The following is a 57,671-nucleotide window of genomic DNA, read 5'->3' as shown; positions in this document are numbered from 1 at the left end:
GCGCGGCAGAAGCATCGATAGCCGATTGGTCGCCAGCTGCCTTGCGGATTGCCTCCGGAATAGCTGTAAAATCAGATTTGACAAGATAGTTCACAGCTCCTGCACGGAACGCTTCTACCACAAATGCCTTATCCTCCATGGAGGTCAGCATAATAAGACGCGCCGTAGACGAAACTGACAGCTCTCCGGCAAGCCGCAGCCCTTCCGGACTGTCAGCGAGCATAATATCAAGCAGAATGACATCCGGGGCGGCCTCCTCTGCGAGAAGCAGCGCTTTCTCCGGAGTGTCAGCCACCGCTACAACCTCCAGATCCGCCTCGGCATTCAAATAGGCCGACAGCCCTCTCAGCCAATCCGGATCGTCCTCCACAATCATAACTCGAATGCTAGCGTTGCTCATGACTATGCCCCTTTTGCCCGTCTTGGAATTGGAAAATGCAAGGTTACAGTCGTTCCCTTGCCGGCCTCGCTCTGGATGCGCAGCTCGCCTCTCTGCCGATTCATTAATTGGCTGCAGTAGGCGAGTCCGAGGCCAAAGTTCATCGCTTTTCCGCTCTTCGTCGTGAAGAATGGCTCGGTAACCTTGCGCAGATGCTTCTTATCAATTCCGCTGCCGTTATCTCTAATCGTGATCGTGCAGCCTCTTCGGCCGCTGATGACCTTGACGGCAAGCTCCCCGCCGCCAGGCATCGCTTCTATCGCATTATTCAATATGTTGCTGATCGCCTCGCCTGTCTGCGCGGAGTCCACCTCGGCTTCTGCCCGTTCATCATACTCCGCCAGTATGCTAACGTGTCCTGCTGCACGCGGTGCCAATGCCGCCAGCTGTTCACGCACAAGCTCCGACAGACTGATCCTCTGCGGCTGGAGACGCAGCTCCTGCGTCCGGTCATGTACACTCCGAATCATCGCCTCGATATGCAAAGCGGCTGAAGCGATTACCTTAATATCTTCACGCAGCTCCTGCATCCCCTCTTGATCAGTTTCTGCAGCGCGGTCGATTTTATCACTGAACAGCTTAATTTTTCCGATATCGTTCTTAATGGCATGATTAAGCATGGCGGTGCCGCTCGTAATCGCTCGCAGGGAGAAATCAAGCTGTCTCCGCTCAATAAGCAGCTGTACCCCGAGAAATCCGAATTTGAACAAGGCCACAATAAATACGATAAAGGCAAAAGTTATCGGCCAGATATTATATCTCCACATGCCATAGAGACCGAAGAGAGGCATAATATAATTCATCGTTAAAGCAATCATAATGGCAGGCAATATGGCAGCAGTCAGAATGGCATGAGCGCGGCGGTCCGCCGGATGAAGCACGCGCTTGGTCAGAAGCAGAATCAAGCCAATCGCAATGTAAGGTATCGCCCATACAGCAAGAATGTCAAAATGGACAGCATATACATCCGCTGCAGGCAGAAAAAGCATACACAGCGGCAGCAGCAATGCTCCGTAAGGCAGCCATCGCAGCGCTTTCACAATTAGCGAATGAAGGGAGAAGCGCTCAGAGTCCTTCGGCAGCAATGCCGTATGATACGCCGCAGCAAAGCAAAGAAAGCTATAGGGCAGCCCATAATAGCTCATCCAGGAGCAGCCGTTCTGCAGCAAGCGAAGCAGCCTCTCTTGAGCGGCATCGATTCCGCCGGAGTTATACATCGATACAATCCAGCCCTCCATGGTGGAGGCTAACGCCCCAAACCCGCCGCAAAGAGAGACGAGTGCCAGCCAGCGTACAACGACGCTTTTTCTATTCGACGTTAGCAGCAGCAGAGAGGCCAGCCATAAAGCAATCCATACAAATAACATGTGGTGCGACATCCCCCGGTTTAAGTTCTCTTTTACTTATCATTATATCATCGGATCGCCCGACTAGGGGCATTAATTGTTCCCTGCAGCCGCCCCCCTAAGACACTAGCCCCTAGACACGGATCCATAGACATTGGCCCATAGAAACACGAGCTTAACTGGAGCACTCGCATGCTTATGGCCACTATCCCCATGACTCAGACCATCCCCACTGACTCGGCATTCCCAGACCTATGGCCACTATCCCCAAGACTCAGATTTATACAAGCTACGGTGCCCGAAGCATCCTAATCTGAGCAAAAGGGATAATGGGCAAAAGAAGCTTTAGACCAGATATACTGCGGTAATCCAGCCATCTCCGCCCTCTTGCGACTAACTCTTCCTTATTCTACCATCACCCTATCATCATTTCTCCACTATTACTAAATCATCACTCCACCAGCACTCCACCAGCACTCCACCAGCACTCCACCAGCACTCCACCAGCACTCCACCAGCACTCCACCAGCACTCCACCAGCACTCCACCAGTACCAATATATAATCTCCTTCCATCACTCACATAAAACAAAACAGCCCATTCTCTCTATCGAGAAAATGGACTGCAAAAACACGTTTGCATAAACGACATCTATAGATCTCAAGCTGTTGAAATACTGTGCCCGTGGCGTGATTCCATATACGGAAAATATGCCTGCTAATCTACAGTTTTTTCTCTCGTATCAGCCAACTGTAGGATAAATGCCTGCCTAAGCGCAGGCATTTATCCTTATTTTGAAGATATCGACCAAATACGCCTTCAATTCCTGCTTTATCGCATGAATTCCACCGTCTATGGCTTCTTTCACCCGGAATACCTGCACTTTTGCATCTTTTTCACTTTTGCAGCCTTTTCACCAGCTTGGTATCTACATGCATACGCGATTATATGAACAGATGGATCCTGCTTAGATCAAGCTCATCTTGTCACGCCGCCCTGGCGATTTGCGTTTGTCGATCAGCCGATTGAGCGCATCGATATAAGCGCGCGCGCTTGCTTCGAGAATATCAGTGCTAAGGCCGCGGCCCTGCGCCGATACTTCATCCTGCTTCAGCACGACATGCACTTCACCAAGCGCATCCTTGCCTTGCGAAACGGACTTGATGGAATAATCCTCAAGCTCTACAGACTCGCCTGTAACGGCATCTATCGCGTTATAAATCGCATCTACAGAGCCATTCCCTTCCGCTGTCTTCTCGACAACAACACCCTCCCCTGTACCGATGCTTACAGTAGCACCTGGTACGGATTGGTTGCTGTAGTTCACTTGAAGCGATTTCAGCGTAAAGACTTCAGGCGTATCAATGAGCTTCTCCTCCAACAGAGCGCGAATATCCTCGTCACTGACGTCCTTCTTCTTGTCAGCAAGATCCTTGAACTTCGCGAATGCTGCATTAACCGCTTCTTCTTCCAGCTCATAGCCAAGATCGATCAGCTTCTCGCGGAATGCATGGCGACCGGAATGCTTGCCCAGCACGAGCTTGGATTCCTTGAGGCCAATCGTCTCCGGCGAGATGATCTCGTAAGTCGTTTTCTCCTTCAGCATCCCATCCTGATGAATACCCGACTCATGAGCAAAAGCATTCGCGCCTACAATTGCTTTGTTGCCCGGAACAACCATGCCTGTCAGCTTGCTGACCAGACGGCTCGTCTTGGCGATCTCCTTCAATTGAAGCGAGGTTGTCGCCTGGAAGAATTCGGCGCGAGTCGCGAGCGTCATCGCTACCTCTTCAATCGCTGTATTTCCGGCACGTTCACCAATACCATTGATTGTGCCTTCAATTTGGTCAGCACCGTTCAGAATCGCAGCCAGCGCGTTCGCCGTAGCCATTCCCAGATCATCATGGCAATGTGCGCTTAACTGAATTTTCTCAATGCCTTCCACATTCGACTTCAAGGTCTTGAAGATATTGCCGAACTCAGACGGCGTCATGTAGCCAACCGTATCCGGTATGTTCACAACAGTCGCACCGGCGCGAATCGCCATTGCCGTCACTTCGCACAGGAAGTCCAGCTCAGTACGTCCCGCATCCTCCGGCGAGAATTCGATCTTGTCAAAATATTGCTTCGCATAGCGTATCGCCCGCTCAGCTGTCTCTAGCACCTGCTCCTTCTCCATCCGAAGCTTATGCTTCCGGTGAATAGGCGAAGTAGCCAGGAACAAATGAAGGCATGGGTCCTGCGCGCCTTTAAGCGCTTCACGTGCTGCATCGATATCCTGCTCGCGAGAGCGTGACAGTCCGATAATAGACGCATTCTTTACAGCGCGGGCAACCGCATTAACCGCTGCAAGATCGCCAGGCGAAGCTGCTGGAAACCCAGCTTCAATCCGGTCTACTCCAAGCTTCTCAAGCTGCAGAGCAATTTCGACCTTTTCTTGCGTATTCAGATTGACGCCCGGAGATTGCTCACCGTCGCGGAGCGTCGTGTCAAAAATATATATTTTGCGCATCTCTTACACCTCCACGAACGGAATGATCCCGGACAGGCGAGGGCGACCCGAGACATCACCTACAGGTGACGTGGGGCCGTCCCGACAATCCGGGATTACTAGTCATTCATATTATTGCCAACCGGTGGCCGGCTAATCGATTACTTCTTGATCCAGTGCATCAATTCACGAAGCTGCGCGCCGACTACTTCGATCGGGTGCTCTGCTTCATTGCGGCGAGTTGCCGTCATGAATGCATTGTTGGATTGGTTCTCCAAAATGAAGTCGCGTGCGAAGCGGCCAGCTTGAATATCTTCAAGAACAGCTTTCATCGCTTTTTTCGTCTCATCCGTAACAACGCGAGGTCCAGTTACATAGTCACCGTACTCAGCCGTGTTGGAGATGGAGTCGCGCATCGAAGCAAGACCGCCCTCATACATCATGTCAACGATCAGCTTCAGCTCGTGCAAGCACTCGAAGTAAGCCATCTCTGGAGCGTAGCCTGCTTCAACCAGCGTTTCGAAGCCCGCTTTAACAAGCGCAGTTGCACCGCCGCAAAGTACAGCTTGCTCACCGAACAAGTCGGTTTCTGTTTCTTCACGGAAGGAAGTTTCGATAACGCCTGCACGCGTACAGCCGATACCTTTAGCATATGCAAGGCCGATAGCTTTAGCATTGCCGGTAGCATCTTGATGGATCGCGATCAGACCAGGAACGCCGAAGCCCTCTGTGTAAGTACGGCGAACCATGTGGCCCGGGGACTTAGGAGCAACCAGCAATACATCCGTGTCTTTGTTTGGAACGATTTGGCCGAAGTGAACGTTGAAGCCGTGGGAGAACATGAGAGCCGCGCCTTTTTTCAGGTTTGGTTCGATTTCTTCTTTATACACACGAGCTTGCGTTTCGTCAGGCATAAGGATTTGTACAACATCAGCGATTTTCGCTGCTTCACTAACGGACAAAACTTCAAAGCCGTCGTTTTTAGCTTTTTCTGCGGATTTACCAGCACGAAGACCGATAACTACTTTCAGTCCGCTGTCGCGCAGGTTTTGCGCTTGTGCGTGGCCTTGGCTTCCGTAACCGATTACTGCGATTGTTTTACCTTGCAGAACGCCTTGGTCTGCATCTTTTTCATAGTACAGTGTAACTGCCATGATTGAATAAAGCCTCCTTTAATTTAACCCTTTTGAGCGGGTGTTAAAGGAGGGATAATCGGAAGCCAGGTCCGATCTCCCCCGCTTTAACTCCCGCCCAAATGAGGGCGGTTGTTCATGTTAACGGTGATTGCCGCGAATCATTGCCGTCACGCCAGTACGCGACAGTTCACGAATGCCATATGGCTTCATAAGCTCAACCATCGCATCGATCTTCTCGCTGTCGCCGACCACCTGAACCATCAAGGTGTTCGTTCCGATATCTACAACAGCTGCGCGGAAGGTATCGACAACACCGAGAATTTCCGGCCGTGACGATGGCTCCGCATTTACTTTAATAAGAGCCAGTTCTCTGCCTACCATAGGGTTGGCGCTGAGATCCACTACTTTAATAACATCAATAAGCTTGTACAATTGCTTCGTAACCTGCTCCAGCGTTTTATCGTCGCCAGAAGTAACGATTACCATCCGGGACAAGCCAGCTTCCTCGCTTGTCCCGACGGTAATGCTTTCAATGTTGAAGCCACGGCGGCCGAACAAGCCGGATACACGCTGCAGAACGCCTGGCTGATCGTTTACGAGAACGGCTATCGTATGCTTCTTCATTCCGAATCCCCCATTAACATTTCATCGATCGTGGAGCCCTGTGTAACCATCGGATACACGTTCTCGCCCTTGCGGACAACGAATTCCACTACGGCAGGACCCGGATGCTCCATAGCTGCGATCCAAGCATCGCGCGCTTCTTCCTTATTGGACGCACGGAATGCTTTGACGCCGTATGCTTCAGCCAGCTTAACGAAATCAGGGCTGCCTGCAAGGTCGATATGGCTGTATCGATTGTCGTAGATAATCTCCTGCCATTGACGAACCATTCCAAGTACCTGGTTGTTAATGATCGCTACCTTGACTGGAATGTTGTTAATCGCGCAGATCGCAAGCTCCTGTGCGCACATCTGCATGCCGCCGTCGCCATTAATCGAAACGACGAGCCGATCCGGATGAGCCATCTGAGCGCCGATTGCCGACGGGAAGCCAAAGCCCATCGTGCCAAGGCCTCCGGATGTAATCCAGGAACGCGGCTTATTGAAGCGGTAGTACTGCGCAGCCCACATCTGATGCTGGCCAACGTCAGTCGTTACAATCGCTTCGCCCTTGGTCGTCTCGTGAATCATTTCGACAACCCATTGCGGCTTCAACTCGACGTCAGACGGAATGTACTTGAGCGGCTTATCCTGCTTCCACTCCGCGATCTGGGCGCGCCATGCATCGGCTTTGCCTGCCCATTTGACATCCTTGTTGGCCTGCTGCAGAACAGTCTTGATATCGCCTACGATCGGAATGTCGGTCGGCACGTTCTTGCCGATCTCGGCCGGATCGATATCAATATGAACGATCTTCGCATGAGGAGCGAAGCCATTCAGCTTCATCGTAACACGGTCATCAAACCGCGCCCCGATGTTAATCAGAAGGTCTGAGCCTTGAATCGCTTTGTTTGCCGTGTAGGTTCCGTGCATGCCCGGCATGCCTACCCACAAGTCCTTACCGCTCGGATATGCTCCGAGTCCCAGCAATGTCGTCGTAATGGGAATGCCCGATTTCGTGACGAACTCCAGCAATTCCTCGTGACCGCCCGAATATACAACCCCGCCGCCGGCAAGAATGACCGGACGCTCCGCTTGCTCTATCGCTTTGATCATCTTGTCGACCTGAAGCTTGTTAGCTGTCACAGTCGGGTTGTAGCCGCGGATATTCACTTCCGTAACCGGCTTGAACAAAGTCTTCTGAGCCGAGACATCCTTGGGAATATCAATGAGAACCGGACCTTTGCGGCCCGTATTGGCGATATAGAATGCTTCGTGAATGATGCGCGGCAGATCCTCGACATCACGCACCAAGTAGCTGTGCTTGGTAATTGGCATCGTTATGCCCGTAATATCCGCTTCCTGGAACGCATCCGTTCCAATAAAGCTCGTAGCGACGTTGCCCGTAATAACGACGAGCGGCACCGAATCCATATACGCAGTTGCGATTCCAGTCACAAGGTTTGTCGCTCCCGGACCCGACGTTGCAATACACACGCCGACTTTACCGCTTGCACGCGCATAGCCGTCAGCCGCATGGATTGCGCCTTGCTCGTGGCGGGTCAGCAGATGCTGGAAATCAGAATAACCGTGCATAGCGTCATAGATGTACAATACGGCTCCACCCGGATAACCGAAGACACAGTCGACACCTTCCAACACCAAGCTGCGAAGTAAAATTTCCGAACCGGTAATAACCTCAGGTTTTCTCGCTGTTTCCATCATTTCTTCTTTTGACCTTAACGTTGCATTTTGCGCGACCATCAAGTCGTCCTCCTCTCTAGAAAAACAAAAAAACCTCTCGTCCCCTGACGCCGGAGCGTCTAGAGGGACGAAAGGTTATTCTTTCGTGGTACCACCCAACTTTGTCATATGCCTCGCAGCATACAACCTCAATAGGTAAGAACGGTGTGCACGATCGTTCATACCTTGGCACAATAACGTGTGCCCTACGATTTCCCCTAATACGATTCGCCATTCGTCATTCAGACGATTACGGTCTTTTCAGGGAAACAGCTCCGAGGTGAGCTCGTTGGAAAGGGGTTTTGGCGACGGTTGCAGCAGATCCGTCCGCTCTCTGAGCAAAAGAGCCCTTAACACTTCGTCCTCTTCATAGCAGATAACAATATTAGCTTAAAACTTATTATATGCTTCGCATTCCGGTTCGTCAAGTTCTAGCTTATGTATCCCTGCAAAAAGTTATCCGCCTGAAATCCGCCCTAACAAGCGCATCCACTCCGCCCCCGTCATACAATGCAGGATGACGATATCGGCATACCTTCCATATCGTATCCAAATAAATTAAAGGCGGGATAATTTCATGATCAGATTCAGGCGACCGCGAACCGATGATGCCGAGATCATCCGCTTAATCAAGACGGAGCTGATCCCGCTCTCATATACCGCGCATCCGCGCGATGCCAGTACAATCAGAGATCTGCCCAAACGGCTTCGACGCGGCGTCACCTTCGTATCCTCACGAACAAAAACGAGCAAGCCTCAGGGATTTGTTCACCTTGTGACAATAGGTGAAACACTTCTCTTCGACATGCTCGCCGTTCATCCCAATCACCGCGGCAAGCAAGCCGGCACAATGCTGATGGCACAAGGTGAGGCATATGGACGTGCTCAAGGATGCAGCATAGCGCGTTTATTCGTAGATGATATCAACCCCAGGGCATCACGTTTGTACGCCCGTATCGGATACAAGACGATCCGCCATTATCCCGAGCTGAGGCTGTATGAAATGATTAAACCGCTGAAATTTCCTTTCTAGCTGCCGCGGCTGTTGCCCCGGCATTCATTATGCAGCCTGCGTGCTGCTCCTAGTAAAAGTTGTTATACCCGCCGCCGGCGCCGCCGTAAGGCTGCTGACAGCATCCGCCATCGAAGCCGTTGTAGGGGCCGTAAGCCCCTGGACCGACTGGTCCGGGTCCATAGCCGCCTCCACCGCAACATCCACCTCCACCAAAGCCCCCTCCGAAGCCTCCGCCAAAACCGCCGCCGAAAGCAAATGGAAGTGTGCTGATAGCAAGCAAATCGAACAATACGAGCGGCAAAATCGCTTTAGTTCTAACAACTTTCCCTTTATCCTTGCCCACCGGCTGCAAATACAGCTTGTTCCGATGCACACGAACGAGCTTTCCCGTAGCGATCGAGCCATCCTTGCGAACCGCATAGATCGTCTTGCCAACAAGCTTGCGAGCTTGCTCTTTGGATACGCGCATGCGTATTCCCTCCTTATCCCGTTGTCCTATACCATATGCCATGCCGGAACAATCGGACTGTATCTCTGTCCTCTTTTCGGCAATTTTGATTTTTACCTAAAATTTAATTAATTTCTTTAAATTAATATATTATCCAGCAAGTTCTCCCTTTATAATGGGTACTGAACTTATCCATGAAGGAGGAGAATTATGTTAAAGAAAGGCTCATCACTACTGCTCGCCTTGGTACTTGCTGTAACCGTATTCATTGTTCCAACACAAGCCGGAGGCGCAATCAATCCCAACACCGGCGGAATTCCCGGCTCCTGGTCCCCCGGCACCAACCCCGCTGTCATTGATCCCGGCAAGCCTGCCATCCTGTTCGTCCACGGCTTGAACGGCAGCGCCGCCAGCTGGTACGACAACAACGATATGTATCAGTTTGCCTACAACAGCGGTTACCAAACAGCGTACATCAATCTGCACGACATTACCGGAACATCCCAGAGCATGTGGGACAACGGCCAGCTATTAGCTGCCAAGATCAAGGAAATCAGCGAGTATTTCGGCAAAAAACTCGTTATTGTCGCCCACAGCAAAGGTGGTGTGGATACCCAGAGTGCCCTTGTTCACTATAATGCTTACCCCTATGTCTCCAACGTCATTACGCTGGGCAGTCCGCATCACGGTTCCCAATTAGCGGATCTGGCCTACAGCAGCTGGGCAAGCTGGCTCTCCAGTCTGGTCGGAGCCCAGAATCCCGGCACCTACTCCATGCAGACGTCCTATATGGCCTATTTCCGTTCCCTCACGAATAACCATCCCAATGCAGGGAAGAACAAATTTTTCACTTTCGCAGGAAAGGACTGGAACTCTGGCAGCACGGCTCATTTCTTCGGCGGACTCTACCTCTCCAGCTATGGAGCCAACGACGGAGTAGTAACGGTCGCCAATGCGCATCTGCCGAACGGCACAATGGTCAAAATCGGCAACTGGAACCATAGCAGCGTGAAGCAAGGCTCCAATACCTTCAACCTGCTCAAGCCCTATCTCGTGCTCCAGACCGCTGCCGCCAAATCCAGCAGCCTGGTTGAGATCGCATCCGCGAAGGACAAGAAAAAGGAAGAGACTCCACAAGAAGAGCAGGAAAGCCAATCATTCGTTCGCGGCGGACAACATGATGGACAGGCTTCCGAAACGTTCACCGTTGAAAATGACGTGTCATCTGTCACCATTGACTGGATAGGCGACAAGCCCCTTCACCAGTTGGAGATTATAGCTCCGGACGGCTCCGTTCACAAAGCGAAAGTGTCCTCTTTCGTGGATGAGGATGTATTCAGCGGAGCATGGCATCATACCGCAACGATCAACAAGCCTGGCGCAGGCGAGTGGAAGGTATCGGCAGCCAGCGGCGAGCCAAGCGCATATTTGTTCACCGTCGCATATAACACTAAGGGCAAGAATAAAGTGAAGCTTCAGAAGGAGCAAGGCAGCAAGAAATTGAAGGTGAAGACAGATGGACTGAAGGCAGAGAAGACGAAGGTTACATACAGCATCGACTTTATTGGTAAAGATTCAGAGAAGCTCGGTGGCAAGCAAGGCAAGAAACGGATCAAGCAGCAGGAACAGCAGCTTGCAGCAGTGGATGAGCTTTCGATCCCGACAACGGAAGGAACAGGCGTTTACAATGTAACCGCAGAGATCGAAGGAGAGACAGCGGAAGGCTTCAAATATCAGCGTACGGTTATTAAATCCGTATTTGTCGATGAGCAGGGCAATACATTTGCTCCATAACATCCGTAACATTATCCGCTAATAGTCATGATCTTCACCCCTATTAGCGGAATTTAATTGAATCTGAAGAAGCGATACAAAAAGAACCTTCGAAGCCACTATTACAGCGGATTCGAAGGTTCTTGTCTGATTCCTCGATCTAGGCGTTAACTTTTTCTTTGGCGATGCCTGCAAGCGAGTTGAACGCATTGATATCATTAACAGCAAGGTCAGCAAGCATCTTGCGGTTTACTTCAACGCCAGCTTGTTTCAAGCCGTACATGAATTTGCTGTAAGACAAGCCGTTCTGGCGAGCTGCAGCATTGATACGAACGATCCACAGTTTGCGGAAATCACGTTTCCGTTGACGGCGGTCACGGTATGCGTAGAGCAGTGATTTCATCACTTGCTCTTTAGCTGTCTTGAATAAGCGGTGTTTGGAACCGAAATAACCTTTTGCAAGTTTCAAAATTCTTTTACGACGACGTGCGCGGACGAATCCGCCTTTAACTCTTGCCATGAGTAGAAACCTCCCGAATGTTGTTTGTAGCTATAAGATCCCGCTAGCGGATTACTTCAAGTTGGAAAGACCTTGTTTCAAGCGGCGAACGTCGCCCGCAGCCATCAACGGCTGAGTAGCCAGTACGCGCTTCTGACGAGCCGACTTGCCGGAGAGCAAGTGGTTTTTGTAAGCTTTGAACCGTTTCACTTTACCAGTACCGGTAATTTTGAAGCGGTCTTTCAGACTGCTGTGCGTTTTCATTTTAGGCATTTGGTGTTCCTCCTTAGGGAAATAATCGTTAGTTGTTTTTAGGAGCCAGGATCATAATCATGCTTCGGCCTTCCAGCTTAGGCACCCGTTCCATGACACACAAGTCTGCAACTTCCTTCGCAAGCCGGTCCAGTATTCGTTGACCGACAGCGGCATGTGTAATCTCACGACCGCGGAAGCGCACGGAGCATTTCACTTTATCGCCTTCGTTCAGGAACTTGACAACATTGCGGAATTTCGTCTGATAGTCGTTCTCGTCAATGTTGGCACGGAACCAAACTTCCTTGATGTCAACGATCTTCTGGTTCTTTCTTGCTTCTTTCTCTTTCTTCTGCTGCTCATAACGGAATTTGCCGTAATCCATGATGCGGCATACAGGCGGTTTGGCTGTTGGTGCGATGTTGACCAAGTCCATATTGGCATCGATAGCCATCTGAAGTGCTTCGCGCAACAATTTGATTCCGATTTGTTCCCCTTCAGCACCTACTACACGTACTTCTCTGGCCCGAATCTCATCGTTGATTTGATGTTCCCTGCTAATAACTCGCCACCTCCGTATATTCGTTCCCTTTAATAGCGCCATTCGGCGCAAATAAAAAATGCGAGTCCGCACGGACCCGCATTCCATTAACCAAGATTGTCGGCATTTCAATCATCGCATATTGCAATGCTGCCATTTCCAATCATCGATCGCGAACCAGCCGACAGGCGTCAGACAGGTGAGAAGCGGGTGCTTCTGCTTGTGCGTTACATCATCAAGTTTAAGTGCTACCGACATACTGTATCATATGGGCAGCTTGGTTGTCAATCCACTTTTTTGATTGAACCTGCTTAGACTTGTTTGCTTTGTACTTCTTCAAGACGAATGACACGTGTATGCTGCGTATGGCTCCACTGCTTGTTGTTCTGCGTGAAGAACGCATAGAACGTGATCGGCAGCCATGACAGCTGGAATATAATCATCGAGAACAAGTGCGCGTACATCTTGCGGGACTTGATCCCTTCGAGCACCATAACAAGCGGGAACATAACGAGCGTCAGTGTGATGACTATGCCCGCGATCCACCAAGGCATGTAATAGTAGATCGAAGTGAAAACATTGTCCGCAGGGATCAGATTATCCAGCCACAGCATCGCCGTTACGATGAACCCAAGGAATGTATTGTACACGGACGCTGAATAGATGGCAGCGTCAAACTTAATGAAATTACGCTCTTTAATGCTTGACCAGAGCAGCGGGAAGAAATATTGGCGGGCAACGGTAAAGTGTCCCTGCATCCAGCGCAGTCTTTGACGCGCAGAGGCCTTGAACGTCAGCGGCTTCTCGTCATACACCTTGGCTTCATAGTTCAGCACAGGGTGAATGCCGCGCTTGATACAGCGCATCGAGAACTCCAGATCCTCAACCAGGCTTGTAGCGCCCCAGCCCATTTCTTTCATCAGCTTCGTCTCGAAGCACATTCCAGTGCCGCCGAGGAAGTTGGCCATCTTCAGATTCTTCCGGGAAAGCTGCCACAGGCGGTTACAGTACCAGTAAGTGATGCCGTATGATGCGGTAACCCAGGAATCCTCCGGATTCTTCGTGTCCAGATAAGCTTGAATGACTTGATGTCCTTCGCACAAATCGTTATTCATGTGGTTCAGGAAATCGGTATTTACAAGATTGTCCGCATCGAACATGACGATTGCATCATATTGACGAGGCATTGCCCACAGTTCCTTGAGCATCCATTCAATCGCATAGCCTTTGCCCCGAAGCTGCTGATTATGCCGTTCACATGCGTTGACACCGTAGCTGCGGGCGATGTCCGCCGTACCATCCGTACAGTTGTCGCAAATAACAAAGATATCGTAAAGTTCCTTCGGATAGTCGAGATTCTTCAAGTTCTCGATGAGCGCTCCGACTACTTGCTCTTCGTTGTGCGCGGCTACAAGAACTGCAAATGACTTCTGTGGCTTGTGCTGCAATTCCTTGCGTTTTCTAATAATACCAAACAGGGAGATGCTGAACTGGTAAACGCCGACGAACGCCAGAAAAACTTGAAACGTAATAATAAGGATGTTAACCATACGCAAATACTGCCCCCTTGAGACCCCATTTTTCATATTCTCTATTGTTTATTGTAATCGTTATGAATTACAGCGCTTGTCTGTTTGTATACACTGCAACCATATTGATTTTCCACACTTTAAGCCATTTTGTCAAAAGCCCAAAAAGATCATAGATAGGCAAGAATGCGGTGAAAATCGCTTGCGTGACGCAATAGCAGCTTTGAAACCTAGTTTTTCTGTCGTTTCGCTCTCATTTTCACCCTTTTACGAAAAAAAAACGTTATAACATCAATAACGATCTGGAATCAAGAAAAGTTTCAACCGATTTATTCGCTCCTGTGACGGTATCGTGAACGATTGTCCAGGCTCCATATGCCGCTCCACGAATAGATCTCCCTAACATCTTAACCATCCAATGCCGATTGTAAAACGGCAAATATCGGGCATATTATTCACCCCTGCTCCTGAATGAACAGAGGTTGATATTAATATACCGTTTGCATCCCGTTGACACGACGAGAACAAAGCCGTTCTACAATAAAAATAAAGCGCTGCGAACGGCATCTATGACATTCGGCATTTCATTCTGGCTTCGGAACCTGGCCATAACGGCGAGGCAGTTCTCGGCAAATTTTGAAGGGGGAGCAATTATGAACCGGATGATGTTCTGGCTGCTTGCGAATGAACAGAGGATGCTGATGTGGGCGAATCGCCGGCCTGCCCGGCCCGTGGTCAATGCGTGGCTTGGAGGATGGCTTGGCGCAGTTACGCATATGGGCGGCGCTACTTTCACGCTTGTCACCGCCCTGTTATGCGCAATTCTCGCTCCTGAGCCGTGGCAATCTGCGGGATGGCAGTGCGCGGCAGCAGTTGCGATCAGCCATATTCCGGTTGCCATCGTTAAACGGAACTTTCGCAGGCTTCGCCCCTATCAGGCGCTGCCCCATGTTCATACATGCAGGAAGCCGCTGTGCGACTCCTCTTTTCCTTCCGGCCATACGACAGCCATATTCGCCTGGCTGACACCGTGGCTGCTGATCGATGCCGCTCTGCTGGCTCTGCTGCTCCCTGTTGCCCTCATGATCGGACTATCGGTTGCATGGTCCCGCATGTATCTGGGACTTCATTACCCCTCTGACGTTGCTGCAGGCGCATTGCTTGGCTCGCTTACATCTGTACTCGTCTCGGCGTTCTGGTCATTTAACTGAGCGGCCTGCTTCGCTTCACGGTGAGCCGCTATCGCTTTGTCGCCAATTACGGCCTCCACGCGATAAATGTTGTTGCCCCGTTCGACAAACTTCGCTTCATATTCGGTCAGCACCAGATCGTCGCGCAGGCGCTCCTTGTGCAAATGCAGGGAGATATTGCGCATATGCAGCTCCATGTCTGCAAAGCTGTTAAGCGAGAACTCGAACAGCGATTGCGAGTCCGTCTTAAAATGTATCTCTCCCCTATCATTCAAAATTTCTTTGTATTTCTCCACAAAACGCGGATGCGTCAATCGTCTGCGGGCATGCTTGCTTTTCGGCCATGGATCACTGAAGTTCAAGTGAATCCGATGAATCTCATCCGGTGCGAACATCGCTTCGATTCCTTCGATATTAGCACGCAGCAGCGCCAGGTTCGGCGGCTCGGCTGCACCTTTCTCCGCCCATGCGATTCTGGCTTTCTCGCTGGCACGGCGGATAAGTTCATCATACATGTCCACACCGATAAAGTTGATCTCCGGATTGCGCACACTCATATCGCTTATGAAACGGCCTTTGCCCATCCCGAGCTCGACATAGATCGGGTTGTCATTGCCGAAAAATTCCCGCCAGCGCCCTCTCATCGGCGCCGCATCAAGGATGACCAGCTCAGGCTGTGCTTCCAAACTTTCACGTATTCCTTTTCTTCCTCTAAGACGCATAGTCGCTCAATTCCTCCATTAATAAACTAGTCCCTATTGTGCCTAACATCGCCTGGAATGTAAAGCCTCTCCCTTCATTAAGGCAAAATAAAAAGCCGGAAGGCTCCATGCCCTGCGGCTTCAAGTCTTGATTATGGTTGCTTCATTAATTCAGCAGCTGGCGAGGAATGCCTTGCCCGTTGCCTGAGTCCAGCTGTCCTTCGAGCAGTTCGTTCAGCTTCTTGCGCGCGGACACCTCGATGTTGTGATTGCCATGGAAGCGAATTCCGGCAAGCGCCATCATTTCTTTTCTCGTAAGCTCAACGGTTACTTTCTCATCCCCATGCGGGATCTTTACCTGTGTGTTCATTTCACATCACCTCACGGTTTAATTGTTACATTATTTCCAGAAAACCGACTTGCTATGACAAGGGAGTGATAAGTAGTAAAATGAAAGGAAATGTTGATCTGTCGCACTTTTAATTTAACACATCATGTAAGGTTTAGCAAGTGATTTTCGAAAATAAAGTTTGGAAAATTCCCAGCTCTTTTCGCCCTTTTGTATCCCTTGCAGGGAGCGAAATTGCGGCCTGGGCTCGTTCCAGCATAGCGTTCCTTAACGTTTTTCGTTACAATTATAATTAACCAAACCGAATCGTCCTGACACGTCTTATGGCCGTTAGCCAATGGTACGCCTGCAGGACATGAACCGATTATATTGCAAGAGGAGCACAAGCAATGCATACAACAGACGCAGGGCAAGCTGGATTGACCCTGGAGCCCTTACTTTGGGGCGACAAACGATTTCATACCTGGAATATAGAAATGCGGAAGCAGTTCGGCGGCAAGGTGTTCAAGGTCATGCTCGATGCCGGATTCACCTGTCCGAATCGGGACGGCTCCATCGCCACCGGAGGCTGCACGTTCTGCAGCGCTCGCGGATCGGGTGATTTTGCCGGAAGCCGCAGGAATGATCTCGTTACACAGTTCAATACGATAAGAGACCGGCAGCATCAGAAATGGCCGGAGGCACAGTATATCGGTTATTTTCAGGCTTATACGAACACCTATGCCCCGGTTGATGAGCTGAGAGAATATTATGAGGTTATTTTGCAGCAGCCCGGAGTTGTGGGACTGGCGATTGCGACCAGACCGGACTGTTTGCCTGATGATGTAATCGATTATTTGGCTGAGCTGAATGAGCGTACCTATCTATGGGTAGAGATGGGGCTGCAGACGATTCATGAATCGACCTCGCAGCTGATCAACCGCGCTCATGACACGGCATGCTATCTGGATGCGGTCTCCAGACTGCGCGCCCGCGGCATACGCGTCTGCGCTCATATCATCTATGGCTTGCCCCAGGAGACCCACGAGATGATGCTTGCTACCGGCAAAGCCGTTGCAGCAATGGATGTGCAGGGGATCAAAATCCACCTGCTTCATCTAATGCGCAAGACGCCGATGGTGAAGCAGTATGAAGCCGGCCTGCTTCGTTTTCTGGAACAGGACGAGTACATTGACCTGATTGTGGAAACGCTTGAAATTTTGCCGCCGGACATGATCGTTCACCGTCTGACCGGCGATGCGCCGCGCGAGCTGCTAATCGGCCCGATGTGGAGCCTCAAGAAGTGGGAGGTGCTGAACGCCATAGATGCAGCGCTTCGTGCCCGGCAGACCTGGCAGGGCCGCCTGTGGGAGGCGCGATAGAATGGGATTTCTATCGGTGCTGAGCATGGCCCATAAGCTGATCTCGGAGCGCGTGTCTCCGGGAGATACCGTTATTGACGCCACATGCGGCAATGGGGTCGATACCCGCTTCCTCGCAGAGCTCGTTGGCGCCCGCGGTACGGTGTTCGCCTTTGACATTCAAGCGCAGGCGCTCCAGCGCACTGACGAGCGGCTCGCCCCGCTGGCGGCCGAGGGCAAGCTGCCTAAGCTGCATCTTGTGCATGACAGCCATGCGGCTATGGCTTCCTATGCCGCTGCAGATCAGCTGCCAGCAGTCTCGGCAGCGCATCATCCGCTGCCCTCGCCATCGGGCAAATCGTCAGTCTCTCAAGTCGCCGCGGTCATGTTCAACCTCGGCTATTTGCCAGGTGCCGACGCCGATCCGTCTGTCATTACACAGCCGGATTCCACGCTCGCCGCCCTGGACGCCGCCCTGTCCCTGCTGCGGCCTGGCGGTATCGTAACAGCGGTCGTCTATCCCGGGCATGCCGGAGGCGATCAGGAGGCGGCTGCTGTCGCGCAATGGGCAGCTGCCCTGCCGCAGCATGCCGGACAAGCCATCTCGTATCGTATGGCCCAGAAGCCGGATTCCCCCTATCTGATCGCAGTAGAGAAAAGATAAGAAGCGTGCGTGCTGTGAGCCATCTGGCTGGCTCAATAGTAGCAAGGGCACCATTTCTCGGCTATACTGAATAGGTTAGGGCTCGGAAGAAAAGTCCGCTTCACCCATTTTATTACAGGAGGTATTGCGATGGCCGTTCGCAAGCTTGAACATGTTGGCATTATGGTGGCAAACCTGGAGAAATCGATCTCCTTCTACACCGAGATTATCGGTCTTATTCATTTGAATACGATTGTACATACAAATGGCGTTATCCGCCTTGCATTTCTGGCAGGAGCAGATGCTAGAGAGACAGAAGTGGAGCTGATCGAAGGCTACAATCACTCCCTTCCGGCAGAGGGCAAGGTGCATCACATCGCATTCACAGTAGATGATGTGGAAGCTGAATTCGACCGCATCAAGGAACTCGGCATACCGCTTCGCGACACGGAGATTACAACATTGCCTAACGGCAGCCGTTACTTCTTCTTTTATGGTCCTGACGGTGAATTTCTGGAGATGTTTCAGCCCGGGGCAAAATAAAAAACGAGGGAGAGATTACATTGGTACAAGCATATCCACTTCAATTTCAGGCAGAGATGAAAGAACGCATATGGGGCGGACGTGCACTTGAGAGGTTTGGGCTGCAGCTGCCAGAGGGTGCGATCGGCGAGGGCTGGATGATAGGCGACCATCCGAATGGCACGACGAAGGTCGTCAACGGCGAGCTCGCGGGACTTGGACTGGATGACATCCGGGAGAAATACGGCCGTGAGTTCTTCGGAACAAGAGGCTTCTCGGAACGCAACGGACGCTTCCCCCTCCTTATCAAGCTATTGGACTGTAATGATGATCTGTCGATTCAGGTGCATCCAACGGATTCCTATGAGGGACTGCCGGAGGGCGAGCTCGGCAAGACAGAGATGTGGTATATTCTCGATGCCAAGCCGGGGGCAAAGATCATTTATGGACTCAAGGATGGAATTGATCGTGAGGCCCTCTCCGCCGCTATCGAGGAAGGCCGGGTTATGGACTGCCTTCAGGAAGTGCCTGTTGAGGCAGGGGATGCCTTCTACATTCCCGCAGGAACTGTTCACGCATTATGCGCAGGCGTAGTCGTTGCCGAAATTCAGCAAAATTCCGATACGACGTACCGCGTGTTCGATTATAACCGTCCTGGCCTTGACGGCAAGCTCAGAGAGCTGCATGTCGAAGACTCACTGAATGTAACCGCTTATGGAGGCGCAGGCGCCAAGCGCATGAAGACAGACGGCATCGGCGCCAATGAATGGCTCCGCATTGCGGAATCGCCTTATTTTATCGTCGAGAAAGGTCTGGTGCGCGCTCCTTGGCCATTAGCGACGACACCCGAGAGCTTCGTTATTATCGTCATCGCTGAAGGTGCAGGAACTATTAATTGGGAGGGCGGCAAGCAGGCTGTCAAAGCCGGCGAGTGCTTCCTGCTCCCTGCCAGCTTGGGCGGCTACACGCTGGATGGCAGCATGACCGTTCTGCGCAGTATGGCCCCATAGACGGGGGTCAGTGCAAGAGCCAGAATAACGGCAACCGTTGTTCTGGCTCTTTTTCTCTACCACTGGCATCATTTCACATCGACGGGAGAGAAGCAGAGCTACTAGTTGATGGGAAAACCTGCCGGACTATTCAATAACCTGCGAATAGGCAGGCTTTTCCTAATTTCAGCCCGCTGAAGACCGAATGCCTGCCAAAGCGCAGGTACTTCGCCGGTTTTCCCCGATATCGGCCCGATCCGCCATTTATTCCTGCATCATCGCAGGCTTTCTGCCCTCAGCGGCTCCTTTTGGCTGAAATGCCTGCGCTTTCGCAGGCTTCCCTCTCTTTACTGTCCGGATATGTTGAAGTCAGTCACTGGCACACGTTTGGAGCCTAGTTGACGGGAACATACCAAGCTTTCTCAGCAGCCTGCAATTGTGCAGCAATTCCGGTTAAAAGCAGCTAAAAATGGCAAATGCCTGCGATAGCGCAGGCATTTCATACAAATCCAATCGATTGCGGCGATACAGGGCTGAATACCTGCACTTCAGCAGGCATTCAGCCTTCCGCAGGCCAGAGCGAGTAAAATAACCGCAGTTTCACAGGAACTTTCACTGCCGTTTAGAGCATCCATTCTCTCGGGGATCTGAGAGTTGCCCCCAGCCCCACTTATTCCACATAGTTGAGCTGCCGCTGCATGTTCACAACCTCATTGAGTTGAGCGGTGGCATATGCGCCAGGACTGATCACATTATGCTTGAGCCAGTAGAGAATGCGAAACGAGGTGCCGTCATCCAGAGTGATCCGCATAAAGTAGCTGTCTCCGCTCAGGTTCTTCGTTTGTTTGCGCAGCGCAGTCTCATCCTCGATCTTCAGCTTCATGTACTCTTCGGCGAACAGGGCGACTGCATTGGAGGTGAAGGCATTCATCGGCGAGCCGTCAATGCCGCTTTCGAAGCGGACAGAAGCAATTCTGCCGTCTATATCGTACAGCTCCTTAATTGTGGAGGCCGATGGGTTATTCGACACCTGAAACAATTTATTGCCGGCCCAGATTCGGAATTGCTGCTTGTAGCCCTTTACCTTGTACAGCTCCGTTCCGATATCCAGCAGAGTCGCATCCCCATCCTGCATTTGATAATCCGAGCAAGCATGGCCGGACAGCATATAGCCAATCTCGCCGATCCGCTCCCCCCTCTCTACCTTGGAGAGGTCGCTGTCATACAGCTCACTGTATGTAATCCCGTCAAATTTAAACGCATTGATGTAATCGATTTCTGCATCTGGACACTTTTTGCCTACTAAAGATATCTTGCTGCCGGAACAGGATGAGATAACCAGCAGTACCATTGCCATAAGAGCGGCACTGAGCAGTCGTTTCATAAGGTACACTTCCTCTGTCATTTGTGTACCCTTGTTGACGAGAGCCCCACGTTAATGGTTGCACCCATTTGCTAACCTTGAGGCAGCGCACTTTCTCCGGTTCGATTTCCCGAGCGCCGATCCAAAGCAGCTACAACAGCTGCCGCAGCGAATATGATCAGAATGCTCATCAGCGGATACCCATACCTGGCAAAAGTAATAAACGGAAGATGGATGAACCAGAAATAGAGAAAAGGAAGCAGCACCGGCAGCGATTGCTTAATGCGCCTTTGGAAGGCCGTAACAACGATGCCTATGAACCCGGCAAGCACATATATCCAGTGCTCCACATTGATCAGCGGTCTCGGCAGTCCAGGCACTGGACGCGAATAGAATGGCGTATCGAACAATTGAATGCTCTTGCCGACCGTGAACCAATAGGTGTATTCCAGCGTCTGATGCTGAAAGCCGTAAGCGATCAAGCGCTTGGCTGTTCGCAGCTCAGCGCTGTCGCTGCCAACGAACAGCTTGCCGTCCTTATATTCGCCCGGGTATTGGTCGTAGAAGCCCTGAGGCGGCGCTGCGCGATAAACTAGTGCCCCAAGCAGCATCGGATTTCCAGTCGATTTCGTGAACGGGATAAATTGATCGAATGCCATATAGTTGCGCACCCACCATGGCGTAAGCAGCAGCATGCTGCACACCCCGACAATCGCCGTGAATTTCACAATGTCCTTCCAGCTGTACTTCTGAACCAGCCACATCATGAACAAGCAGATTGGAAATAAAGCGCTCTGGGGTTTAATATAGCAGGAGAGGCCCAGCATGATCCCCACCAGTACGTATGCTGTCGCTGTTTTGCGGCGAAATGCGTGAATGGTGCTGCACAGCAGCAACAAAAATACCAGTTTGAACGTCGATTCTGTTAGAATCGCCCCTGCTGCGAACAGATCAGGGATGTAGAAGGCGCTAATTATAGCGGCCGTAACAGCTACCCTGCTGCCCAGCACTGATCTTGCGACAACAAATAACAGGTACACGGACACTGCCTGCATCAGACACTGCATCAGCCGGAATCCCATAACTGCTGTATCGCGGTCAAACAGCGCCACGAAGCCGCTCAGTATGACGGGAATCGTCGGCATAATGTAATTCGTCGGTCTGTCGCCGCTGTTGTAGACAAGCGTCCCCGTCTCAACGAGCATTTGCGCGGCATGGACATATTTGACATCATCGTTATTACGTTTATCATAAGAACCGAGCAGAAAATGATCACCGAGCCATAATACGACGGTGACATTGATGATCAGAACAGCCGCCATCACAATATAGAGCGTTCTTCGTACAGCGGGTGTCTCAGACTTTAAAGAAAACAACAAAAAAACTCCCTTCCAGATAACTGGTATTCTATCAGACATCGTTTTCTATTATACTATATAAGGTTTATAAGAAAGCAAATGGTTCTATGAAGGTATCGAAAAGAGGGCATATGAATATGGTACAGCAGCGCAATAGTGAAATTCTTGTCATTATACCGGCCTATAACGAGGAAGCGACACTTGTTCGAACAATCAGCGAACTGAAGCGGCACACGCCTTATGACTTCGTCGTTATTGACGATGGCTCCAAGGACCGTACGCCGGACATTATAAAGCGTGAAGGCTATCCCTCACTGCGCCACGCGGTGAATCTCGGGATCGGTGGCTCCATGCAAAGCGGTTACCGCTATGCCGATCAGAACGGCTATCTGTACGCCATTCAACTGGATGCCGACGGGCAGCATCGACCGGAGGATATTGAGAAGCTTGTCAATGAAATCAAGGCAAGCGGTTATGATATGGTAATCGGTTCACGGTTCGTAGAACTTAGCAGCTACCGGGGAAGTCCGCTTCGCCGCAGCGGCATCCTCTATTTTCACTGGCTCGTTCGTTTGCTTACAGGGGTACGCATCTACGATCCTACCTCAGGCTTCCGCATTGTGAACCGTTCGACGATCGAGCAGTTCTCCATGTCATACCCCACCGATTACCCGGAAGTCGAGGTGCTGGTCAGCTTGTCCAAGCGCGGACGCAAATTGAAGGAGATCAGTGTCGAAATGCGCAATCGGCAGGGCGGATCATCCTCTATCAACTGGTCGAAATCGATCTACTACATGATGAAGGTAACGATGTTCTCGCTTATACGCAAGAGCTTCTCATAACGGAGGATATAGTTCATGAACCAATTTGTCGCCATCCTTATAACGCTGTTCTTCCTTGGCCTCATCGTCCAGTTCACAGTGACGCACAAGCTGAAGGACCGTTATGCTTTTCTATGGCTCGTAACCGCCTCGGCAGGCGTTGTAGCCGCAATTTGCATCCCGCTGCTCAACCGTTTCGCGGTGTGGATCGGCATTGCATATATGCCTACCTTCGCATTTCTGGTCACCATTATATTCATACTGGGGCTGCTGGTCAGGCAGACAATCAGCCTGTCGAAGCAAGCCGACCGTATCAAGACACTTACACAGGAGTTCGCCGTACTGGAGAAGAAGATTAATGAACTGCAGAAACAAACAGAGGGACGTGAAACCAATTGAGCTTATTCCAATTCGGGCTTATTCTAGCCAATACACTGATGCTCGTTACAGGCCAATTCCTTTGGAAATACGGGCTTATGCAGCGGGACAAGCCTTTCGAGAGCTTGAGGACCATCATCGAGCTAATGTTCTCCCCTTATATTCTCGGAGGTCTGATGATCTACGGATTCGCAACCGTTCTGTGGCTCTATATTGTGTCCAAGGTCGATCTAAGCCTCGCTTATCCGATTCAAAGCCTGGCCTATATTATCTCCATCTTCGGCGCTTATTATATATTCGGCGAATCCCTGTCCGCTCTGAAAATTGTCGGCTGCCTGCTCATACTCGCCGGAGTGGCCTGTATCGGCCTGTCGGCGCGTTACGCTTAATTTAACCGATCACAAAGAACCTTCATAACCACTATAAAAAGTGGAGCTGAAGGTTCCTTTTTAACCCTAGTCCAGATGGGTGCGCCAGCTAACATTCCTGCGATTGTGCATCCTTTTGACCGTTTGTTTACCCAATTCACCTGAATTCCTGCGAACCTGCATCTTTTTTCCGTCCGAACTCTATATTGAGGGTAAAATAGCTGAAAAGCCTGCTCCATTGCAGGCTTTTCCTTCAAATCCTAGATTTCAGCGGGAAAACCTGCTCTTGAGCAGGCTTTCCGATTCGCTTACCGCCTCGCTGACGGTCTCACTTATCACCTCGCTGACTGTCTCGCTTACCGTCTCACTTACCGCCTCACTTACCTTGCCGCTTACCACAAACCATCACGCTTTACTTACCTCCGCATGATGTGTGATCTTTGTGACTAACCCTTAACCGCTCCCGCCGTGATCCCTGCTACGAAATAACGCTGCAGCAGAATAAACAGCACGATGATCGGCACAATTGCGATTAATGATCCTGCAAATACGATGCCCCACTGCGTCGTGTACTGGCCTTGAAAGTTGGCGAGCGCAATCGGCAGCGTCCGTTTCAACGGATCATTGATGATCGTCAGCGCCCAGGGAAACTCCTCCCACACAACAAGCGCATTAAATATCGTTGCCGGGACGAAGGCCGGCTTCGACAGCGGCAGGATGATTGCGGTGAACAGCTTGAACGCATTGCCTCCATCCATCTCTACCGATTCATCGATATCACGCGATATGGAATCGAAGAACCCTTTTAGCAGGAAGGTCGTGAATGGAATTCCTCCGGCGGCGTAGACCGTAATTAATCCCCAATGCGAGTCGAACATTCCTATCTCCCGGATGAGCATGAACTGCGGAATAATGAGCGTTAGGCTCGGAATGACCAGACTTCCCATCAGAATGGCGAAGATAAGCCGCTTCCCGCGGAATTGAAACCGGGAGAATGAGAACGCCAGCATGGAAGAGAAGCCGAAGATCAGCACAAAGCTCGCCATCGTAACGATAACACTATTAAGCATATAAACAGAGAAATTCTGACTGGCCCACGCCTCGGCAAAATTCGCCCATGTCAGCTCAGATGGAATGAGCTTGGGGGGAAATTCGAAGAGCAGGGTCATCGGCTTAAAGGCCGTCAGAACCATATAGATAAGCGGATATACCGAAAGCACTGCACCTGCTGTCAGCAATCCGTACAGAATAACCGATTTCCATATTCGCATCCTGTCCGCCTCCTTAGTCCCTTTTGTTCAACCGGAATTGAATGAATGTCAAGCCGGCAATCAAGACAGCGAACACGTAGGAAAGCGCTGATGCATACCCGAGATCATATTCCGTGAAAGCCTTCTGATACATCCACGTCAGCATAACTTCTGTTTCATGCATAGGCCCGCCGTTAGTAACCAGATAGACGGATGTGAAGACGTTAAAGGCGCCGATAATAAGCATAAGCTGGATAAACAGCGTCGTGGAACGGACAGCTGGCAGCGTAATATAGCGGATCTTCTGCCAGCCATTGCATCCATCCAGGGATGCTGCTTCATACATTTCCTTGGGCACGCCTTGCAGAGCGGCCAAATAAATGACCATCACCCATCCGACGCCCTTCCATATGCCGAGGAAGCTGATAACGAGCAGCGCCTTCATAGGATCGCTAAGCCAGCTGATCGTGGAATCCGTTAAGTGAAGTGTATCCGTAATGATATAATTCAACAGCCCTTGGTCGGTAAATACGAACTTGAATATCAATGAAGCTACGACCCATGATGTAATGACAGGCAAGAAATAGAACACCCGAAATACAGTCGTGCCTTTGCGATTCTGATAGAGGGCATAAGCAACCAGGAAGCCTAGAATCATCTGCCCCGGAACGGAAATAACCCCGTAAATGATAATATTGCGCAATGAAAGCCAGAAGACAGAATCCTGGAACACGTGAAGATAGTTCGCAAACCCGGTAAATGTCTTGTCGTTCAAGTTCGTCAGCTTGAAATCATAGAAGCTGAACAAGAAATTCCGCAGCAGCGGGTATAAGAGAAAGAACGAGAAGAACAGAAATCCGGGAGCGGCGAACAGGTACCCGGCAAGTCCACCTTTTTTGTTCATATATTGTAACTCCTTAGTGGAGAAGCGCCCGCCGTATTCTGTGCGAAGCGCTTCTCCTCTTGCTGTTATTGTTTTAACAATTCATCGATTTTGGCCGCAGCCTGATCCAGCTCGCTCTTAATGTCCCTGTCCGTCATGAAGATGGAGGACATCGTGTCATTAATGACCGTGTCGATCTGCGGCCATGCTGCGACCGGAGGACGTGCCTTCGACGTTTTCAACTGCTCAAGGAACGGTGCGAAATACGCGATGTTTTTGATCTCGCTATTCTCCATCGCCTTCAGATTCACAGGAATTTGGCCTACCTTGCCCATGCTGACCTGGGCGGCCTCTGAGGTAAGGAACTTCACGAATTTCCATGATTCCTCCCCGTTCTCCTTACTGAAGATTCCCAGATCTTCTCCGCCTAATACTTGTATGGAGCCAGCAGAGCCCCTAGGGAAGTACGCCGTTCCTGCCTTGAAGTCAGGGAATTGGGATTCAAACTGGGCGAATGCCCACGGCCCCTCTGCCATCATCGCATAGCTTCCTTGCGCATGGCCTTCCGTTACCGGAACATCCCCTGGCTTGAACCCGGCTATTTGGCCTGCCTGGGCAGCAGCTCTCAGCTTCGTCAGAATATCAACCGTTGCCGGACTGTTCAGATATCCTTGGGCTGTATCCATCGCAGGAGACAATACATCTCCGCCATTGCTCCATATCCACGGCAGTATATTCCAGCCCTGGAGAGCAGGTTCGCCAAAGCCCCATGCCTTGCCCGATTGTGCTTTGATCTGCGCGATTGCAGTGAAGAACTCCTCTGTCGTCTCCGGCGCTTTGCTCAGACCGCTGCCTTCCAGCATCGCCTTGTTCCAGAACAACACCTTCGTATTCGTATTAAGCGGCAGGCCATAATAATGGTCGCCGATTTTGCCTGTGGACAGCGGGCCCTCAAGAAGACCCTTCGCCGTCTCATCGAAGTCTGCGAACTTCTCATCCAATGCAACGAGCAATCCCTGCTTCTGGAATTCCGGAACCCAAATAATATCCAGTCTGGCCACATCTGGCAGATCATTGCTGCTGCCGCCGATTTGCAGCTTCTTATGAAGCTGATCCCACGGATAAGCAACCGCTTTCACTTTAATGCCTGGATTTGCTGCCTCGAACTGGGGAATAAGCTGCTCCGTCAATGTCTTTTCTTCCGGCGAGGCTGTGCTGTAATGATGCCAGAACGTAAGTGTCGTCTCTTTGCCCGATTTGCCGTCCGACCCTGTGCCATTATTGTTGCTGCCGTTCGTGTCCGATCCGCATGCCGCAAGCAAAGATAGAACGAGCAGAAGAGCAAGTGCACCTATATAAGACTTTATCTTCATAGAAGTACGCCCCTTATCGTATGTTATGGAATAACAAAACTTGTCTTGGACCTATCTCGGCAGGCCTGTCCGCTATCGTCGCATATCCGTCCGCAAGCTCGTCAGGACCGATCCCAAAGACCGGAAGGACAGTGTCCAGCTCTGCGCGCTCTAAAGAGAAATTCAGCAGCAAGGTTACTGTGTGGTCTTCCAAACGGCGCTTGATCGCATACAGCTCATAGCCTTCGGCATAGACCAGTTCCAGCTCTCCCTGCTGCAGAATGGAGTCCGACGTCTTGCGGGCAATCCATTGCTGCATTTGGCGCAGCAGCGGCAGTTCTGGCGCCACTGTGTCCCAAGGCATGCTGCCACGGCAGCCAGGGTCGTTCTCTCCTGTCATTCCCAGTTCATCACCATAATAAACGACAGGATTGCCCGGGAATACAAATTGGATCGCGAGCAGCAGCAGCAGATCCTCTTCCCGTTCCCCGCATCTGGTCAGAATGCGCTCCGTATCATGGCTGCCCAGCAGATTGAACATTTGGTGCAGCTCTGCAAGCGAATACCGGTGCGCCAGCCGGATGAGTCTTCCGTGAAATTGCTGAAGCGTAATCGAGCGGTCCAGCACATAATCGAACAGAATTGTCCGCAATTCATAGTTCATCACACTGTCGACGCCGCCTGACATCATCAGGGCCTTGGCATCGTACCAGATTTCTGCAATAATAAAAGCGTTAGGATTAACCGTCTTGACATACGATTTCAGCTCCCGCAAGAAGCTGATTTCAACCTCATCTGCGACATCAATTCTCCAGCCGTCAATGCCCGTTTCCTTCTGCCAAAAGGAGACGATATCAAAGACGAACTGCTTTACTTCGGGGTTTGATGTCCGCAGCTTGGGCATCCACTGATAATAGCCTACGGAATCATACCGTTCCTCGCTTCGCACCACCGGATATTCATTGATGTAGAACCAGTCCTTGTAGACCGAGCTTTCACCGCGCTGGACCACGTCCTGGAAGTAAGGATGATAATAACCGCAATGATTGAATACAAGATCAAGCACCACTTTAATATCGCGTTTATGGCATTCACTTACGAGCTCCCTGAGATCCTGAGCCGTTCCGAATTGCGGATCAATTTCGAAATAATCGACGGTGTCGTACTTGTGATTGGACCGTGAGGTGAAGATCGGATTCAGATAGAGCGCATTGATTCCGAGACTGCTTAGGTAATCCAGCTTGTCTATCATTCCACGCAGATCACCCCCCATGAAATTATCTCTTGTCGGCTCGCTGCCCCATGGCTCCGTTCCTTCCGGATTAATGGAGGCGTCCCCGTTGCAGAACCGCTCCGGGAAGATTTGGTACCACACCCGGCTGTTGATCCACTCCGGCTTGCTTACGATATCGCGGTCACCCGCATAGGAGAAGGAATAGCTCCCTTTCATCATGTTGGCTGCTTGAACGCCATCACCGCTCAACCATACCGTCTCACCGTCAATCTCGTATTGAAACGTATACTGAAGATACCGGATGCGGGCTTCCTCACCCTTCAATATTGTGCGGTAAAATGCCGTTCCATCCCCTTCGGCCCATTTCGTCATGGCCTGCTGCCGGATGCCGTACTGCTCAAGCTTGTACTTATTCCAGTGCACCAATTGCACATCCTGCGCATTGCGCGGCAGCCTAAGCCGTATTTCCAATTGCTGCAGAGACACCAAAGTTGTTTCTGTAATGGGATCATGTCCGTAATAGTTTGTCATTGCCATGTACCTCTATCCTTATAAACTAATTCACAATGCTGGTCGGAATACGAATCGATTGCGCCGGATCCGCTTCCTTGTTGATTAATGAAAAAAGTAAACCTGCCGCCTGCTTGCCCATCATCTCCAGATCAATCTCCACATAATGAACAGGATGCTTCAAATGACGGAACATCGGATAATTATCGAACGTGGCCAAGCTGATCTCCTTGAGCATAGGGTTGCCATGTTCCCAATCCAGCATCTCGAACAGCAGCTCATGCGTGCAGCATATGACCGCCTCGGGATTCTGTCCGCCGTCCCCTGCCTCACCTCCTTCAAAAGCTTTGAGTGCTCCTAATGAGTCCGCCTGCTCCATAATGCGAGCCTCCAGCCCACGCTGCTCCATAACCGCTTTATAGCCCTCCATGCGATCAGCGATGAACTTGTCCCGCCTGACCTCTGCTGCCCCGGCATACATCACGATGGAACGATGCCCCAATGCGATGAGCCGTTCTGTTAAAATTGCTGCGGCCTGCACGTTGTCGACATCAACCCACCGTACCCCCTCCTGCCGCAGCGAATGCTCTCCGATGATGACGAACGGCATCTCATGCTTCATCAGCAAATCGTAGTTGGCTTGGTTAAGCAGCGTATCCGGAAGCAGAAGTCCGTCTACCCGATGCTCTTCCACGATACGCTCGAACGTTGATTTACCGCCCTTCTTATCATGGTCGCTCATCATCAGGAACAAATATTCATTGTCATAGATCACGTCCTCGATCCCCTGCAGCACCTTGTAGAAGAACGGATTCGCAAACGCTTTCTTATCTGTGTAATCAAAGCAGAAGCCCACCGTAAACGTCTTGTTGAAAGCAAGCCCTCTGGCGATGGAGTTGGGAACATAATTATGTTCCTTCATAATCTTCTCGATCTTAAGCCGTGTCTTCTCGGAAATATTCGTGTTCCCGTTGAGCACCCGCGATACTGTCGCTTTGTTCACGCCCGCCAAATCGGCAATGTTCTGAATCGTTAATTTGGACATCCCTTCGTACTCACCTTCTCCTTCAATGCAACCGGTTGCATAATTAATTATATGAAATAAGCAGATTGAATGCAACAGTAATTTTGACTTGGCAAAATACGGCATCCACGCTGTGCAGGAATACCATCCCCCCTTGAGAGAGTATGCGTGAAATCCGCCAGATTCAAGTCTGCCTTCATTCTGCAAAAAAACATGATTGCCCCAGCAGCCGCAGCATATGCGGCTCTCCCGGAGAAATCATGTTCCGTTGAAAATTCAAGCTCTCATTGTCGTTGGCAAGCTGCCGCTAGCCCGTCACCATCTGCTCGCGGGCAAGCCGCAGCATGTAATGCTTGGCTCCTGTGCCTTCTCCTCTGCCCCCGCCATAAACGACGATGAGCAGCGTTTCCGTTTCCCGCGCGACGACGCCCTCGGACAAATACCGCTCCAGATCAAAGGGCAGCCGTTCGATGACCGCGTGCTTGTGCAGCTCCTTCTCCCCCAGCCCCAGCGTGCCAAAGGCTTCGGATACATCGCCCGGATGTGCGGCCAATTGCTGCATCCAGCCGCTCCATTCCGGCTTGTCCATCGTAAAGTCCCACCATACCTTGCGCGGCTTGTAATTGTGGTTCAAGAAATAATCCAGCTTCATCAGGCCAAGCGCCACATCAAGCTGCCATCCTGCGGACGGTTCGGTGAGCGGATTTGCAGACTGCTCTGCGGAAGAATTAGCGGATCGCTCCGCCGGCTCCGCAGAAACCGGCTTCGCATGATATTCCTCCAGAAAAGCCCACAGGCGGGAGAACAAATCCTCCAGCTGATGGCCGATTTTCTGCCAGCCGCGCCCTTCCCAATAGTCGCCGAACTGCTGGAAGAAATCGAAGGCGGAAGGAAAAGCGTTTCCCACCAGGTACAGCAGCGCATGATCCATCCGATGTGCATTCCAGTATTTCTCCAGCACATCCTCAACCCGCTTAATCCGTACCAGGTCCGAGAACGGCAGCAGGTTGTTGCCCAGCATTTCATAAGGGGCACGATCCATGTAGATGTAGCCGTACTTGTCAGCATCCAGACGCATGCCGGTTCCGCGCAGCATTTTGAGAAATCCAAGCTGCAGCTCCTCGGGGCGAAGCTCGAATACATCGTTGAACGTTTTGCGGAACGTGTTGTAATCCTCATGCGGCAGGCCCGCGATCAGATCCAGATGCTGGTCGATCTTGCCGCTTTCCTTCACCTTCATTACGGTACGGGTCAGCTTCTTGAAGTTCTGGCGCCGCTGCACCGCCTCGTTCGTAATGTCATTCGTCGATTGGACGCCAATCTCGAAGCGGAATATGCCCGGAGGCGCATGCTCGGCCAAATAATCGAGCACCTCAGGACGCATAATGTCCGCTGTAATCTCGAACTGGAACACTGTCCCCCGATGATTCTCAATGAGAAACTGGAAGATCTCCAGCGCATAGTCGCGTTTAATATTAAAGGTCCGGTCAACGAACTTGATCAGCTTCGCTCCGGAATCGATCAAGTACAGCAAATCCGCCTTCGTACGCTCCTTGTCAAAATACCGCACGCCCACCTCGATACTGGACAAGCAGAACTGGCAGCTGAACGGACAGCCACGGCTGGTCTCGAAATAGACCACCCGGCTGCCAAGGCTCGGCACATCTTCCGCGAAGCGATAAGGCGTTGGAAGTGAGGCCAGATCCAGCTTGGGACGCGGCGGATTGACAATAATCTTCTCGGTTCCATCGGCATCCAGCTTCCGGTACCCAAGCCCGAACACCATATGGAATTTCTGTGCATCACGAATTTCAGTCAACAGGTGATGGAAGGTCTCCTCCCCTTCGCCTACAACGATATAATCGACCTGCGGCAAACGCTCCAGCCAGAAGCCGGTATCATAGCTTACTTCCGGTCCGCCCAGTACAATGCGCAGTGATGGCTTGATTTTGCGAAGCATATCAATAACGGTAATCGTCTCTTCAATATTCCATATATAGCAGGAGAACCCGATAACATCAGGGTCGCGCGCGAACAAATCACCGACGATATTCATGGCCGGATCTTTGATCGTATACTCTGCAATATCGATGTCAAACTCATGAGCGCTATATGCCTTCAAGCAGCGGAGCGCCAACGAGGTGTGAATAAATTTTGCGTTTAATGTCGCCAGTACGACTTTCATCCTGCGTTCATTCCCTTATTAGTCATTTCAATCCTCCCGCTTGCCTTCAAGCAGCGCTTGGGCAAGCCCCGGGAGCCACCCCTATTGTACCGAATAAAACGAAAAAAAAGAAGGGCGTCCCTCCACGTATGCGCTCGACTGCGCCTGAAGGGACTGCCCACTCTCTGAATGATTCATGTATTAAGTGCGAACCTGCACGTGCATCTTATCTTTCCCTTGCATCTGAATAATCGGGTAACGGACACGCCATGTGCCGTCGCCGACAGCAGTCACTTCACCCGAAGCGAAGCCGCGCGGCTCGAAGCTGAACACCTGCTCGTAATAAACAGCTAGCTGTATTTTATCATCCGGCAGCATCCGCATGAGCTCATATCCGGCATCGATCGCCCAGTAGCGGAAATCATCATTGGACTTGTTGCCGTACAGCATATAGAATGACGGATCCATAACGGCCGTGATGACGAGCCAGCCCTGCGAGTCCCGTGTCACTTCCCAGCGCTTCAGCTCTGTCGAGCCCTCGGACGCTCCTATGAAACCGAACTCTTCCTTCATCAGGTCCCTGATCTCCTCATTCGTCGCGCCCTTCAAGCTGTCAGGCAGCCGCTTATCCAGGAAGGCTATCTTGGCCGGAGGCTGCTCCTCCAGCTCGTAGAGCAGGTCAGAGACCCCTGACACAGACACGGCAAAATTCAAATTGGCCTGCGTGCCCTCCATGCCCGACGTTGTAATGCCGACAAGCTCTCCGTATACATTGAACAAGCCGCCGCCAGAGCTGCCGTGATCAATCGGAACACTGATCTGATACCCTCTTGTCAGTCCGGAATAGTCAATATTGCTTATAATTCCTTCTGATGCCGTATTCTGAAGGCCGAGCGGACTGCCGATTGCAACGACTTTGTCCCCCTTGCGTTCCGTATAGCCGCTTCCCAGAATGACCGGATTGATATACAGCGGTTCTTTGGTCTGAATAATAGCCAGGTCCGCCTCTTCGTCATAGATCACGATACCTTCAATATCGATGGTCTCGCCGTTGTTCGTCGTCACTTTGCCCGCCTGCGCATCCTGCATTACATGATGATTCGTCACGATCCACTTCTCTCCGATGACAACGCCGCTTCCCTGTGCGACATCGGTAGAGATCATGACGACCTTAGAGTCATTCATGCCGACAATTTCACTTGTCGTCAGCTTCGTGGAGTAATCTGCTTCCTCCCAGTCCAGCTCATCTTCTTCATAGTCATCATTAGCTTGTGATTCAGTCGGATAATTCCCTGCCGAATAGATATGGACAGCATGAGAAGCTGTGTCCATATGGACTTTAGCTCCAAGCGCCTCGCCTACGAACCGCAGCGGCACCATTGTCGCTCCGCCAATCTGCTGTACGGGAACGGTCAACTGCACCGATTTCCCTCCTATAACTGCGTGCTTGGCACCGACCTGAAGCGTGATGGTCGTATAATCCTTCTTCGCGATAATCGTCTTCGTCGTCGGCTCCCATGCGACATCCGCCTTGAGCGCAGTGAAGATCTGGCGCATCGGCACAAGAGTGATTCCCTTCTGCACAACGGGATTCGGGGAGATGCTCAGTCTCTTCCCATCCACATAGACTTGCAGTGCAGCGGCTTGGGTGGCAATCGTCTTGCTGGACGCGGCAGCATGTGCGGCAGTACCTCCAAAGCCTGCCAATGGAGCGGCAATGATGCCGAATGCGAGAACAGATAAGAGCAGCGTTTGCTTCAACTTGTTGTCTTTCACCAGTGCGTTCCTCCAATAATCCCCTAAATTTCATTTGTCGTTATCGTATCACCGGCTATCTAGTTTGTCTATCAGATTCGAGCAACGGGAATGACTGTTTCATAGAACCCTGATAGGATGCCGTTCCGCCCTGTCTACTTCCCTTCTATCGCCTCAAGCAGCAATTTAATATACAGATCCAGCTGAATCTTGATCTCTGCGAATGTCTTGGGCACCTTATGCGGCGGGTCAAAGGCTTTGGTCATGAAACAGATATGCTCCACCATAGCATCCAGATCTCCGATCCGGTACCGCCCCTGCTCGATTCCGAGCCCCAGCGCATCTCTGAGCAAGTGCGTATGATTGTCAAAATAGGTCTGTCCCCCCTCCTGGACGATGTCTTCCTTGCGGAGATAGGGAATGATCTTGATTGCATCGGGAAATTCCTCGTAGAACCGGAACATATCCTTCGCTTTGTTCTCAATGATGCGCTGCAGCCGCCGGGACGGATCTTCAATTTGCGACACCTCGCGAATAAGCCCCTCTTGAGAGGCAAGAAGCGAATTCATGCCGATTCGTATGAGCAGCTGCTCCTTATTTTTGAAATATAAATAGATCGTCCCCTTCGCTATGCCGACATTTTGCGCAATTTCGTCAACCGTCGTTTTTTTGAACCCATATTTGGAGAAGAGCTCCTGTGCTGCTTGCACAATCAGCACTCTCTTCTGCGGGTCCATTAATTTAGGCATGGTGCGACACTCCTCCATTAATGTAAATGCTCGCTACCTGTTTACTCCCATTTGAATGTGAAGCTGGCGACAATAAAGGCCACGATCAGCCATCCGCCAAGCAGCAGCGCCTCGCTCCACAGCTGGGTCAATCCCGCCCCGACGTTCATAATCTGCCTTAGCGAAGTGCTTAGATGCGCAATTGGCAGCAGGTTGACGACAGGCTGCAGATAAGCGGGCATGCTGCTGATCGGGAAGAATACACCGCCAAGGAACATCATTGGGAATGAGACAAAGCCGGCAATCGGCCCCGCACTCTCCGGCGTCTTGGCGAGCCCGGCGATAATAAAGCCGATGGCCATGAACGCAAGCGTGCCAACGATGACGAAGCCGATCAGCAGCAGCCATGAGCCATTGACCTGTGTGCCGAACAGCAGTGATGATACGAGCAGCACGATGATGGCTTGCGCGCCGTTCAGCAGCAGCCTCGCCGTAATTTGCGCTGCGATGAATGATGACGGGTGAAGCGGGGTGCTCTGCATCCGGCGCAGTATGCCGCGCTCGCGCCAGGAAGCAATCTGACCGGCAACACCGTTCAAATTATTGGACATAATCATCATGGCTACAATGCCCGGAACGAGAAAATCAATATACTGAAGCTCCAGCGATTGCACGCCGACCGAATCGAGAACAACAACGGGCGAGTAATGGACAAGCGCCTTGCTCAGGCCATCCGTTACCTGCTCCATTGCATTGATAGCAGACTGTGCCTTGATTGCTTGTGTCTGATCATAGTACAGAAGGAGCTTCGCCTGCGTGCCGCTGGCGATAGATTCCGGTGTCATCGATGCGCCGAAGCCGCTAGGGATAATAATGATAACCCCCTTCTTGCCCTCCTTCAGCTCATTCATAGCCTCTTCCTTGTTCTCCGCCGGTTCAAGACGGAGAATCTCCTTCTGTCCTTCGAGCGCTGCGATGACCGTCTTAGAGCCTTCGCTGCCCCCGTCCTCATCGTAATAGTACCCGTCAATCGACCCGCCCCCGCTGCCTCCGGCGAAGGAGCCCAGCATAACCATAAGAAATATGGGAAAAGCAAGCGTCCAGAACAGCACCTGCTTGTTGCGCGCGAACAGCCGGAGCTGGGCGAGCGTTAGTTGTGTATAGGATTTCATGATTCTCTAAGGCTCCTTCCGGTCATATGAATGAACACATCTTCCAGCGTCGCAGTTCTGGTCAACAGGTCGGTGAACTGAATCCCATCCCGCTCCGTCAACGCTACAAGCCCGGTCAATGCCGACTGCAGCTGATCCGTATAAAGGACATAGCTGTCCTTGCGGAATTCAGCTTGCCGCACCCCTTCGATCCCCTGCATGCTGTCAAGCAGCTCCGACCTGCGTTCCTCCGGCATCGTATCCAGCGCGGGTACGCGGAACTCTATCGCACTCTCCGATTCCAGGCTGCGGATGAGATTGCGCGGCGTATCGAGCGCGACAATCGACCCGCGATCCATCAAGCAGATGCGGTCGGACAGCAGCTCGGCTTCATCCATATAATGAGTCGAGATGATAATCGTCTTCCCTTGATCGCGCAGCTTAAGAATAATATCCCACAGCGTCCGCCTCGCCTGGGGATCGAGACCTGTAGTTGGCTCATCGAGAAAGACGACCTGCGGATCATTGACGAGAGCAAGCGCAATAGCAAGCCGCTGCTTCTGTCCGCCGGACAGATTTTTGACGCGGTCATTCAGCTTTTCAGACAAGGTGACACTATCAAGCAAGGGTAGAATAGGCAAAGTAGGCACATGATAGAAGCTTGCATACATCGCCGTAATTTCTTTTACAGTCAGAAGATCGAACAGAGAGGTCGATTGCAGCTGCACCCCGATAACTTCCTTCACCTTGCTCAGCTGTGTGCGTGTATCATAGCCTGCGACCCGCGCAACTCCCTCATCAGGCTGGCGCAGCCCCTCGATCATCTCCATCGTCGTTGTTTTGCCCGCTCCGTTGGGGCCGAGAAGACCGAAGATCTCCCCCCGCTTAACCTGAAACTGGATTCCGTTTACCGCCGTGAATGTGCCGTACCTTTTGACCAGACCATCGACCTCGATAATATTGGGCTGCTCAGCCGATACGTCCCCGTGCGGCGCTTGCGCATACTCTTTCATTAATGCTTACCTCCGTTTCAACTGCGATAAGGTCAAATATTAATAGATTGGTATTATTATACTTCAGCAGATAGATAGAATGGAAATAAACACCTCGTAAACCTTCCAGGCAGCCATAGATACGCGGAAAATCAAAGGCCACATAGCAATTGCGGAATGGTTCATGCTATATTGGGGGTATTGAATAGAGGACGGTGTGAGCAGACGAATGAATAAAAGAAGATCAGCAGCAGGGCGTCAGACGAATGAGAGCAAGCGGATGGGGAGCGCTCCCAGACCTCCAGCCAGGCCGCAGCAGCGAAGCGGACGCCAAGAGGGGACGGGCAATCGTCCTGATGTCAAATCATTCACAGTACAGGAGCCGGGCGAGCTTCTCGCCTTTCTGATCGCTTCCCTGAAGCATACAGGCAGGAATGCCATCAAATCGATGCTCTCCCGCGGACAAATCACGGTCAACGGCAGCGTCGCTAAAGTATACAATTATCCGCTGCAGCCGGGGCATACAGTTATGGTGAGCAAGGAGCGGATTATGGAAGAGGAGCCAATGATCGGCCTTGCTGTCCTGCATGAGGATGAGCATATTATCGTCGTCAAGAAGGAATCGGGCCTGCTGTCCATCGCTTCGGATAAGGAGAATGAGCTGACCGCCTACCGCCAGCTTACGGCACATGTCCGGAAGAAGGACGCGAAAGCCCGGATTTTCGTAGTTCACCGCCTGGATCGCGATACGTCGGGTGTGATGATGTTCGCCAAGAGCGAGCAGGTACAGCAGACCTTGCAGAATGCCTGGGGAGATATGGTGCAGGAACGGACTTATATCGCCTTGGTGGAGGGCGCTGTCAAGAAGGAGACGGGCACGATCAAATCATGGCTGAAGGAAAGCAGCACGCTCAAGATGTATTCCAGTCCTTATCCCAATGACGGACAGCTTGCGATAACCCACTACAAAATGCTGCAGGCTAACCGAAATTTCACCCTGCTGGAAGTTCATCTCGAAACCGGACGGAAGAATCAAATTCGGGTTCATATGGAGGAAATCGGCCATCCCGTCGTCGGCGACAAGAAATACGGGGCCAAATCGAAGGCAATCGGCAGACTCGGCCTGCATGCCAGTGTACTCGCATTCGTGCATCCCGTAACGGAGCAGCTGATGCGCTTTGAAGTGCCGGTTCCCAAGACATTCCTTGCTCCATTCCGGGAACCTGCAGCCACATAGAACAGGCTGTCCAGAAAGCCCTTGTTGGAAATCGCAACTTCCACTTTAAGAAGCTGTACGATGTGGCATGACTGCGAGCATGGGACTGTTGACATACTCCTCTCCTGAGGTCGATCCGTCATTCAAACGCCGAGACATGCGAGTTGCGAGCTACTAGATACGAGATACGAGATACGAGATGCGAGCTAGGCGAAACCTGCGAAACGGCATTTATTTGCGCGTTTCTGACCCCATGAAGGTGAAATGCCTGCCAGAGAGCAGGTATTTCACCTTCATTTCCCCTTAACAGCCGATTTTTCTCCAAATTCATGCTTCATCGCAGGAATTTAACCATTATGGCGTCTTGCAACCGAAATTCATGCACATTCGCAGGCTTTTACTCCGTCACGCTGCCTTCAAAACAGTTGGAGAAGGAGTTGTCCTGAGAGCTGTTGGATGATTTCAGATAAAGTCCCACTTAGACTCCCTATACAACGAAAAAGAAGCTTCCAATCCCACTTTTTAGTGGTTTGGAGGCATCTTTCACATCATTCGGGACCGATTCTTTGGATATTGGACTTTTCGTACAGCCCCGTTGAATTATGCCGAAGGCGAGCTCGCTGATCCTGTCGCCGCCGCTGCGTGCCTGCCAAGATATCCGTCCAATTGATCCGCCGGATTCATTACGCTGCTGCCATGACATACCTCCAGCCGCTTAGGTCTCAGCTTGCGGACGATGGCGCTGCTCCGCAGCGCTTCCGCCATATCAGCGGTGAACATCGGCATTGGCCGATTCAGCTTTCCCCTCTTCGATGTGAACAAATCCCCGGCCAGCAGCACGCCATCCTTCTCATGATAATACACCACATGCCCCGGTGAGTGTCCCGGCGTCAAGTAAGGCTGCAAGCTTCCGAATGGCAGCAGTTCTCCGGAAGCGGATTGCGGCAGCGGGACAGCCAGGCCAGCGGCAACGGATTGCGCTGCCTTCTTGCGCCTCGGGTAAGGCAGCTTTCCCTCCATGTAAGGCATTTCAATGCGATGCGCATAGACAGGAACTGTCGTATGCCGCAGGATGCCTTTGACCGCTCCAACATGATCGGAATGCCCATGTGTAAGCACAATCGCCTTGAGCGGCCCGAGCCCCAGCTTCTCGATCGCCGACAAAATTCCCTTCGTCATGGACGAAATCCCCGCATCAACAAGGACAACACCGTCCGCTTCCTTTACGAGCCACACATGAACCGGAATAAGCAGCCACGTTTTCAAACTCCAAATATTATCTGACAACCGCACAATTTTCATCAGAATCACTCCGTTCCGCTTTTTGTAACCACTGGTTATTAACCGTTGGTTATAATATAACCAACGTTATCAACTATGTCAATCGTTATTCCGCACATCAAGAGTTCAGCCCTCCGTGCCCCAGACGGAGAGCATGCCGTTTATGAATTCCCAGCGAGCTCTTGATCCTTGCATGCGGTCATTCAGCCTCTCCGCTGCTTAATACTGTTTGGCTTCGCCGCCCGTCACAAGCAATAAAGAAATCCTGCGTAAGTGCAGGAATTTCAGAGAAAAAGAGTTGCAGGGAGTAGAATGCCTGCGATTGTGCAGGAATATGCGATCCATTTCAGCCGATAGGGGAAAAGGCGACGAAATACCTGCGCTTTGGCAGGCATTCATTCTTCATTGAGCTGAAACGAGAAAAAGCCTGCTTTTACGCAGGAATGCTCAGCCGTTATGGATTCACCGCGAGTTCTTGATCCTTGCATGCGGCCATTCAGCCTCTTCGCCTGCTTAATAAAATGATGTTCCGGTGAATATATAGCAGTGTACGGACAATTTTCAGGGGGGAGATCCATTATGATGCACAGACATGTCTACCGAGTATGGAATATCGTTGGAATTATCGCCGTTATCATCGTCAACTTGCTTGCCGTCCTGCTGCCTCTCAATGACAAAACGACGGGAGAGCTGTCGGCCAAGCACCCTGTGTTGATTACGCCAGCGGGGTATGCTTTTTCGATCTGGAGCCTTATCTACCTGCTATTGATTGGCTTTGCGATCTACCAGGCTACACGCTCCGGCGCGAGAAAAGAGCGTGTCCTCAGCATCGGGCCGTGGTTTCTCATCAGCTGTCTATTTAATATTGCATGGATATTCGTCTGGCATTATGAATGGGTGACGAGCAGCGGATTTATTATGATCGCTCTCCTGCTTACACTCATCGTCATTTATCGCCGCGTCCACTTGGCTTCTCCTTCACCCGCTCTCGTGGAGCGTCTTGTTGTGCAGCTGCCTTTCAGCATCTACCTGGGGTGGATCAGTGTCGCCACAATAGTGAATATTAGTGTGGTTCTCGATCACATAGGCTGGGACCGCTTCGGACTCACTGATACGGCCTGGACGATTATTATGCTGGCCGTTGCTGTTATTCTCGCGCTTGCAGTGGGCTTCAAGTTCCGCGATCCCTTCTACATGCTGGTGTTTGTATGGGCACTCAGCGCTATTGCAGTCAAGCAAGAGCATCTTAATGAAACCGTTGCGGCCTCGGCATGGATCGGAGCTGCACTAATACTCGTGGCAGCATTTATCCTGGTAATCCTAACATTCCGGCAGAGGAAGATTTATTGAAATATTGCGAAATTGTAAAGAAAAAGAAGCATCACGCAGAAAAACGGAAAAAACATAGGCTCAATGATATTTTATAGATTATTCTGAATATTTACAAAATTAATAATCACTTGTACACTTGACCTATATCATTCAAAGAATACTTCTTCACGGAATGAGGAAGCGTTCTGATCTTGAAGGAGATGAATGATATGAATGATATGAATGCATCGAGAGGGGATAGTCCAATGAAGAAGGTAAGCGAAGCATGTCCCTTTTGATTGATTGCGGAAAGGAGCTAGCAGGCAATGACTTGCTTGCGGGACATGTGGGTGCCAAGAGCTGATTGCATGGATGAGTCTTTCGATACTGAACCATTAAGAAGAGTGAAATTAAATTGGCAACGGAAGTTGTTTGAATGGAGTGCAGGTAATAATTGAATAGGATAACATGGTTTACATAGGAGATTTGGTTGTCAGCGGACAAGCAAATCTCCTATTTACGTTGTCTTCTAGTTCCAAACTCCCCGTTCTTTAGAAGGAATCTGAACGAAAACTGTCGAATTGAATCTACTATTCCCAACTAATTCGACAGGAGCGATTGCACCCATTATGGAATTACAGACAGCCTATTCATCCTCTTCATCGATTAAGAAAGGCGCACTCCTCTTATTAGCTGCGATCATGATCGGCATATCCATTCTCGCCGTCGCGTCCTCGCTTGCAGAGGCTTCCGCAGAAAAGCCGATCGTCAATCCTAAACAGGTATATACATATACGCAAATGTCCAAGGATCTTCAGGCCCTTGCTTCCCGCTATCCGGATCTGATCCGCCTCAGCTCTGCCGGAGAGAGCGAATACGGACGCAAGCTATGGACAGTCGATATCGGCCACGGTCCAGCGATCGTTATGCTGAACGGCTCTCATCATGCCCGCGAGTGGATGACGACCATCACTCTGATGGTTCAGGTCGAGCAGTTGGCACAGGATTACAACAAATCCGCAGCCGTTAGAGGCTACAATGCACGCGACCTGCTCCAACACGTCACCTTCCGCATCGTGCCGATGGTGAATCCTGATGGCGTCAGTCTGCAGCAATCCGGACTTTCTGCTTTTCCTGCCTCCGCCCATGCTTCCCTGATCCAGATGAATGGCGGAAGCAGGAACTTCAAGCGCTGGAAAGCAAACGGAAAGGGAATTGATCTGAATAGGCAATATCCCGCTGGCTGGTCGACCATTCGCAATCCCGCCGCTGCTCCCTCTTATATGAATTACAAGGGCAAACAGCCCCTTCAGGCCAAAGAAGCGCGGGCCATGTACGAGCTTACCAAAGCAACGATGCCGGAGCTTTCGCTCGCCTACCACTCCTCCGGAGAGATTCTGTTCTGGAATTACAAAACAAAGGCTGAGAATGTTCAGCGCGACAAGCTTATTGCTACCGCTTACGGAAATCTGACAGGATACCGTCTAGTCGCACCTCAAGCCAATCCTTCAGGCGGCGGCTATACGGACTGGTTTATTACCGAATTCGGACGTCCCGGCTTGACGCCAGAGCTTGGACGCACTGCTGGCGAGACGAATGTTCCGCTATCACAATGGAATTATATTTGGGGCAAACAAAAGCATACGATCTGGTATGTTGCCGAGGAAGGCTACAAGCTGTGGATGGCACGCCAGCAGACGGTCGCATACGAAACTGATATTCGCCTGACAAGCCCAGCGAACAGCTATCTCTGGCCGGACTTGAAGTCCAGGAAGCTTGGCAAAGTCTATGCGGGACGTTACAAAGCAACGAGACAGCGGGGCAATTGGCTGGAGATTCAAACCTCAACAGGCGCGCGTTGGATATCATCCAGTTCGGTATTAGCAGGTCCTTTCGAACCGCTGGCATATTCGGAAGCAAAGATTGCGACGGGTACAGCTGCATATGATACACCGAAGGCCACCAGTACGATAAAATCAACTTTAGCTGGTCAGACGGTTACATTGCTAGAGAAGTGGAACGGCTGGCTGCTCGTGAAAGCAAAGGAAGGCACGTTCTGGATTCGCGAATCTGATGCGGCAGCAGTCCTTCAGCCAGAGCAAGAGCAGGAACAGAAGTCGGAATCAGGATCAGCATCAGCATCAGCATCAGCATCAGCATCAGCATCAGCATCAGCATCAGGAGATGATACTGAACCATCACCCCAAGGGACAAATACTACACCGTCTCATCCAGCACAGTTTGAGACCACTGCTGCATGAACAGAAAAGGACTATTCCCTCCATTCTTGAGAGGGAATAGTCCTTTCATTTTCAGTTCAAACAAGAGGAAGAACAACAGAGCGGAGCAGAGGGAATGATTCTGAAGAAGTGTCAGCGCTCGCCTTTGTTCCCGGAATTCCACCATAAACATCTCAATTCAAGAATTCCGGGAACAACAGCGATCGTAAGAACATTCCCCTGCGCAGCGGCTCTTTGTTCTTATCCATTGTTCCTATTCCCCTGAGAGGCTGCTGTCCTTCAGAATAACATCGTGAGCGCCGCCCTCCACGATACTCGTCGCGGAGACAAGCGTAATACGCGCTGTCCGGTGCAATTCCTCGATTGATTTCGAGCCGCAGTTGCACATCGTGGACTTGATTTTGTGAATCGTCCGGTCAAGATTCTCCTGGAGGCTGCCCGCATAGGGAACATAGGAATCAACGCCCTCTTCGAATACGAGACTTTCCTTGCCGCCCGTATCATACCGCTGCCAGTTGCGCGCCCGGTTGGAGCCCTCTCCCCAGAATTCCTTCACAAAATTCGTTCCGACCTTCAGCTTCCTCGTCGGACTCTCGTCAAATCGGGCAAAATAACGGCCCATCATAACAAAATCAGCACCCATCGCCAGAGAAAGCGTAATGTGATAATCATGAACGATTCCGCCATCCGAACAGATCGGTACGTAGATGCCCGTCTCCTTGAAGTATTCGTCACGCGCCGCAGCAACCTCTATAAGCGCTGATGCCTGTCCTCTGCCGATCCCTTTTTGCTCCCTTGTTATACAGATCGAACCGCCGCCGATACCCACTTTAATGAAGTCAGCTCCCGACTCAACCAGGTAGAGGAAGCCTTCACGGTCAACAACATTGCCCGCACCAATCTTCACGTTCGTATTCGCCTTCACATATTGAATCGTTTCCCGCTGCCATTCACTGAATCCGTCGGACGAATCGATAACGACCACATCAACGCCTGCCTCGGCAAGTGCCGGAACACGTTCCATATAATCCTTTGTATTGATGCCCGCACCTACAATATAGCTCTTATTGGCATCCAGCAGCTCGTAAGGATTCTCCTTATGGGCATCATAATCTTTGCGGAATACAAGGTAATCCAGTTTCTGCTCCTTGTCCACGATAGGCAGACAGTTCAGCTTATGCTCCCAGATCAGGTCGTTCGCTTCCGACAATGTGATGCCGGTAGTCCCGTAGATCAACGAGGAGAATGGCGTCATGAATTCACTAACCCGCTTCGTCAAAGGATCACGGCTGATCCGATAATCTCTGCTCGTCACGATCCCCAGCAGCTTGCCCTGAGGCGATCCGTTATCGGTAACGGCAACCGTTGAATGACCTGTCCGCTCCTTAAGCTCCAGCACATCCTTCAGTGTATGATCCGGCGTCAGATTCGAGCGGCTTACGACGAATCCTGCTTTATAAGCCTTTACCTTCCGTACCATCGCCGCCTGATCCTCTATCGACTGCGAACCGAAGATGAATGATATGCCTCCAGCTCTTGCCAGCGCAACCGCCATCCGATCATCGGAGACAGCTTGCATAACCGCAGATGCGAATGGGATGTTAAGCGAGACGGACGGCTGTTCCCCTGCTTTGAATTTGACAATCGGCGTTCTCAGACTTACATTGCCAGGGATGCAATCCTTCGTCGTCAAATTCGGCACGAGCAAAAACTCACTGAACGTGCGTGACGGCTCCATATAGTAGAAAGCCATTCTCTCTCATCCTCCTTGGATTCTCTTTTGTTGGTCGAGCATGTTATCCGTGCAATAATAGAAGCTCTTCAGATAAATTCTCAAAATCATATCACATGGATGGCAATCAATCAACCATTCCTGTTCCCAAGCAGCTCCAGAGCTTTAATCCTCTGCGGATCCGCCGCCTTGAATTTCTCAGCCAGCTGCTCCGTCAGCTTATACGCGGTCTTGTCATTCATCATACCGGTCACCGGCAATGAATGATCCCTTTGATACTGCTTTACAGCTTCAGCTGTGACCGCATCATAGATCCCCATCTCAGCATTCGCAAGATATCCCAGCGTTTGCAGCATTTGCTGCACGGTCTCCACCTGTTCGCCATAATTGCCCTGCTGAAGCTGCAAGCCTGAAGGCAGCATGGGCAGCATCGAATAGGCCGGAGCAGCAACAGGTACAGTAGGCTCGATGCCCTTCTTATGAATCCATTGTCCGTCCGCCGACCGCCACTGCGCTTCCGTCAGCTTGAGCACTGAGCCGTCACCCAGCTGTCTGAAATTCTGCACAATCCCTTTGCCGAACGTCTTCTCGCCGATGACCTCCGCATGGGCAGTCGCCTTCAGCGCGGCTGTCAGCACCTCTGAGGAGCTGGCGGAATGGCCGTCAACCAATACTGCAAGCGGCAGCGTCCATGGTGTCTTCTGCTCGGACTTATGCGTAATGACACGCTTCTCTCCTTTATAGACAACCTGAACGATAACCTCGTCCTTAGGCACGAAATGGCTTGCGATTTCGATCGTTGGATCAAGCAATCCGCCCGGATTGCCCCGCAGGTCGATCAAGAGCGCCTTCATTCCTTTCCCTGTAAGGGATTGGAGCGCTTGATTGAACTCGTCTCCCGTCTTCTCAGCGAAGCGGGTGATGACGATCTGGCCCACACCATTGTCCATCATCTCATAGGTAACCGTATGTACCGGAACCGCTCCCCGCTTCACCATTATATCGAGCGGCTCCGTCAACCGCTCGCGGCGCACCGTCATCTTCACCGTCGTTCCTTCCTCGCCTTGCACAAGCTTCTTCAGGTCTGCTAGCTCGATTCCTTTCGTCGCCTTCCCGTCCACCTCAATAATCGCATCTCCGGCCCTTAGCCCCGCTTTCTCCGAAGGAGCGCCCTTAATAATTTCTTCAATGATAAATTCGCCATCCTGCTCGCGGATCTCCACTCCAATGCCGACAATATGATCACTGTAGGATTGCACATACTTCTCGCCTCTATCACCGATCAAATAGACAGAATAAGGATCCTCCAGCGAAGCGACCATTCCTTCTGCCGCTCCGTCCACCAGTTCCTTAGCATCTGCGCCCTCAAGATAATTAGACATAATTTCATCATACGTATACGCCAAATTGCGGAAGGTCGATTCCTGCATGATGGGGTATTGGATCAGGACCGATACGCGGCCTCCAATAAATCCGAGCACGCATGCGGCAACGATAATTAATCCTATTTTGACGCCCTTGCGCTGCTTTACCGCTTTCTCGCTGAACATACTCATTCCCATCTCTCCGTTCTGCCCTGAAAATCTGTATATGATCTTTGTCTCTGCTTACAGATTCCTGGCTACCGTTATCACTTTATCTTATTCAGGTCACTGCTGCAAGCAGCCCATCTGGAACCTCTTCATGAAGGAGATAGTACTTGTCCGATGCGCCCGTTTAAAGGTACAATCAATGAAAAATAAGATAGAGAGAGAAGGAGCAGGAGCAGCCACCATGTACAAACTAATTGCGATTGATATTGATGATACTTTATTGACAGATGACCTCATCGTGACGGAAGGGACGAAAGCAGCACTAGCCGAGGCCATTCGCAGCGGTGTATTCGTCACTCTGGCCACAGGCCGGATGTTTCCTTCCGCCAAGAAGATTGCCAATCAGATCGAGCTGAATGTTCCGATTATTACGTACCAGGGCTCGCTCGTTAAGACATTGCTGGATGAGCAGGTGCTGTATGAGCGAAGCGTACCGCTCGATGCGGCCAAGCAGCTGCTGTCATTCTGCCTGGAACGCGGCCTTCACCTGCAGCTGTATGTGAATGATATTCTGTATGTGCGGGAGGATAACGAGAAAGCCCGCGCTTATGCGACGCTGACGAATATTCCTTTTGTAATCGAGTCGGATCTCGACAAGCTGATCGCGCTCCCCTCCACGAAGATGCTGATCATCGACGAGCCAGCCTATCTGGATGAGCTCGCCGTAGAGCTTGCGCCATTAATCGGCGACCGTGTGCATATTACGAAGTCCAAGGCGCACTATCTGGAATTTACGCATAAAGAAGGAACGAAGGGCCATGCGATCGAATTCATGGCTGCGCATATCGGCTGTACAATGGATGAGGTCATTGCAATCGGGGACTCTTGGAATGATCATGAAATGATCGAGGTAGCAGGACTTGGCGTAGCCATGGACAACGCGGTTCCAAGACTGAAGGAGCTTGCAGATTATATTACGAAATCGAACAACGACGAAGGTGTTCGTCATGTTATCGAGAAGTTTGTTCTGAATCGGGCCTGACGGAGCTGCACGCCTGCCATCTAGACGGTGGCATAGGTCAGTATCGCAAGTGCAATAGAGGTTACTGCAAGAGCGGCGAGCGCTTTGAGCTTGGCCGCTTTTATTTTGCGCAGGCTTACATTCAATCCAAGACCGACCATAGCCATTGTCAGCAGCAATGTCGTCAGCGTTGAAATTCCGTTCATCATTCCCGCAGGCACGACAATGCTATTCCCCAGCACATAGGTGCCAAACAAGCTCATCAGCATGAATCCGAGCAGAAACCACGGGAACTGGATTCCAGCGCTTCTGCACTGGCTGCCCTCCTTCCTTCTCATCCACACCATCAGCACCAGACTTAACGGCACGAGCAGGAATACCCTTCCCAGCTTCGCGAGCAAGGCGGTGGCCAGAGCATCTTGACCTGCTGGCGCTGCCGCTAAGGCAACATGAGCGATTTCATGCAGACTTGCCCCTGACAATATGCCGTACTGTACATCCGTTATGCCCGCATAGGGACGCAGAATCGTATAGCCCACTGCGAATACAGTGCCGATTAGTGCGATTAGTCCAGCGCCAACTGCGGTATCCTCCTCCTTTGCCTTCAAAATGGGGGAAACAGCTGCAATTGCAGCTGCACCGCAAATGCCTGTTCCGATTCCGAGCAGCAGCGATAAGGAGAGGTCGGCTTTGAACCATTTTGCCAGCAGCAGGGTCAGGCCTACCGCGAATAGAACAACCACAAGATCACGCAGCAGCAGTCCAAGCCCCTGTTGAAAAATAACGATAATGTTCAGCTTCAGGCCGAACAGAATAATAGCGAGCCGCAGCAAGCTTTTGCTGGCAAACCCAATGCCCGTACGGAATTGCTCGGGGTAACCCCGGAAGTGGCGATAGAGGACAGCAAGCAGTATCGCGCAGGCCATAGGTCCAATCACATGCAAGCCTGGAATGCCGCTCAATCCATACCCAAGCAAAGCGGTCAGCAATGTAAAGCCAATCCCCCCGCCCCAACTCACTAAGGCCGAAGGAATGCCGCCAAGCTCATGATGAGGAACTGTTTTGGTATATAAATCCGCCATGGGAACCACCCTCTGTTGTAGGATGCTCTAATCGTAAGCCAATTGCATGAATAAGAAAAATAATTCATAATGATTATTATCATAAGTTAATACTTATGATTGAATTTGAGGGGAGGCAGCGAGGCTGTGGATCAGGCTTTATTCGTCTTTGTAACTGTCGCGGACAAGGGAAGCTTCACCCGCACGGCGGAGGAGCTGCATATGACGCAACCGGCCGTCAGCCAGTATATTGCAGCGCTTGAACGCACCACAGGAACCAAGCTGTTGGAGCGAACTAACAAATATGTCCGTCTGACCAAAGCAGGCTATATCGTTTACCATCATGCCAAAGAAATTATCGGTCAGTACACGCGCATGCAAGCCTTGATCGATGACCTGATGCATATAGCAAGCGGCCCGATTTCGATCGGAGCCAGCTATACCTTCGGAGAATATGTCCTGCCTCATGCCATCGCCCGGCTTAGCGAGCGCTATCCGCTTATCCAACCGACAATTACAATCGGGAATACAAGGGAGATCGCTGAGGCCATCCTTAATCATGAAATAGATGTCGGGATTATTGAGGGCGAATATGAGGACAAAAAGCTCTTGATCGAGCCGTTCGCAGAGGATGTGATGGAGATCGTAGTTGCGAAGAATCATCGGCTGTCCAGCGAGGAGGATATTGCGGCAAGGGCATTGGAGAGTGAGACCTGGATCGTTAGAGAGACCGGCTCGGGCACAAGAGAAGCAGCGGATCGCATGTTCTCCGGGCTCCGCCTCCACCCCCGCAAGCTCATGGAATTCGGCAGCACACAAATTATTAAAGAGTCCGTTGAAGCAGGGCTTGGCATTACACTGCTCTCGCAATGGGCCATCCGCAAAGAAAGCGCGCTCGGCACGCTTAGGACAATCCGGGTAAAGGGCACACCGATCACCCGTCAGTTCTCTCTTGTTACCGGGGCCACTCCTTTCCACACCAAGGCGGCGCAGCTCTTCATCGAGCTGCTGCGGGAGACCCGCTGGACAGCAAGCACAGAATTATAGTAGCGGCGAGCACGACAAAAAAAAGGCAGCCCCATAAGCCATCTTTCGATAACCTACGGAGCTGCCCCGGAATTGTATAGTACGCTCGCATTAAACGAATATATCAATAATGTGTGAGGAGGACTTCCCCTTCTCATTGTTGTTGTGGTTAGACAAAGCCGGGTCGTTCCCGTTAGACGGTGCAGTCAGCGGTTTCTTCGCTTCTGCCGCTTTCTTCATCATCTCCATCAGCTTGGCTGTCAGCATCTGAATTTGCAGATCAATGCCTGCAACCTCCATCCTGAGCACTTCAATCTGTTTCTTCTTGATCTCTTCCGATTCCGATCCTACCGCCACTTTAGCGATTTTATTCAGAACCACTGCTTTTTGCTTTTGAAGCTGGCGGATTTTGGCCTCGATTTGACTAATGCTGCCCTCTCCACCAGAGTAAGCTTCAGCAGAACCAGCAGATGCGCCGACCGAATAATCAGATGATGAGGCTGACGAGATATTCATGAAAGACCCTCCCTGATCCGATAAGGAATGTTAGATTATTCCACTTGCAATCTATCATACCTTGATTCCAGCCGAATCACAACCCCGCGAGCACCTGATACCAGATACCCTTAGGCGAATAGAGCGTCTCCCGCACCTTATCCCAGCCGCCAAGATAGTGAATATCGAAGAGCTCCTCAGGCTGCGCATAGCGGCTGCCTACTTCCTCGCTTACCTTCTCATCCACAGGCCGGAAGCCCAGCTCGGCAAACACCTTCTGTGATGCGCTGCTGTGCAGAAAATCGATGAATGCCTCGGCTACCTCGCGCGTGCCGTGCTTATCCACGTTGACGTCAACAACCGCCGCCGGATTCTCAATCAGAATCGTCGAGCTTGGTACGATGATCTCATAAGGAACGCCCTGCTTAATACGTGCCAGCAGTTCATTCTCATAGGTAACGATGACATCGCCAACGCCATATTCAAATGCTGCCATAGAAGCACGGCCGCTCTTATCAAGCGATTCAACATTCTCGTGAATCTTCTTCAGGAAATCTTTGGCGTAAGCCGGATCCTTCTTGCCCGTCTCTGCTTCTGACCGTTTCAGCCCCGCTCCATAGATCGCATTGATATCCCATTGCGCTCCTCCGGATGTCTTCGGGTTCGGATACAGCACCTTCACCTTCTCGCGGGTGAGATCCTCCCAGTCCCGAATGTCCTTGGGATTGCCTTCGCGGGTGCCCATAACAACGATCGAACGGGTAATAATCCCATCGCTCTTCTGTGCCTTCCAATCATGGGAGATAAAGCCGGCCTTCTCAATCTTATCGAGATCGCCCTCCATCGCCAGAATCGCGACATCGGCTTCAAAGCCTCCGGCAATTGCTCTGGCTTGTGTTCCCGAAGCCTCATAAGATTCCTGGAATACAACTGTCTGCCCGGTCTTCTCCTTCCAATCCGCCTGGAATTGCGGGAGCAGCTCGCCAAAGGCGTCCTTAACAACGGAGTAAGCGCCGATAACCAAGGTTACATTGTCCCCAGATGTCCCGGAGGGCTTGCTGACGCTATTATTGGCAGGTGGTGCATCACCGTTGCTCCCGCAAGCCGCTGCAAGCAATAGAAGCAGCGACATGAGCACAGCAGCGGCGACTCGCCCGCTTTGTGTTAAATATCGTTTCATCGAGTTTTCACAACGCTTTCTCATAGGCAAATTAAATATGGATAGGCATCGGATCTTCTTTTAGCCTGTTCTCCATAATCCACGTATCGCTATCGTTGAACAGATAAGCACGATGAATGAGCACCGTTATTTCGTCGCCAGGCTGAAGGACATCCTTCTCCAGGGACCGGTAAGTGATCAATTTAATGTCGCCTACCTGAACCTCAACCATCCATTCACTGCCTCTAAAATGAAGATGCTTCACAACGCCCTGGAACGTCGCCGAAGGGAGACGGAACTCGCTTAGCTTGCCGATCTCAATGTACTCCGGACGAATGAGCGCCTGTGTTCCTGGCCATTTGGCCGCTTCCTCAAAGCCCTTCAACCGCTCGATATTCTCGACGATGGTAGACTCGCCTATGAAGCTTGCAACAAACTGCGTTTGCGGATTTTTGTATATTTCCCAAGGCGAACCCTTCTGCTCCAGGCGCCCCTTGTTAATAATCATAATCTCGTCGGCTACCTCGATCGCTTCTTCCTGGTCATGCGTCACGAAGATCGAAGTAATCCCGACGCGCTCGATCATCTCTTTCAGCCATGTCCGGAGCTCTGTTCGAATCTTCGCATCAATGGCCGCGAACGGCTCGTCAAGCAGCAGCAGCTGCGGCTCCGGTGCGAGCGCACGCGCAAAGGCGACACGCTGCCGCTGACCGCCGGACAATTGATGCGGATAGCGATGCTCGAAGCCCTTGAGACCCGTCAGCTCTACCAGCGTCATGACACGCTCGCGGATAACCTCCTTGGACTGTCCCTTTACTTTCAGACCGAAGGAGACGTTGTCATAGACCGTCATATGCTTGAACAAAGCGTAGTTCTGAAATACGAAGCCGATTCCTCTCTCCTGCGGCGGCAGATCATTCACCCGCTTGCCGTGAAAGATAATATCGCCGGAGCTGGGAGATTCGAGACCTGCCAGCATACGCAGAATGGACGTCTTGCCGCCGCCGCTCGGCCCTAGCAGGCCGATCAGATGCCCTTTCTCAATCTCGAAGCTAACATTATTAACGGCTTGAAAATCACCGAACTGTTTATTTAATCCGCGCACCTCGATATGCATCGTCTAATGCACTTCCTTTCTCTTTTTCGCCCATTCCATCAGAAGCAGCAGACCGACCGAGAAGGCCGCAAGCACAAGCGCAATACTGTTCGCCGCTACAACGTTGAAATTCTCAACATCCTGATAGACAAGCGTCGTCGCTGTCTGTGTCTTATTCATTATATTGCCCGAAACAACCAGTACCGCTCCGAACTCGCCAAGCGAGCGGGCTACGGTAAGGACAACCCCGTATATTACGCCCCAACGGATCGACGGCCACGTAACATGCCAGAACGTATACCAGGAGTATGCGCCCAAGGTAGAAGCCGCTTCTTCCTGCTGAGAGCCAATCTCCTGCAGCACGGGCATCACCTCACGCACCATAAGCGGGAATGTGACGAACAAGGTTGCCAGAATCATGCCCGGCAGCGCATAAACGACCTTAAACCCGATATCCTCGAAGAATGCCCCCATAATGGAGCTTGGACCCAGTAGAAGAACGATCATAAGTCCGCCGATAACCGGAGATACCGCGAACGGCAAATCCACAATACTGTTCATGAACTGCTTCATCCGATGGCTGATCCAGCTTGCCCGGACAAGATAGAGTGCCAGCATAACGCCAAACACCGTATTGATTGCCGTAACAACAACAACGATAATGCCTGTCATCATCAATGCATGAATCGATTGCTTGCGAGATAACGCATCTGCGAACCCGCTCCAGCCATCAGCCCAGGCGCCGGTAAATATTTTGATAACCGGAATGATTAGCAGGATGATAAAAACAAGATATGTGAGTGAAATCCACAGCTTCTTCATTTGCCCATCCTCCTCGACTGAATGAGGTTAACGGCCCATAGGATGAAGAAGGACAAGGTCAGCAGCAGCACCGATACTGCAGCAGCACCTTGCGGATTATCACTTTCAATTTCGCCGAAAATATAGACTGAAGCAATCAGCGTCTTCCCTGGTATGTTGCCTGCTACGAGTACAACCGCTCCGAATTCGGCAAGTGCCCGCGAGAACGCAAGCATCGCTCCGCTCAAGATTCCTGGCAGTATAGTCGGGAATATCACTTGAAAAAAGGTTCGTGTAGTCGAGGCGCCAAGCGTATAAGCGGCCTCCTCCTCGGATTTGTCCAGCTCCTCCAGCAGCGGCTGGATAGCGCGAATGACGAATGGAAAAGTGACGAACACCATCGCAACAACAATCGCCGGTTCATGAAACACGATCTCAATTCCGAAATTGTCGGCAATACCGCCGACGAGGCTGCCCGGTCCAAGCAGCAGCAATATCATTAATCCGCCGACCGCAGTCGGCAGAGCGAATGGCAGGTCTACGAGACTGTTCAGAATGCGCCGACCGGGGAACCGGTAGCGGACAAGCACCCAGCCTATCATTGTGCCCAGAAGCACGTTAATAACAGTCGCTATGACCGACAGCTTGGTCGTAAGCAGCACGGACTTCCACGCGAGCGGATCGGTCACACTGTCCCAGAATGGCTGCCAGCCCAATGAGAACGATTGGGTATAGATCCCGATAATAGGCAATACAATAAGTACGATGAAATAGAGCATGATCGTGGTGCGGAATCCGAAACTCCACCACCTGCTGCGCAACATTAAATTCAAAACCCCGTTACCCCCCAACGCTTTCCTCATGGAATCGCGCTAATTCCTATTAATTTACTCGGTATTGATAATGTAGCAGATAATAGGTTGTCTAGTCAATCCTTACTATAAGAAAAAATGATGCCCTCTATTCGAATCGCTGAATCCCAGCTCCTTCTGAACGCTTGGCGCCGGGCAATCAGCCGCCAGAGCACTCTCATTCCATGCGGTCCCAAATAAAGCTCCCCGGCAGTTGCGCCGGAGAGCTCTAATTCGCGGGCGGGGTTATACCCCTTCGATATGATACTTTGTATCCCCTGGTGTAATGAAGGCTTGACCTTGGGTTACATCCGTCATCCAGGCGGAGAATCGCTCTGCATCAGGCGCTTCGGGCAAGCACGTAATAACGACCCTGTCGGTGAAATCAACGCCTCCAATCTTCACGCCTCGCGCATGAAGCTCGTTCTCAAGCTTCCCGTACCACGTGTAATCGACATCGACAATGATCTCCCGGTGAAGCACGTATGTGACTGGCTCCGCCGCTTCAATCGCAGCGACGGCTCCATCTGTATACGCCCGAATAAGTCCGCCTGCACCGAGCATAATGCCTCCGAAATAACGGGTGACGACGATGGCTACATTTTTGAGCCCCTGATTCTTAATGACCTCGAGAATCGGCTTGCCTGCAGTACCGCTTGGTTCACCGTCATCCGACTGCTTCTGGCATTCGTCACGCTCGCCTACTACATAAGCCGAGCAGTTATGCGTCGCGTTCCAATGCAGCTTCTTGATCTCCTCAATAAAAGCGACCGCTTCCGCCTCGGATTCCACAGGCTTGCCGTACCCGATAAACCGTGATTTCTTAATAATAATTTCTTTATCACCCTGCTGCCGCACGGTTCGAAACTTATTCAGCATGATGCACGCTCCCTAGAGGCGATTTCATGCCACCTTAGAGGCGGGCTTCCAGCTCTGCCTTCTCTTTCTCGTAACCTGGTTTGCCAAGCAAGGCAAACATATTCGTCTTGTAAGCTTCTACGCCTGGCTGGTCGAAAGGATTGACACCGAGCAGATAGCCGCTGATGCCGCATGCCTTCTCGAAGAAATAAACCAGGTAGCCGAATGTGTAAGGCGTCATGTCCGCGATGTTCACGATGAAATTCGGAACTTGACCATCCGTATGTGCCAGCAGCGTTCCTTCGAATGCCTTCTTGTTGACGAAATCCATCGTTTTGCCTGTCAGGAAGTTCAAGCCGTCCAGATCACCCTCGTTGTGGCCAATCGTAATTTGCTCCGCCACATTGTTCACTTGAATGACTGTCTCAAAAATATTGCGATTGCCCTCTTGAATGAACTGACCCATGGAGTGCAGGTCTGTAGAGAAGTCTACTGCCGCCGGGAAAATCCCTTTGAAATCCTTGCCTTCGCTCTCCCCGTACAGCTGCTTCCACCACTCCGAAACAAAGTGAAGCGACGGCTCGTAGTTAACGAGAATTTCTGTTGTCTTGCCTTTGCGGTACAGAGCATTACGGGCAGCCGCATACTGGTAGCTCTCGTTCTCTGCAAGGTTAGGGTTGCTGTATTCCTTCGATGCATCGGCCGCGCCCTTCATCATAGCCTCGATGTCAATTCCGGCAGCAGCAATCGGCAGCAAGCCTACAGCTGTTAGCACGGAATAACGCCCGCCTACATCATCAGGAATAATAAAGGACTCGTAGCCCTCTTCTGTTGCGAGCTTCTTAAGTGCGCCTTTGGCACGGTCCGTCGTCGCATAGATACGCTTGCGGGCTTCAGCTTGTCCATACTTCGCTTCCAGAGCTTCACGGAATACACGGAATGCGATAGCAGGCTCTGTCGTCGTGCCGGATTTGGAGATGACATTGATCGACCAGTCGCGGCCTTCCAGCACCTGCAGAAGATGAGTTACATAAGTGGAGCTGATATTGTTGCCAGCGAACAGCACCTGTGGTGTCTTGCGCTGTTCCCTGGATTGAATGTTATAGAAGGAATGCGACAGCATTTCGATCGCTGCGCGTGCGCCGAGATAGGAGCCGCCGATGCCGATAACGACCAGCACTTCGGAATCCGATTGAATTTTGGCTGCAGCCTTCTGAATGCGCGAGAATTCTTCCTTGTCATAGTTGGTCGGAAGATCGATCCAGCCGAGATAATCAGAACCTGCGCCTGTTCCATTGTGGAGCTGCTCATGTGCGAGCCGAACCTGGTCTGTCAAATAATCAATCTCGTGCTGCCCTACGAATGTCAATGCTTTACTGTAGTCGAACGATACGGCTTTACTCATAATTTACGTGAAACCTCCCAGAAAATTTTTAGCGCTGCTTGTGTGTCAGAATTGTCGCAACAGGCTGGGCGAAGCAGAGCCCCGATTGCATCTTGCATATATGTATGCCTTGCATTGCTCAGAGCCTTTCTCACTGAAGCTGTAGCGGCTGATGCAAGTTTCGCACTGTCCTTTTTTGACCTAGCACTAGGATAATGGATTTCCACCACAAAAACAAGGGAATGCCGGAATAGTCAGAATGAATTCCAGTCTGCCAGGTTCGTTGTGTTATGATAGAGAAAGTGAAATACAACACGGATACAGGGAGATGTGAGTGATGAACAGAATCGGATTTATCGGTCTTGGCGTCATGGGGGCGCCGATGGCTGCGAATTTGCTCCGCAAAGGCTATCAAGTCACGATCTACAACCGAACAGCAGGCAAAGCGGATGCGCTGATTGAACTAGGGGCAGAGATCGCCTCGACTCCGGCTGCCCTTGCACGCGCGTCCGAGCTCGTCATGACGATGATCAGCAACGATGATGCGATACGTGAAGTGTACTATGGCGAGAACGGACTGCTCAGCGAAGTGATGCCCGGCACTGTCGTGATTGACAGCAGCACCATCTCCCCTTCACTTGCCCGGGCCATTGGCGAAGACATCGGGGCCAGACTCGCACATTTTCTCGATGCGCCGGTTACCGGCAGCAAGCCTGCTGCAGAGGGCGGAACGCTCGTCTTCATGGTGGGCGGAGACGCTGCCGTTATGGAGCGCGTACAGGATGTGCTGCTCGCTATGGGCCGGAAGGTGATCCACATGGGGCCTAGCGGCAGCGGCGCAACGGCGAAGCTTGCCCATAATACCGTTGTCGGTATTAATGCCGCAGCACTAATGGAAGGAATGGCAATCGCCGCAAGCGGCGGCATCGATGCTGCCTCCTTCCTTGAGCTGGTTGGATCGGGCGGAGCGGCAAGCAGGTTCACAGAGATGAAAGCTCCCAAGCTGCTGGAACGTGATTTCAGCGTCCAATTCTCCCTGTCGCTTATGCTGAAGGACTTGCGATTGTCTTCCGTTCTTTCGGACAACCTCAAGACGCCTACCCCCGTTCTCGAATCGGTCAAGAGCGTATTCCAGGCCGGAGAATCAATGGGCGTCGGCGAGCTTGATCTATCCGCGCTCGCATACTGCTACGAGCAGTGGATCGGCAAGCCTATTACTTCTCATTCTCATGCAAAGCCCGGAGCAGCTCTAGACGGCTCTGACAATCTGCAGGATGGGGATCGCAGCGACCGCAGAAGAAGGCAGCGGCTCCAGCTCAACATCCCGCTTCAATTATCTGTGCATCAGTGGGAGCAGGAGGGCTCCTTCTCCGGCCAATTGATTGACGGCGTATTGTGCGACTTGTCGGACAACGGGCTCCAAATATCTTCTCCATCGCCGCTGGAACGCGATATGTTTATTCATATTCATTTTCCCAAGGATTCCGGCTTGCCGCCTGTAATGGGCCGCATCATTCGTATCGAAACCATCGAAGGCACCTTCCGCTACGGCTGCCTGCTGGCTGGTCTGGCTCCTTATCAGCGCCTGCTGCTGGAGGATTACATTAATAGACATAGCGGCAGCGAGGATTAATCGCCTCGGCAAACTGTCAGGGAAGCGAATAAGGAGCTGTCCAGAACCAGAGGACGATCCATCATTCATACGCCTAGACAATGAGTGAGATGCGA

General features: G+C 51.4%; 52 protein-coding genes (1 of these 52 only partly in view). 16 read left to right on the top strand and 36 right to left on the bottom strand.

Annotated features, from left to right (window positions below; translation table 11 throughout):
* The 6 genes from K0T92_RS17990 to ilvB all read right to left on the bottom strand — a co-directional run.
* Window positions 1-400 carry the 5' portion of a response regulator gene (locus K0T92_RS17990; RefSeq protein ID WP_219873855.1) on the bottom strand. Its footprint begins 260 nt before the window's first position, so 400 of the gene's 660 nt are visible here — the first part of the coding sequence; the start codon lies at window positions 398-400; its stop codon lies off the left edge, out of view.
* A gap of 2 nt (window positions 401-402) precedes the next feature.
* Window positions 403-1,806 (bottom strand): sensor histidine kinase, encoded by a 1,404-nt coding sequence (locus K0T92_RS17985; RefSeq protein WP_219873854.1) that lies wholly within the window; start codon window positions 1,804-1,806, stop codon window positions 403-405.
* A gap of 946 nt (window positions 1,807-2,752) precedes the next feature.
* Entirely contained in the window at window positions 2,753-4,297 is a 1,545-nt protein-coding gene (locus K0T92_RS17980; protein WP_219873853.1) for a 2-isopropylmalate synthase, read from the bottom strand.
* Window positions 4,298-4,437: 140 nt separating this feature from the next.
* Complete coding sequence (gene ilvC, locus K0T92_RS17975; RefSeq protein WP_219873852.1) at window positions 4,438-5,430, bottom strand: ketol-acid reductoisomerase; 993 nt, start codon at window positions 5,428-5,430, stop codon at window positions 4,438-4,440.
* A 120-nt stretch (window positions 5,431-5,550) separates the two neighbouring features.
* Window positions 5,551-6,036: an acetolactate synthase small subunit gene (ilvN, locus tag K0T92_RS17970; RefSeq protein ID WP_219873851.1), complete on the bottom strand. Its 486-nt coding sequence runs from the start codon at window positions 6,034-6,036 to the stop codon at window positions 5,551-5,553.
* The gene (ilvB, locus tag K0T92_RS17965; RefSeq protein ID WP_219873850.1) at window positions 6,033-7,778 is read right to left on the bottom strand and encodes a biosynthetic-type acetolactate synthase large subunit; all 1,746 of its coding nucleotides are present in this window, start codon (window positions 7,776-7,778) and stop codon (window positions 6,033-6,035) included. The genes ilvN and ilvB overlap by 4 nt, the downstream gene beginning before the upstream one ends.
* Window positions 7,779-8,334: 556 nt before the next feature.
* Here ilvB and K0T92_RS17960 point away from each other — a divergent pair.
* Complete coding sequence (locus K0T92_RS17960; protein ID WP_219873849.1) at window positions 8,335-8,790, top strand: GNAT family N-acetyltransferase; 456 nt, start codon at window positions 8,335-8,337, stop codon at window positions 8,788-8,790.
* Between the two features lie 49 nt (window positions 8,791-8,839).
* On the opposite strand, the gene K0T92_RS17955 is transcribed toward K0T92_RS17960, so the two are convergent.
* On the bottom strand, window positions 8,840-9,241 hold the full coding sequence (locus K0T92_RS17955) for a hypothetical protein (protein WP_219873848.1): 402 nt from the start codon (window positions 9,239-9,241) through the stop codon (window positions 8,840-8,842).
* A gap of 189 nt (window positions 9,242-9,430) precedes the next feature.
* On the opposite strand from K0T92_RS17955, the gene K0T92_RS17950 reads away from it, so the two are divergent.
* Window positions 9,431-11,014, top strand: a complete 1,584-nt coding sequence (locus K0T92_RS17950) for an esterase/lipase family protein (RefSeq protein WP_219873847.1) — start codon at window positions 9,431-9,433, stop codon at window positions 11,012-11,014.
* Window positions 11,015-11,153: 139 nt separating this feature from the next.
* Here the strand turns inward: K0T92_RS17950 and rplT are convergent, their stop codons facing one another.
* The 4 genes from rplT to K0T92_RS17930 all read right to left on the bottom strand — a co-directional run bounded on the left by rplT (window position 11,154) and on the right by K0T92_RS17930 (window position 13,835).
* On the bottom strand, window positions 11,154-11,513 hold the full coding sequence (gene rplT, locus K0T92_RS17945; protein WP_219873846.1) for a 50S ribosomal protein L20: 360 nt from the start codon (window positions 11,511-11,513) through the stop codon (window positions 11,154-11,156).
* Window positions 11,514-11,564: 51 nt separating this feature from the next.
* Window positions 11,565-11,765 (bottom strand): 50S ribosomal protein L35, encoded by a 201-nt coding sequence (gene rpmI / locus K0T92_RS17940; protein ID WP_219873845.1) that lies wholly within the window; start codon window positions 11,763-11,765, stop codon window positions 11,565-11,567.
* Between the two features lie 28 nt (window positions 11,766-11,793).
* Window positions 11,794-12,348 (bottom strand): translation initiation factor IF-3, encoded by a 555-nt coding sequence (gene infC / locus K0T92_RS17935; RefSeq protein ID WP_219873877.1) that lies wholly within the window; start codon window positions 12,346-12,348, stop codon window positions 11,794-11,796.
* A gap of 248 nt (window positions 12,349-12,596) precedes the next feature.
* Entirely contained in the window at window positions 12,597-13,835 is a 1,239-nt protein-coding gene (locus K0T92_RS17930; protein ID WP_219873876.1) for a glycosyltransferase family 2 protein, read from the bottom strand.
* A 461-nt stretch (window positions 13,836-14,296) separates the two neighbouring features.
* Between K0T92_RS17930 and K0T92_RS17925 the strand changes: the two genes are divergently transcribed.
* The gene (locus K0T92_RS17925; protein ID WP_343223736.1) at window positions 14,297-15,025 is read left to right on the top strand and encodes a phosphatase PAP2 family protein; all 729 of its coding nucleotides are present in this window, start codon (window positions 14,297-14,299) and stop codon (window positions 15,023-15,025) included.
* On the opposite strand, the gene trmB is transcribed toward K0T92_RS17925, so the two are convergent.
* A complete protein-coding gene (gene trmB, locus K0T92_RS17920; protein WP_219873844.1) occupies window positions 14,944-15,726 on the bottom strand; it encodes a tRNA (guanosine(46)-N7)-methyltransferase TrmB in 783 nt (260 codons plus the stop codon). The two genes, K0T92_RS17925 and trmB, sit on opposite strands and share 82 nt — an antisense overlap.
* Before the next feature lie 145 nt (window positions 15,727-15,871).
* Window positions 15,872-16,075, bottom strand: coding sequence for a hypothetical protein (locus K0T92_RS17915; RefSeq protein WP_219873843.1), 204 nt, complete (start codon window positions 16,073-16,075; stop codon window positions 15,872-15,874).
* 368 nt (window positions 16,076-16,443) lie between these two features.
* On the opposite strand from K0T92_RS17915, the gene mnmL reads away from it, so the two are divergent.
* From mnmL to K0T92_RS17895, 4 genes are all read left to right on the top strand, one after another.
* Entirely contained in the window at window positions 16,444-17,415 is a 972-nt protein-coding gene (mnmL, locus tag K0T92_RS17910) for a tRNA modification radical SAM protein MnmL/YtqA (protein WP_219873842.1), read from the top strand.
* A 1-nt stretch (window position 17,416) separates the two neighbouring features.
* Window positions 17,417-18,058 (top strand): tRNA 5-(aminomethyl)-2-thiouridylate-methyltransferase MnmM, encoded by a 642-nt coding sequence (gene mnmM, locus K0T92_RS17905; protein WP_219873841.1) that lies wholly within the window; start codon window positions 17,417-17,419, stop codon window positions 18,056-18,058.
* Between the two features lie 129 nt (window positions 18,059-18,187).
* The gene (locus K0T92_RS17900; RefSeq protein WP_219873840.1) at window positions 18,188-18,580 is read left to right on the top strand and encodes a VOC family protein; all 393 of its coding nucleotides are present in this window, start codon (window positions 18,188-18,190) and stop codon (window positions 18,578-18,580) included.
* A 20-nt stretch (window positions 18,581-18,600) separates the two neighbouring features.
* A complete protein-coding gene (locus tag K0T92_RS17895) occupies window positions 18,601-19,569 on the top strand; it encodes a type I phosphomannose isomerase catalytic subunit (protein ID WP_219873839.1) in 969 nt (322 codons plus the stop codon).
* Between the two features lie 649 nt (window positions 19,570-20,218).
* Here the strand turns inward: K0T92_RS17895 and K0T92_RS17890 are convergent.
* Both K0T92_RS17890 and K0T92_RS17885 read right to left on the bottom strand, forming a co-directional pair.
* The gene (locus tag K0T92_RS17890) at window positions 20,219-20,932 is read right to left on the bottom strand and encodes a hypothetical protein (RefSeq protein ID WP_219873838.1); all 714 of its coding nucleotides are present in this window, start codon (window positions 20,930-20,932) and stop codon (window positions 20,219-20,221) included.
* 71 nt (window positions 20,933-21,003) lie between these two features.
* Window positions 21,004-22,287: an ArnT family glycosyltransferase gene (locus K0T92_RS17885; RefSeq protein WP_219873837.1), complete on the bottom strand. Its 1,284-nt coding sequence runs from the start codon at window positions 22,285-22,287 to the stop codon at window positions 21,004-21,006.
* Window positions 22,288-22,400: 113 nt separating this feature from the next.
* On the opposite strand from K0T92_RS17885, the gene K0T92_RS17880 reads away from it, so the two are divergent.
* Genes K0T92_RS17880 through K0T92_RS17870 form a run of 3 tightly spaced genes read left to right on the top strand, consistent with a single transcriptional unit; the run spans window position 22,401 to window position 23,857 of the window.
* Window positions 22,401-23,111 (top strand): glycosyltransferase family 2 protein, encoded by a 711-nt coding sequence (locus K0T92_RS17880; RefSeq protein WP_219873836.1) that lies wholly within the window; start codon window positions 22,401-22,403, stop codon window positions 23,109-23,111.
* A gap of 15 nt (window positions 23,112-23,126) precedes the next feature.
* Window positions 23,127-23,489: a DUF2304 domain-containing protein gene (locus tag K0T92_RS17875; protein ID WP_219873835.1), complete on the top strand. Its 363-nt coding sequence runs from the start codon at window positions 23,127-23,129 to the stop codon at window positions 23,487-23,489.
* Entirely contained in the window at window positions 23,486-23,857 is a 372-nt protein-coding gene (locus K0T92_RS17870) for an EamA family transporter (RefSeq protein WP_219873834.1), read from the top strand. The genes K0T92_RS17875 and K0T92_RS17870 overlap by 4 nt, the downstream gene beginning before the upstream one ends.
* Before the next feature lie 425 nt (window positions 23,858-24,282).
* Here the strand turns inward: K0T92_RS17870 and K0T92_RS17865 are convergent, their stop codons facing one another.
* From K0T92_RS17865 to K0T92_RS17820, 10 genes are all read right to left on the bottom strand, one after another.
* Window positions 24,283-25,107: a carbohydrate ABC transporter permease gene (locus tag K0T92_RS17865; RefSeq protein ID WP_219873833.1), complete on the bottom strand. Its 825-nt coding sequence runs from the start codon at window positions 25,105-25,107 to the stop codon at window positions 24,283-24,285.
* 13 nt (window positions 25,108-25,120) lie between these two features.
* Window positions 25,121-25,990 carry a carbohydrate ABC transporter permease gene (locus K0T92_RS17860; protein WP_219873832.1) on the bottom strand — a complete coding sequence of 290 codons (870 nt, stop codon included), beginning with the start codon at window positions 25,988-25,990 and terminating at the stop codon, window positions 25,121-25,123.
* Between the two features lie 65 nt (window positions 25,991-26,055).
* On the bottom strand, window positions 26,056-27,342 hold the full coding sequence (locus K0T92_RS17855; RefSeq protein ID WP_219873831.1) for an extracellular solute-binding protein: 1,287 nt from the start codon (window positions 27,340-27,342) through the stop codon (window positions 26,056-26,058).
* 13 nt (window positions 27,343-27,355) lie between these two features.
* On the bottom strand, window positions 27,356-29,092 hold the full coding sequence (locus K0T92_RS17850; protein WP_219873830.1) for a glycoside hydrolase family 13 protein: 1,737 nt from the start codon (window positions 29,090-29,092) through the stop codon (window positions 27,356-27,358).
* A gap of 19 nt (window positions 29,093-29,111) precedes the next feature.
* Window positions 29,112-30,110 carry a LacI family DNA-binding transcriptional regulator gene (locus tag K0T92_RS17845; RefSeq protein ID WP_219873829.1) on the bottom strand — a complete coding sequence of 333 codons (999 nt, stop codon included), beginning with the start codon at window positions 30,108-30,110 and terminating at the stop codon, window positions 29,112-29,114.
* 286 nt (window positions 30,111-30,396) lie between these two features.
* Window positions 30,397-32,274, bottom strand: a complete 1,878-nt coding sequence (locus K0T92_RS17840) for a B12-binding domain-containing radical SAM protein (RefSeq protein WP_219873828.1) — start codon at window positions 32,272-32,274, stop codon at window positions 30,397-30,399.
* A 180-nt stretch (window positions 32,275-32,454) separates the two neighbouring features.
* Entirely contained in the window at window positions 32,455-34,029 is a 1,575-nt protein-coding gene (locus K0T92_RS17835; protein WP_219873827.1) for a stalk domain-containing protein, read from the bottom strand.
* A gap of 134 nt (window positions 34,030-34,163) precedes the next feature.
* Window positions 34,164-34,757 carry a TetR/AcrR family transcriptional regulator gene (locus K0T92_RS17830; protein WP_219873826.1) on the bottom strand — a complete coding sequence of 198 codons (594 nt, stop codon included), beginning with the start codon at window positions 34,755-34,757 and terminating at the stop codon, window positions 34,164-34,166.
* A 41-nt stretch (window positions 34,758-34,798) separates the two neighbouring features.
* On the bottom strand, window positions 34,799-35,908 hold the full coding sequence (locus tag K0T92_RS17825; protein ID WP_219873825.1) for an ABC transporter permease: 1,110 nt from the start codon (window positions 35,906-35,908) through the stop codon (window positions 34,799-34,801).
* A complete protein-coding gene (locus K0T92_RS17820; RefSeq protein ID WP_219873824.1) occupies window positions 35,905-36,900 on the bottom strand; it encodes an ABC transporter ATP-binding protein in 996 nt (331 codons plus the stop codon). The genes K0T92_RS17825 and K0T92_RS17820 overlap by 4 nt, the downstream gene beginning before the upstream one ends.
* A 208-nt stretch (window positions 36,901-37,108) precedes the next feature.
* Here K0T92_RS17820 and K0T92_RS17815 point away from each other — a divergent pair, with 208 nt between their 5' ends.
* The gene (locus tag K0T92_RS17815; protein ID WP_219873823.1) at window positions 37,109-38,116 is read left to right on the top strand and encodes an RluA family pseudouridine synthase; all 1,008 of its coding nucleotides are present in this window, start codon (window positions 37,109-37,111) and stop codon (window positions 38,114-38,116) included.
* A gap of 579 nt (window positions 38,117-38,695) precedes the next feature.
* Here K0T92_RS17815 and K0T92_RS17810 read toward each other — a convergent pair.
* Window positions 38,696-39,397: an MBL fold metallo-hydrolase gene (locus K0T92_RS17810; RefSeq protein ID WP_219873822.1), complete on the bottom strand. Its 702-nt coding sequence runs from the start codon at window positions 39,395-39,397 to the stop codon at window positions 38,696-38,698.
* A gap of 558 nt (window positions 39,398-39,955) precedes the next feature.
* Between K0T92_RS17810 and K0T92_RS17805 the strand changes: the two genes are divergently transcribed.
* Window positions 39,956-40,726, top strand: a complete 771-nt coding sequence (locus K0T92_RS17805; RefSeq protein WP_219873821.1) for a TspO/MBR family protein — start codon at window positions 39,956-39,958, stop codon at window positions 40,724-40,726.
* A 590-nt stretch (window positions 40,727-41,316) separates the two neighbouring features.
* Window positions 41,317-42,948, top strand: a complete 1,632-nt coding sequence (locus K0T92_RS17800) for a M14 family metallopeptidase (RefSeq protein WP_219873820.1) — start codon at window positions 41,317-41,319, stop codon at window positions 42,946-42,948.
* Window positions 42,949-43,180: 232 nt separating this feature from the next.
* Here K0T92_RS17800 and K0T92_RS17795 read toward each other — a convergent pair whose 3' ends face one another.
* Both K0T92_RS17795 and K0T92_RS17790 read right to left on the bottom strand, forming a co-directional pair.
* Window positions 43,181-44,680: an IMP dehydrogenase gene (locus K0T92_RS17795; RefSeq protein WP_219873819.1), complete on the bottom strand. Its 1,500-nt coding sequence runs from the start codon at window positions 44,678-44,680 to the stop codon at window positions 43,181-43,183.
* Between the two features lie 110 nt (window positions 44,681-44,790).
* Entirely contained in the window at window positions 44,791-46,215 is a 1,425-nt protein-coding gene (locus K0T92_RS17790; RefSeq protein ID WP_246628246.1) for a S41 family peptidase, read from the bottom strand.
* Between the two features lie 217 nt (window positions 46,216-46,432).
* Here K0T92_RS17790 and K0T92_RS17785 point away from each other — a divergent pair, with 217 nt between their 5' ends.
* Window positions 46,433-47,233: a Cof-type HAD-IIB family hydrolase gene (locus K0T92_RS17785; RefSeq protein ID WP_219873818.1), complete on the top strand. Its 801-nt coding sequence runs from the start codon at window positions 46,433-46,435 to the stop codon at window positions 47,231-47,233.
* Between the two features lie 20 nt (window positions 47,234-47,253).
* On the opposite strand, the gene K0T92_RS17780 is transcribed toward K0T92_RS17785, so the two are convergent.
* A complete protein-coding gene (locus K0T92_RS17780) occupies window positions 47,254-48,294 on the bottom strand; it encodes a YeiH family protein (protein WP_219873817.1) in 1,041 nt (346 codons plus the stop codon).
* Window positions 48,295-48,420: 126 nt separating this feature from the next.
* Here K0T92_RS17780 and K0T92_RS17775 point away from each other — a divergent pair, with 126 nt between their 5' ends.
* Window positions 48,421-49,320, top strand: coding sequence for a LysR family transcriptional regulator (locus tag K0T92_RS17775; protein WP_219873816.1), 900 nt, complete (start codon window positions 48,421-48,423; stop codon window positions 49,318-49,320).
* 90 nt (window positions 49,321-49,410) lie between these two features.
* Here K0T92_RS17775 and K0T92_RS17770 read toward each other — a convergent pair whose 3' ends face one another.
* From K0T92_RS17770 to K0T92_RS17740, 7 genes are all read right to left on the bottom strand, one after another.
* A complete protein-coding gene (locus K0T92_RS17770) occupies window positions 49,411-49,815 on the bottom strand; it encodes a hypothetical protein (RefSeq protein ID WP_219873815.1) in 405 nt (134 codons plus the stop codon).
* Between the two features lie 76 nt (window positions 49,816-49,891).
* Window positions 49,892-50,974: a sulfate ABC transporter substrate-binding protein gene (locus K0T92_RS17765; RefSeq protein WP_219873814.1), complete on the bottom strand. Its 1,083-nt coding sequence runs from the start codon at window positions 50,972-50,974 to the stop codon at window positions 49,892-49,894.
* A gap of 31 nt (window positions 50,975-51,005) precedes the next feature.
* Window positions 51,006-52,070: a sulfate/molybdate ABC transporter ATP-binding protein gene (locus K0T92_RS17760; RefSeq protein ID WP_219873813.1), complete on the bottom strand. Its 1,065-nt coding sequence runs from the start codon at window positions 52,068-52,070 to the stop codon at window positions 51,006-51,008.
* Window positions 52,071-52,073: 3 nt separating this feature from the next.
* Complete coding sequence (locus K0T92_RS17755) at window positions 52,074-52,871, bottom strand: sulfate ABC transporter permease subunit (RefSeq protein ID WP_219873812.1); 798 nt, start codon at window positions 52,869-52,871, stop codon at window positions 52,074-52,076.
* Window positions 52,868-53,674 carry a sulfate ABC transporter permease subunit CysT gene (gene cysT, locus K0T92_RS17750; protein ID WP_425517664.1) on the bottom strand — a complete coding sequence of 269 codons (807 nt, stop codon included), beginning with the start codon at window positions 53,672-53,674 and terminating at the stop codon, window positions 52,868-52,870. The genes K0T92_RS17755 and cysT overlap by 4 nt, the downstream gene beginning before the upstream one ends.
* Window positions 53,675-53,947: 273 nt before the next feature.
* Entirely contained in the window at window positions 53,948-54,580 is a 633-nt protein-coding gene (locus K0T92_RS17745; RefSeq protein ID WP_219873810.1) for a YigZ family protein, read from the bottom strand.
* A 34-nt stretch (window positions 54,581-54,614) separates the two neighbouring features.
* The gene (locus tag K0T92_RS17740) at window positions 54,615-55,964 is read right to left on the bottom strand and encodes a glucose-6-phosphate isomerase (protein ID WP_219873809.1); all 1,350 of its coding nucleotides are present in this window, start codon (window positions 55,962-55,964) and stop codon (window positions 54,615-54,617) included.
* Between the two features lie 316 nt (window positions 55,965-56,280).
* On the opposite strand from K0T92_RS17740, the gene K0T92_RS17735 reads away from it, so the two are divergent.
* Window positions 56,281-57,576, top strand: a complete 1,296-nt coding sequence (locus K0T92_RS17735) for an NAD(P)-binding domain-containing protein (protein WP_219873808.1) — start codon at window positions 56,281-56,283, stop codon at window positions 57,574-57,576.
* Window positions 57,577-57,671 lie beyond the last annotated feature (95 nt).

The organism is Paenibacillus oenotherae (assembly GCF_019443105.1).
GTDB classification, from domain to species: domain Bacteria; phylum Bacillota; class Bacilli; order Paenibacillales; family Paenibacillaceae; genus Paenibacillus_Z; species Paenibacillus_Z oenotherae.
Note: the sequence above shows the minus strand (reverse complement) of the source record. Positions and strands in the feature narration are given on the sequence as shown.

Coding starts and splice junctions, on each gene's coding strand:
- K0T92_RS17830 (WP_219873826.1), bottom strand. CDS start 34,757: ATGCCTAAATTAATGGACCCGCAGAAGAGAGTGCTGATTGTGCAAGCA.
- K0T92_RS17800 (WP_219873820.1), top strand. CDS start 41,317: ATGGAATTACAGACAGCCTATTCATCCTCTTCATCGATTAAGAAAGGC.
- ilvB (WP_219873850.1), bottom strand. CDS start 7,778: ATGGTCGCGCAAAATGCAACGTTAAGGTCAAAAGAAGAAATGATGGAA.
- rpmI (WP_219873845.1), bottom strand. CDS start 11,765: ATGCCTAAAATGAAAACGCACAGCAGTCTGAAAGACCGCTTCAAAATT.
- K0T92_RS17785 (WP_219873818.1), top strand. CDS start 46,433: ATGTACAAACTAATTGCGATTGATATTGATGATACTTTATTGACAGAT.
- K0T92_RS17825 (WP_219873825.1), bottom strand. CDS start 35,908: ATGAAATCCTATACACAACTAACGCTCGCCCAGCTCCGGCTGTTCGCG.
- K0T92_RS17875 (WP_219873835.1), top strand. CDS start 23,127: ATGAACCAATTTGTCGCCATCCTTATAACGCTGTTCTTCCTTGGCCTC.
- cysT (WP_425517664.1), bottom strand. CDS start 53,674: ATGTTGCGCAGCAGGTGGTGGAGTTTCGGATTCCGCACCACGATCATG.
- rplT (WP_219873846.1), bottom strand. CDS start 11,513: ATGGCAAGAGTTAAAGGCGGATTCGTCCGCGCACGTCGTCGTAAAAGA.
- K0T92_RS17755 (WP_219873812.1), bottom strand. CDS start 52,871: ATGAAGAAGCTGTGGATTTCACTCACATATCTTGTTTTTATCATCCTG.
- ilvN (WP_219873851.1), bottom strand. CDS start 6,036: ATGAAGAAGCATACGATAGCCGTTCTCGTAAACGATCAGCCAGGCGTT.
- K0T92_RS17930 (WP_219873876.1), bottom strand. CDS start 13,835: ATGGTTAACATCCTTATTATTACGTTTCAAGTTTTTCTGGCGTTCGTC.
- K0T92_RS17810 (WP_219873822.1), bottom strand. CDS start 39,397: ATGAAAATTGTGCGGTTGTCAGATAATATTTGGAGTTTGAAAACGTGG.
- K0T92_RS17980 (WP_219873853.1), bottom strand. CDS start 4,297: ATGCGCAAAATATATATTTTTGACACGACGCTCCGCGACGGTGAGCAA.
- K0T92_RS17950 (WP_219873847.1), top strand. CDS start 9,431: ATGTTAAAGAAAGGCTCATCACTACTGCTCGCCTTGGTACTTGCTGTA.
- K0T92_RS17915 (WP_219873843.1), bottom strand. CDS start 16,075: ATGAACACACAGGTAAAGATCCCGCATGGGGATGAGAAAGTAACCGTT.
- K0T92_RS17865 (WP_219873833.1), bottom strand. CDS start 25,107: ATGCGAATATGGAAATCGGTTATTCTGTACGGATTGCTGACAGCAGGT.
- K0T92_RS17805 (WP_219873821.1), top strand. CDS start 39,956: ATGATGCACAGACATGTCTACCGAGTATGGAATATCGTTGGAATTATC.
- K0T92_RS17760 (WP_219873813.1), bottom strand. CDS start 52,070: ATGCATATCGAGGTGCGCGGATTAAATAAACAGTTCGGTGATTTTCAA.
- mnmM (WP_219873841.1), top strand. CDS start 17,417: ATGGGATTTCTATCGGTGCTGAGCATGGCCCATAAGCTGATCTCGGAG.
- K0T92_RS17900 (WP_219873840.1), top strand. CDS start 18,188: ATGGCCGTTCGCAAGCTTGAACATGTTGGCATTATGGTGGCAAACCTG.
- K0T92_RS17770 (WP_219873815.1), bottom strand. CDS start 49,815: ATGAATATCTCGTCAGCCTCATCATCTGATTATTCGGTCGGCGCATCT.
- K0T92_RS17960 (WP_219873849.1), top strand. CDS start 8,335: ATGATCAGATTCAGGCGACCGCGAACCGATGATGCCGAGATCATCCGC.
- K0T92_RS17890 (WP_219873838.1), bottom strand. CDS start 20,932: ATGAAACGACTGCTCAGTGCCGCTCTTATGGCAATGGTACTGCTGGTT.
- infC (WP_219873877.1), bottom strand. CDS start 12,348: ATGGCGCTATTAAAGGGAACGAATATACGGAGGTGGCGAGTTATTAGC.
- K0T92_RS17795 (WP_219873819.1), bottom strand. CDS start 44,680: ATGGCTTTCTACTATATGGAGCCGTCACGCACGTTCAGTGAGTTTTTG.
- K0T92_RS17780 (WP_219873817.1), bottom strand. CDS start 48,294: ATGGCGGATTTATATACCAAAACAGTTCCTCATCATGAGCTTGGCGGC.
- K0T92_RS17765 (WP_219873814.1), bottom strand. CDS start 50,974: ATGAAACGATATTTAACACAAAGCGGGCGAGTCGCCGCTGCTGTGCTC.
- trmB (WP_219873844.1), bottom strand. CDS start 15,726: ATGCGTCTTAGAGGAAGAAAAGGAATACGTGAAAGTTTGGAAGCACAG.
- K0T92_RS17860 (WP_219873832.1), bottom strand. CDS start 25,990: ATGAACAAAAAAGGTGGACTTGCCGGGTACCTGTTCGCCGCTCCCGGA.
- K0T92_RS17855 (WP_219873831.1), bottom strand. CDS start 27,342: ATGAAGATAAAGTCTTATATAGGTGCACTTGCTCTTCTGCTCGTTCTA.
- K0T92_RS17745 (WP_219873810.1), bottom strand. CDS start 54,580: ATGCTGAATAAGTTTCGAACCGTGCGGCAGCAGGGTGATAAAGAAATT.
- K0T92_RS17790 (WP_246628246.1), bottom strand. CDS start 46,215: ATGAGTATGTTCAGCGAGAAAGCGGTAAAGCAGCGCAAGGGCGTCAAA.
- K0T92_RS17880 (WP_219873836.1), top strand. CDS start 22,401: ATGAATATGGTACAGCAGCGCAATAGTGAAATTCTTGTCATTATACCG.
- K0T92_RS17955 (WP_219873848.1), bottom strand. CDS start 9,241: ATGCGCGTATCCAAAGAGCAAGCTCGCAAGCTTGTTGGCAAGACGATC.
- K0T92_RS17820 (WP_219873824.1), bottom strand. CDS start 36,900: ATGAAAGAGTATGCGCAAGCGCCGCACGGGGACGTATCGGCTGAGCAG.
- K0T92_RS17815 (WP_219873823.1), top strand. CDS start 37,109: ATGAATAAAAGAAGATCAGCAGCAGGGCGTCAGACGAATGAGAGCAAG.
- mnmL (WP_219873842.1), top strand. CDS start 16,444: ATGCATACAACAGACGCAGGGCAAGCTGGATTGACCCTGGAGCCCTTA.
- K0T92_RS17985 (WP_219873854.1), bottom strand. CDS start 1,806: ATGTTATTTGTATGGATTGCTTTATGGCTGGCCTCTCTGCTGCTGCTA.
- K0T92_RS17850 (WP_219873830.1), bottom strand. CDS start 29,092: ATGGCAATGACAAACTATTACGGACATGATCCCATTACAGAAACAACT.
- K0T92_RS17735 (WP_219873808.1), top strand. CDS start 56,281: ATGAACAGAATCGGATTTATCGGTCTTGGCGTCATGGGGGCGCCGATG.
- K0T92_RS17845 (WP_219873829.1), bottom strand. CDS start 30,110: ATGTCCAAATTAACGATTCAGAACATTGCCGATTTGGCGGGCGTGAAC.
- K0T92_RS17840 (WP_219873828.1), bottom strand. CDS start 32,274: ATGAAAGTCGTACTGGCGACATTAAACGCAAAATTTATTCACACCTCG.
- ilvC (WP_219873852.1), bottom strand. CDS start 5,430: ATGGCAGTTACACTGTACTATGAAAAAGATGCAGACCAAGGCGTTCTG.
- K0T92_RS17740 (WP_219873809.1), bottom strand. CDS start 55,964: ATGAGTAAAGCCGTATCGTTCGACTACAGTAAAGCATTGACATTCGTA.